The organism is Paraburkholderia sp. Cpub6 (assembly GCF_014201065.1).
In the GTDB taxonomy this organism is placed as follows: domain Bacteria; phylum Pseudomonadota; class Gammaproteobacteria; order Burkholderiales; family Burkholderiaceae; genus Paraburkholderia; species Paraburkholderia tuberum.
Genome location: NZ_JACHDM010000008.1, coordinates 171,872 through 227,551 on the forward strand (window position 1 = coordinate 171,872; position 55,680 = coordinate 227,551).

Here is a 55,680-nt window from a genome sequence, read left to right on the forward strand (position 1 = left end):
CGGCTACCTGCTCGCGATGGCGTTGATGTTGCCGCTCAACGGCTGGCTGGTCGACCGCATCGGCGCGAAGCGGCTGTACCTGTTCTGCTTTTCGACGTTCACGATAGCGTCGATGCTGTGCGGCGCGGCGCAGACGATCGGCGAGCTGATCGGCGCGCGCATCTTCCAGGGCCTCGTTGCCGGTGTGCTCGCGCCGATGGCACAAATGATGATCGGACGCGTGGCCGGTAAGAACCTCGAGCGGGTGATGGGCTACACCGCGCTACCCATTCTGCTCGGTCCGATTCTCGGCCCGGTGCTGGCCGGCCTCGTGCTCGCGCACGCGAGCTGGCCCTGGCTGTTCTTCATCAATGTTCCGGTGGGCGCTTTCGGCGTCGCGACGGCGGTGTTGCTGCTGCCGCGCGATGCCGCCGAGTCGCAGAAGCGACCGTTCGATTTCACCGGCTTTGCGTTGATCTCCCCCGGGCTCGTCGCGCTTGTCTATGGACTTCAGGACGCGTCGCGAGCGGTGGGCTTGGCGTGTCTGCTCGCGGGCGTCGCGATTCTCGCCGGCTTCGTGCTGTACGCGGCGCGCAAAGGCCATACCGCGCTGATCGACGTGCGCATGTTTGCGACACGTACGTTCTCGGTCGCCGCACTCGCCCAGTTCTTCGCGAACGGGATCATGTATGGACGGCAGCTCGCCGTGCCGCTTTTTCTGATCGCGGGCTGCGGTTTGTCGACCGCGCACGCGGGCGGCCTGCTCGCGGCAACCGGCGTCGGCATGATGTGCTCGTTTCCGCTGCTCGGATGGTTGACCGAGCGGCTCGGCTGCCGCGCGCTCGCGGCGGGCGGCGCATTGCTGGCGTTTCTGAGCACGCTCGTGTTTCTGTGGCTGAGCGTTGATTCGTTCTCCGCCGGATGGGCCGCGGTCGGTCTGTTCTTTGCGGGCGTCGGTCAGGGGACGATCAGCGTGCCGTCGATCTCGGCCGCGTATTCGTCGATCGGGAGAGAAAGGCTCGCGGTTGCGAATACTGCGTTGAACATCGCGCAGAGAGTGGGCGGTCCGTTCGCGACGACGCTGCTTTCGATGGTGATGGCGTCGACGTTGCACGGTGTTTCGGGTGCACAGCCCGGCCGCTTTCTGCCGACGTTCGTGCTGCTGGCCGGGCTGCATTTGTTGTGCTTCGCGGCGGCGATGTTTCTGCCGGTTCGCGTTCAGCGGGCGAAGAACGCCTGACCACGCATTCCCGCGCCCATGCTTCACAGTAGCCGCAAGCCGCCATCACACTCGATCACCGCCCCCGTCATAAACGTGTTCTCCAGCAGAAACTGCAGCGCGTGCGCGACATCGTCGGCCTGCCCGACGCGCCGCACCGGTAACGTTTCGCTCTGCTGCCGAAACAGCTCACTCTTCACGCTCGCGGGAAATCTGTCCCACCAGGGCGTATCGATCACACCCGGCGACACCGCGTTCACGCGCAGCGGCGCAAGCTCGCGCGCCAGCGTGCCGATCATGCTTTCGAGCGCGCCGTTGATCGCACCCAGACCCGCCGTGCCCGGATTCGCGATGCGCGCCGAAATCGCGGTCAGAAACGTCAGGCTGCCGTCGCGACGCAGGGTGGGTAGCGCGGTCTGCGCGGCTTCGAGCTGCGGCCAGAACTTGGCCTCGAAGCCACGCCGCAGCGCGGCCAGATCCAGTTCGGCAAACGGCCCCGCGCCTTCGCCGCCCGACAGCGTCATCACCAGATGATCGATCCGGCCGAGGCCGCCGAAGAAGTGTCCGAGCGCCGCGCGATCGGCGCAATCGAGCGCCTCGCTCGTCACCTGTCCACCGATGCCAATCAGCGCATCGTCCAGTTTGGCGCGGTCGCGCCCCACCGCGACGACGCTCGCGCCAGCCGTCACGAGCCGCTTCACCAGCGCGAGCCCAATGCCCGACGAGCCACCTAGCACCACGACCTTCTGATTTTGCCAGTCCATGTCATTGCTCCTGAGTGTGAACGGAAGACCCCGTGGCAGTAGAATGCGCGGTGCGAGCCCATCACTCAAATCGTTTAATGTCATGGCCAACATCATTGAAAATGATTTTCGGCGCTTCGACCTGAACCTGCTGCTGACCTTCCGCGCGCTGCTGGAAGAGCGCAGCGTCACGCGGGCCGCGCAGCGGCTGTTTCTTGGGCAACCGGCCGTCAGCGGCGCGCTCAAGCGCTTGCGCGAGACGTTCGGCGACGAGTTGTTCGTGCGCACGCCGCAAGGCATGACGCCGACGCCGCGCGCGCTCGAACTCGCGCGGCAGATCGAGCCGTTCCTGCAATCGCTGCATCAGGCGCTCACGCAGCCGTCCGTCTTCGATCCGGCCCGCGCGCAGCGGGTGTTCCGCATCGGCCTCAGCGATTCGCTCGAACTGCTGCTGATGCCCGAGATCATTGCGCGCCTCGCCGACACCGCACCCGGCGTGAAGCTGATCGCGCGCTCCACCGATTCGACGCGCGCCGCCGCGATGCTCGACGATGGCGCGATCGAACTCGCGGTCGGCGTATTCCGCGAATGCGTGCCGTGGCAGCGACTCACGCCGCTGTTTTCATGGCGCTTCGTGAGCGTCTACAACCCCCGGCTCGTCAGGACGCGCCGCAAGCATTTGTCGATGGACGAGTTTCTGCGCCACCGCCATGTGCTGACTTCGTTCAACGCCGAGCTGCGCGGCTTCATCGATGAACGACTCGAGATGCAGGGACTGAAGCGCGACGTCGTGTTTTCGAGCTCGAACTTCGCGACCAGTCCGTTCATCGTGCAACGCACGGCGGCGATCGCGACGGTGCCGGAGTTCATCGGCCGCGTCTGGCGCGATACGCTCGGTCTCGCGCTGAGTCCGCTGCCATTCGAGGTGCCGGGCTACGAGGTTTCGCTGATGTGGGCCGCGGCGCACGACCAGGACCCGGCGCTCGCGTGGTTGAAGCGCGAGTTCGCGGATGCGTTCGGCACGAGCGACGGCACTGCGCGTGCAGCGCCCTGACAGCGACGTGTGCTACGGTTCGGAAGCGTCACGTTTCGTTTCGCCGCTTCGCCGTCGCCCGTTCAAGCCCGGAGGAAATCCCGATGACTCACCACGTCGCAAAAGGCACCTTCATCGTCTCCCTTCAACCGATGCCGTTCGAAAACGCGGAGGCCGAATCGAAGCTCGGCCGCATGTCGATCGACAAGCAGATCTCCGGCGATCTCGCCGCGACCACCCAAGGGCAAATGCTGAGCGCGATGACGAACGTCAAAGGCTCGGCCGGCTATGTCGCGCTCGAACAGGTCACTGGCACGCTGGCGGGCAAGCAGGGCACGTTCGTGCTGCAGCATATCGGCGTGATGAATCGCGGCGCAGCGGCGCTTGCGGTGACGGTCGTGCCGGATTCAGGCACGGGCGAGCTGAGCGGCATTGAAGGCGAGTTCAGGATCGACATCGTCGACGGCGCGCATTCGTACGAGTTCGCTTATCGTCTGCCCGGCCACTGACATGCCGAACGCGTGCCGGCGGGATACGGCGCTCGACCCCGTACCCCGCTACCAGGCTTTCCAGTTCAAAACCTCAGGGCTCAATGCCCCGCGATCGTCACCGACGCCGTCAACGCATTCGGATCGCGCGAAGAAGCCCCCGCGATCATCTGATAGACGCCGCCGTTGAGCTTCCACACGTGGTTGGTCGCGTCCCACGTCGACAGCAGCTTCGGCGCAATCGATACGCTGACCTGCTGCGACTGCCCCGCCTGCAGCGCGACCTTTTGCCAGCCGACCAGACGCTTCGGCGGCTCGCCCAGACCGCTCGGCAACGCGGCATAAACTTCGGCGATTTCCGCGCCCGCGCGCGATCCCGTATTCTGGACGGTAAAGGTCACCTTCACGTTGCCGCTCGCATCCACTTGCGCGTTGAGGCCCGAGTAGCTGTAGCTCGTGTAGGACAGCCCATAACCGAACGGGAACAGCGGCGCGATCTGCTTGCCGTCGTACCAGCGATAACCCATGAAGAGTCCTTCGCTGTAGGTAACGGTGGTATCGGTGGCCGGGATCGTCGGTCGCGGAAGATCCGCGTCCTGCATCGGGAACGTGATCGGCAATTTGCCGGACGGGTTCACGGCGCCGAACAGCAGATCGGCAATCGCCTGGCCGCCCTGCACGCCCGGATACCACGCTTCGAGTACGCCGTGCACGTTGGATAGCCACGGCATCAGGACCGGGCTGCCGTTCTCGAGCACGACGATCACGCGCTTCGCTTGCGCCGCGACCGCGCTGATCAGCGCGTTCTGATCGTAGCTCTGGTTATAGGTGTCGGTCGTATTGCTCGGCAGGCTCAGGCTCGGCAGATCCGCGCCCTCGCTTTCCCATTGCGTCGCGAACACGATCGCCACATCCGCCTTCGCGGCGGCGGTCGCCGCTGCCGCCGCGTTCGTGCCGTCGACGAAGGTCACGCTCGCGTTCGGCGCCTTCGCCTGGATCGCGGCCAGCGGTGCCGACTTGTACCACGTCGCGCAGGTGCTCAACAGCGGCGACGGCGACACGCAACCGGACACCGCGTTGCCCGCGGCCGCCGGCACCGCGCCCGAGCCGCCGCCCGACAGCACGCCCGCATCCGCGTGAGCGCCGATCACCACGATCGACGACAGCCCCGCCGCGTTCAGCGGCAGCACCGGTTGCGAATCGCCGCTCGCCACCGCGTTCTTCAGCAAGACCGACGATTGCTGCGCCACCTGCAACGCGAGCGCATTGCCCGCGGTTTGATCGACGCTTCCTCCGGTGGTTGGCGGTGAATCGAAGACACCATAGCGAATCATCGTGCGAAGCTTGCGCTGAACCATGTCGTTGAGTCGCGACATCGGCACGCTGCCGGCGTTGACCGCGCTCGTCAGCGCGGTGTTGAAATACGACGTCAGCGTAAAGCCCGGAATCGACGCTCCGCCGCCGAGATCGCCAGGCTCTTCTTCATCGAGGCCAGCCAATGCCGAGGCGACCGTACTGTGCGTGGCTGTCCAGTCCGACTGCACCACGCCCTTGAAGCCCCACTCGTTCTTCAGCACGGTGGTCAGCAGATACGGGTTTTCGCACGCATACACGCCGTTCACCAGGTTGTACGAACACATCACGTTGCCGGGCGTTCCCTGCGTGACGCCAAGTTCGAACGCCAGCAGTTCGGTTTCGCGCATCGTGCGTTCGTCGACGACCGAGTTGCTGGTCATGCGGTTCGTTTCCTGATCGTTCATCGCGTAGTGCTTGATCGTCGCGATGACGTTCTGCGCCTGCGTGCCGATCGTGCGCGCGGCGCTCAGCGTGCCGGTCAGTACCGGATCTTCGCCCATGTACTCGAAGGTGCGGCCATTGCGTGGTTCGCGCGCGAGATTGACGCCGCCGCCGAGACCTTCGCCATAACCGAGCACGCGCAGCTCGGTCGCGATACGCGCGCCGTATTGATTCGCCAGCGTGGGGTCCCAGCTTGCCGCGAGCGCCACCGGCGCGGGCAGCGCCGTCGCGTTCGAGTTGACGACATTGACGCCGCCGGCCGAATCGGCCATTGCAAGGCCCGGAATGCCGAGCCGCGCGATGCCGGGAATGTAGCCGGCTCCGTTGACGCCGGCCGGATACGGACCGCCGAGTCCCGCGTTGGGGATGCCCACGCCGTGCACGAGCTGAATCTTTTCGGCGGTCGTCATCTTCTGGACGAGCGCGGCGGCACGCGCATCGGCGCGCGCATCGGGATCGGACGGCAACGGCGGGTCACTGATGTTGCTGCCATTGCCGCAGGCGGCGAGGACCAGCGCGACACCGCAGGCGATGGCGCTTGCGGCAAAGGGTATCGTCAGCTTCCTTCTCATCATCTCGCTCCGTGTTGTCGTTGTCGGTCCTGTGATTTGCATTGCGTAACGCTGTATCGACGCGCTACCGGCACGTGACGTGTCCTGTTACGCTAAGCGCTCGTGGTAATGCGCCGAAAGAAATTCTAGGGATGCGCCCGAAACGCGCTTGACCGATAGGTGCAGCACTTGACCGATGAAGAGTCAGGAAAACCCGCAGACAGGTTTCGACCGGAGGAGGCAACGTGGATTTGCGTCAGAAGTCCGTTTCAGCGCGCATCTATCGGGGATTGCTCGACGCGGCAGAGCGTGAGGGCCTCGATCGCACCAAAGTGGCCCACGATATCGGCATCGACGAGGCCGACATCGCCGCGGCCGATGCGCGAGTGCCGGGCGACAGGCACGTCGCCATGCTCCAGCTTGCGGAAAGCTGCCTGATGCGCGGCGCGCCCGAGGGCGACGTGCTCGATGGTCTGCTGTATTTCCCCGAGCTTGCGGGCGTGCTCTGCAATAGACCGACGCTGCGCGATGCATTGCGCAATTACGTCACGTATCGTGACCTGATCGGTAATGTCGACTGGCTCGTCATGCAGGAGCACGGCGACGAAGTCGCATTCGAATACGTGACGGAAGGCGAAGGGCGCAACGCATCGAGCGCGCTCGGCAACTTCGCGCTGATAGCGGGTGTGGCAAAGCTCTACGACGTGCGACTGCGCGTGCGCGACGCGGGTATCACCGATGCGCGGCTCGGGGCGATCGCGGCGCTGAGCGGGACGTTGGGCGGGCGCATTCAACTCGATCAGGCTCGCAATCGGATGGTGTTGCAGTCTTCCGCGCTGGATCGCGCGTTCGAGGTCTACAACGCGCCGCTCGCGAAAATTCACATGCATGCCGCGCATGGAATCTTGCAGCGGATTCGCGAGCAGGGCCGCTTTTCTCCAACGGTCGAGCGATGTCTGCGTGACGTGCTGCGCGAGCACGCGGATGCGATCGAGCCGAAGAGCCTGCAGACGATCGTCTGCGAGCGGCTGTCGCTGACGCGCTGGACCTTGCAACGCAAGCTCGCGGCGGAGTGCAAAACCTTCAGCGAGGTGCTGATGCAAATGCGTATCGACGAAGCACGCATGCTGCTCGCGCATACACCGATGTCGATCAGCGAGATTAGCGAACGGGTCGGCTTTGCCTCGACGACGGCGTTTACGCGGTTTTTTACGCGTGCATGTGGGGCGCCGCCGGCGCGGTATCGGGGGCGATGCCGGGTGTGATCGTCCTATGATGAGCATCGATCAGAACATGACTCGACTGTTCGGTGTCATGGGATCGATCGTATCCTTGGTCGCGTTTCTGCCTTATGGACTTGCGATCTGGCGCGGCACCGTACGCCCTCATCTTTTTACCTGGTTGATCTGGTCGCTCGTCACGGCGATTGCGGCTGTGGGACAGTTCGTCGCCGGTGCGGGTCCTTCGGCGTGGTGTACGGCGGCGATCGCGGCCACCTGCTTCTTTGTTCTCGTATCGAGCGTCTTTCGGGGTGAACGGCAGCGGACCGCTTTTGATTGGCTTTGCCTTGCCGCTGCCTTGTCGGCTATTCCGCTCTGGATACTCACCAACGATCCGACGTTGTCCATCTGTCTTGTGACGCTGATCGAACTCGTCGGCCTCGCGCCGACGGTTCGCAAGACTATTCGTGATCCGTGGAGTGAGAGTCTTTTGTACTTTGCGCTCTGTGTTTTTAAATACGCGCTCGCGATTCTTGCGCTGCCGAAATGGAGTGTGGCCGTGGCGTTTTATCCGGCGGTGAATATCGTGGCGGCAAGTGGGGTTTGTTTGTTAATGGTGGTGCGGCGTCGACGGGTGCGAGCGTATTCCGAGGACAAGGTTCGGTGAGAGGCTCCCGAAAGACAGCGCGACGACTCGCAGCGCGCGATCTGAATGTGCCTTCCTTTTGTCCGATATTCATCAGGTCGCCGCAAGTAGCATCGATTACACTGGTTTTCGCTATGCGACTTTCAGGCATGGCTGACCCACGAAGTCACCATTGCGCGGACTTTCGTGCATCCCTTCCGCACGTATCCGCCGACACCGGGCGAAATACGACTGCTTGGTGAAAGCGTTTCGCCATTCACCACTTTGGCCCGCCCCTGGTCCCTCACACGACGGCGACCAGGTATCGCTGCGGCCATTTCACATCGACTATTTTCGCTTGATTGAATCAGGCGCCTGATCCGGCAGCCGATAGGCCCCTTGCACGCCGCGATTTCACGCGCCTGATTCGCTGACAAGGAGACGAAGATGAAGACCCGGCAATTAAGCATTTGGTCGGCTGTAGCCGTTGCACTTCTGTCGCTGAGTGGCACCGCGCAGGCCGGTGGTGATGACGGCGACCGTGGCCGTGGCGGCGGTCTTTGCTCGAACGCAACGCTAAAGGGACCCTATGGGTTCATCGGTCACGGCGTGATCCTTGGGTTGCTGGATTCGAGCCACGTGCTGCATCCGTTCGCCACCCAGTCGATCCTCGATGACGTCGCCCTCGTGACATTCGACGGCAACGGCAAATTTACCCGCACCGATTTCGGGAGCATCAACGGCGTGCCGAAAGGTGGACAGATAACCTTCAATCCGGCGCAGAAAGGCACTTATTCGGTGAACTCCGATTGCACCGGCACCATGTCGGTTGTCTATACCGCCGGAGGACCCACGCCAGCCGGCGTCGTGACCGACCTGAACATCGTGGTCACTTCGGACGGCACGCAGGTTGAATCCGTCGTCTATCGGGCGAGCATCCCGTCGGCCGCGTCGGCCCCCGACGGCTACAGCTGCCCGATGGATTGCGTGCAAGGTGTGCAGGAGGCGTTCGAAGGGAAGAAGGTTCTGGTCTACGGCTTCCGGTAGTGGGGTACTGCGGGATCGGATGAATTCGCGGTTGCCGCCGGCTTTTCAACCGGCGGCGCGCTCGCTTCATCGGTGCTTCGCTCAATGCCCCGGCCGTTCGCCCACTGCGACCGGCGCATGCTTCGTCTGCCGGCTCAACATCAGCGTCACGACCGCCGACACCGCCAACGTCGCCCCGACCACATAAAGCCCTGCCGTATAGCCGCCCGTCACGTGCTTGAGCCAGCCGATCGCAAACGGCCCGACGAAGCCGCCGAGATTGCCGATCGAGTTGATCATGGCAATGCCCGCCGCCGCCCCGGCGCCCGACAGGAACATGCTCGGCATCGCCCACAGCGGCGCCTTCGCGGCGCTGATTCCGACGTTCACGACGACGAGCGCAAGCACGATCATCAACGCGGTGGTCGCATTACCGGCGAACACGAAGCCGAAGCACGCAAGCGCGCACGGAATCACGACGTGCCACGTACGTTCGTCGGTGCGATCCGAGTGCTTCGCCCATAGCACCATCGCGATCACCGCGAGCACGCTCGGCACGCCGGCGAGCAGCCCGGTTTCGAACGTGCCGAAACCGTATTGGCGGATGATCAGCGGCGCCCACAAGCCGAGCGTATAAAGTCCCGCCGAGGTGCCGAAGTAGATCAGCGCGAGCGCGAGCACGCGCGGATCGCGCAACGCGCTGAGCGCGCCGGCCGTGTGGCCCGCATGCGCGTGCCGCGCGTCGGCTTCGAGCTTCAGCCTCGCGATCAGCCAGTCGCGCTCTTCGGGCTGCAGCCACTCGGCTTGCGCGGGCTTGTCGGTCAGATACCTGAGCACGCAGAAGCCGAGGATGATCGCGGGCAATGCTTCGAGTATGTAGAGCATTTGCCAGTCGACGAGTCCGGCAATCGGCGGCAGTTTCATGATCGCGCCGGAAATCGGCGAGCCGATCGCAGTCGAGATCGGCGCGGCGGCCATGAACCATGCCGCCGCGACCGCACGCTGCCGCGCCGGAAACCACAGGCTCAGATACAGGATGATGCCGGGAAAGAAGCCCGCTTCCGCGACGCCGAGAATGAAGCGCAGCGCGTAGAAACTGTTCGGCCCGACGACGAAAGCCGACGCGAGCGACACGAGCCCCCACGACACCATCACGCGAGCAATCCAGCGCCGCGCGCCGACCTTGTGCAGGATCAGGTTCGACGGCACTTCGAACAGAAAATAGCCGATAAAGAAGAGCCCGCCGCCGAGGCCGAACGCGGTCGGCGAAAGACCGATCGCCTTGTTCATCGACAACGCGGCGAAGCCCACATTCACGCGATCGAGAAAGCTCACGAAGTACAACAGCATGACGAACGGGATGATCCGCAGCATCAGCTTGCGGGACACCCGGCTTTCGAGTTCCGAAGTCATTGTCTCCTCCTGCGGCGCGCGGCTATTGACCGCGCGCGAGCCTCGCGCCGGCCGACGTTGGGCCGAGCTAATCGAGTCAAGGTTGGGTGCCGGCCACGTCGTGGCCGGGGCGTAGACCGCGCGCCTGATTTGCGCGCGGTTCCGCTCAGTCCGGTTCAGTTCGCGCGAAGCCGGCGCTCAAGCCGCGTTCGCCGCGGGCGTCGCCGCCTGCTCGATGAACGTGCACGCGACCGCCGTCACCTGCGCGGTCGTGGCCGTGCCGCCGAGGTCGCGCGTGTGCAGCGTTTTGTTCGCGGTCACCGCTTCGACGGCCTGCATCACGCGCCTGGCCGCGTCGAATTCGCCGAGGTGTTCGAGCAGCATCACGACCGACCAGAACGTGCCGACCGGATTCGCGAGCCCCTTGCCCATGATGTCGAACGCGGAGCCGTGGATCGGCTCGAACATCGACGGATAGCGGCGCTCCGGATCGATGTTGCCGGTCGGCGCGATGCCGAGGCTGCCGGCGAGCGCGGCCGCGAGGTCGCTGAGAATGTCGGCGTGCAGATTGGTGGCGACGATCGTGTCGAGCGTCGCGGGACGATCGACCATGCGCGCGGTCGCCGCGTCGACGAGTTCCTTGTCCCACGTGACGTCCGGAAACTCCTTCGAGATTTCGAGCGCGATCTCGTCCCACATCACCATCGCATGACGCTGCGCGTTGCTCTTCGTGATGACGGTCAACAGCTTGCGCGGGCGCGACTGCGCGAGGCAGAACGCGAAGCGCATGATGCGCTCGACGCCGGCGCGCGTCATGATCGACACGTCGGTCGCGGCTTCGATCGGATGGCCCTGATGCACGCGGCCGCCGACGCCCGAATATTCCCCCTCCGAATTTTCGCGGACGATCACCCAGTTCAGATCCTCGGGCTTGCAGTACTTCAGCGGTGCGTCGATACCGGGCAGGATGCGCGTCGGGCGCACGTTCGCGTATTGGTCGAAGCCCTGGCAGATTTTCAGTCGCAGACCCCACAGCGTGATGTGATCGGGAATGTCCTTGTCGCCCGCCGAGCCGAACAGGATCGCATCTTTGTTGCGGATCGCGTCGAGCCCGTTGGCCGGCATCATCACGCCGTGCTGGCGGTAGTAGTCGCCGCCCCAGTCGAAGTTCTCGAACTCGAACGTGAAGGCGCGCGTGGTCTTCGCAAGCGCCTCGAGCACCTGCGCGCCGGCCGGCACGACCTCCTTGCCGATGCCGTCGCCGGGGATGGTTGCGATGCGATAGGTTTTCATGTCTCCGTCCTGTACTTGGGGAATGGCGTGAGTGGACTCTAGCTCGATCCCACGGGTAAAAACCGGTGCTAAACTCAAAGCATCTTTAACTTGCATTCACAAATGCGAAGGCGCGGAAAAGACGATGCGCGACACCGTCCAGCCAGCCGATCTGGGCTTTTTCTCGACGCTCGCCGCGAGCGGCAGCCTCAGCGCGGCCGCGCGCGAACTGGGGCTGACCGCGGCGGCCGTCAGCAAGCGCCTCACGCAGATGGAGCAGCGCGCGGGCGTCGCTCTCGTGAACCGCACGACGCGCCGCATGATGCTGACGCCCGAAGGCGAGCTATACCTCGACCGCGCGCGACGGATTCTCGACGAGATCGACGAACTGGCCGAACTGCTCGGCTCGGCGAAGAAGACACCGAAGGGCTTGCTGCGCGTAAACGCGACGCTCGGCTTCGGGCGCAGCCATGTCGGGCCGGCGATCTCGCGCTTCGTCGCGCGGTATCCGCAGGTGTCGGTTCAACTGCAGTTGTCGGTCACGCCGCCGCCGCTTACCGACGACAGCTTCGACGTCTGCATCCGCTTCGGCGAGCCGCCCGATACGCGCGTGGTCGCGCGCCGGCTTGCGCCGAACCGGCGTCTGCTGTGCGCGGCGCCGTCGTATCTCGCGGCGCACGGCATGCCGCTCACGGCGCACGATCTGACGCGCCACAACTGCATCGGCATTCGTCAGGGCGACGAAGCGTACGGCGTGTGGCGGCTGACCTCGGGACGCGGCGCCGCGCGCAAGACCGAGGCGGTGCGGATCAAGGGCACGCTGACCACCAACGACGGCGAGATCGCCGTCAAATGGGCGCTCGAAGGACACGGCATCCTGATGCGCGCGGAATGGGACATCCGGCAGTATCTGACGGAAGGATCGCTCGTCCAGTTGCTGCCCGATCACGACACACCGAACGCGGATATCTTCGCGGTGTATTCGCCGCGGCATCAGATGTCGAATCGTATTCGCGCGTTCGTGGAGTTTATTGCGCGGGAGTTGGGGGGGTGAGGTGGGGGCGGGGGCGTAGTGCAGCACAGCGATCGTGCGCACTCGTGATGTCATCAAAAGAGCGAGCAGCACATCGGCGCAATTTTGCCTCGCTTTCCGAGTCGTCTGATTGAGCATGGTTCCGTCTTCGCCGAAGCTGACGGTGTCACGAACGTTACCTCGAGTCACCCGTCTTCTCGCTTCCGTCGCCACCACGGAGTGAACGCCTTTTCGATGTGTAAACCATGCCCGCCGAGTGCTATTTCACGCTTAACCGTCGACTCATCTCTGTATTGACCTGCAAAGGCTTTGGCAACGTGTCTGCTTTTTCGGGCAAACCAGCCCATGTCAACAACCCCGCAGATACAGCGGTCGCCGAAAACGGTCCGCTTCCGCAAGGCCTGTACTACATCGTAGACCGACAGAGTGGCGGTCATCTGGGATGGCTGTATGACCTTGTCAAGGACGCATGGTCCGATGTCGATCATTCGACCTGGTTCGCGCTTTATCGAAACGACGGCGTGATTGACGATTGGACATTTATCAATGGCGTGAAGCGAGGCAACTTCCGCCTGCATCCGACTGGTCGCTGGGGAGAAAGTGAGGGATGCATCACGGTCACGGACCAGTCCCAGTTCGATCGCTTACGCTCGTTCTTGCTGTCGCACCCAACCCGGAAGATACCCGGCACAACACTGCAGTACTACGGTACGGTACTTGTGCAATGAAAACTGCCCTGCGGATTTTTACGGCCTTCGTGCTGACTGTCCCAGTCTGCCTTGCGTTGTCGACGATCGACCCGCTTGCGCGCTGGGTTGGCAGCGAATCCACGTTAGAAATCCTTCGCCCCCTCTTCAAGCTCGTTGGCGCCGTCGGTGTGGAGGGCGAAGAGGACGTGGTGGTTACGCTGCTGCTCGCAGTCAGTTTCCTACTATGCTGGGGGCTCTCGTGGGGCGGGTCCGTGCTTTTTGTTAGAAAGAGGTGTCGCCTTGATGTCAAATGACGTTTTCATAAAAATCGACGGGATTACGGGCGAGTCGCAGGACGCGGCACACCCGGACGAAATCGAGGTGATCAACTGGACATGGAAGATGGCACAGCGGCTCACCATGATGTCCGGACCAGGAAGCGGCGTCAGCAAAGCCTCGGTCGACGACCTCGCGTTCTTCCACAACGTGGACCGGGCGAGTCCGAGCCTGATGTCCTATTGCCTGACCGGCACGCACGTTTCGAAAGCGGTTCTTACCATGCGCAGGGCGGGTGGCAGTCCCCTCGATTTCCTCAGGCTCACCATGAACGATGTATTCATCACGGGCGTAGAGATGACCGCACAACACGAACAGGTTCGCCTCTCTTTTGCCAGGGTCAAGCAGGAATACATCGTTCAAAATGCCCAAGGCGGCAGCAACGGCGTAGTTACCGGAATCTTCGACATCAGGGCCAACCGACCCGTGCCCCGATGACAGTGTCAGCCAGACCTTTTCAATGCACATCACTGACTATCCAATAAATCTCCCTGATATCGTAAAGTTGAGGAAATAGAGGCCGCCTCCATCCCATTAGTCACCAAGGCCGGACCTGACCAAACCGGGTAATGATGCCGAGACCAGACCCCGCGCTGTCCCGCAGCCCGACAACCCCGATGACGCGGCGGCGGCGGCGTCTTCTGATCGTCGGCGCGATCGTGCTCATCGCCGCATTCGGCTGGATGCTCGCGCTCGTGCTCGAGCCCGCGTTCCAGCGCACGATCGTCATCACCACCGGTGCGGACGGCGGCATCTATCGCGGCTTCGCCGATCGCTACGCGCCGCTGCTCAAGCGCGAAGGCATCAAGCTCGACATCCGTAGCTCGTCGGGCTCGGTCGAAAACTACCAGCGGCTCGCGGACCCGGACAGCGTGTATCAGGTCGGCTTCATCCAGTCGGGCACGACCAGTCCGAATGACACCGACAATCTGCAAACCATCGCCGCCGTGTCGTACGAGCCGATCTGGGTGTTCTATCGCGGCGATGCGACGATCGACCGGCTGTCGCAACTGCGAGGCAAGCGCATTTCGATGGGCGTGCCAGGCAGCGGGTTGCTCAACGTCTCGCAGGTGCTGCTCGGCTATAGCGGCGTCACGAGTCAGAACTCGACGCTGCTGCAGATGGACGCGAACGCCGCATACCAGGGGCTCGAAAGCGGTCAGGTCGACGCGGCGTTCTTCATTGGCCGGCCCGACGCCGACATGCAGCACACGCTGCTCACCAGCAACCTGAAGCTGATGAGCTTCGCGCAGGCCGACGCACTGGTGCAAAAATTCCCATCGCTGTCGAAGATCATCTTGCCGCGTGCCTCGACGAGCGTCGCCGACGATCTGCCGCGCAGCGACGTCACGCTGCTCGCGGCGACGGCGCTGCTCGTGTCGAAGGACACGCTGCATCCGGCGCTCGTCTATCTGCTGCTCGACGCGGCGCGCACGGTGCACGGCGGCGAGGACTACTTCACGCCGCTCGGCACGTTCCCCAACCTGAACACCGAAGAATTCCCGATCTCCGACGAAAGCGTGCGGTACTTCAAATCGGGCCGGCCGTTTCTGTATCGCTACCTGCCGTTCTGGCTCGCGAGTCTGATCGAACGGCGGCTGCTGATTCTGGTGCCGTTCCTCGCGCTGCTGATCGGCCTCGCGCAGGCGCTGCCGCGCATGCTCGAAGCGCGGATGAAGAAACGCCTGTTCGTGTGGTACCGCGCGATCAAGGCGCTCGAGGACGAAGTGTGGAGGAACGCCGAGCCGTCTCGCGCGCAGATCGCGCAATGGAGTGAGGAGATTGAAAACATCGACGCGAACGCTAGTCAGATCCGAATTCCGTACCGCTACTTTCAGGATGTTTACGCGCTGAAGCAGGCGATCGGCGTCGTGCGCGACCGGATCGCGCATGTAGCGCAGAAAGTGCAGAGGTAGAGACGGCGGTCGCTTAGCCCTGTGCGTTTCCCGGGTATTCACCACCGCGCAGCCAGTTGATTTTCCGCACGGCCTCACCGCATGGGCGCTTGCCGCAGCGCAAGAAAATAATCTCTGTGGAATCAGTCGAACGATAGGTCGATTCAATTGGCGCGCTCGCGATTCGCATCCTGTAATGGACTCCTACCGTCCGCGTACCGTCCATCCAGCCTGCCGTCCTACCCGGAGAGAGACCATGTCCCAGCCTGAGCCGAATGTAGACGAAGTGGTCCGAAGCATCGCCGAGGAAACCGACACGCCGGCAGAAACGGTGTCGCGCATGTATGCCGATACGCTCGCCGAATTCCGGAACGAGGCGCGCGTGTTCGACTACGTGCCGCTGTTCGCCGCGAAGAAGGTCCGCAACGAGTTGCGTCACAAGCAACATCGCGAGCACTGACTCGCGGCATGCGGTGATGCATCGGCTCACCGCGCTGTCGCACGCGTCGTGGCTCCAGATTTTGCGAGCATGGTGGAGCTAACAATCGCGTCGCAAATTTTTTATGCTGGCGGTTCCACAGCTTTTCAAAGGAGCCGTCCACATGTCCGCCCCGCTGCAGATTCGCGCCGTCACCCGTGACGATTTCGATGCATGGCTCCCGCTATGGGACGCCTACAACGCGTTTTATGGCCGCTCGGGCGAGACCGCGTTGCCGCGCGAGATCACGCAAATCACGTGGAATCGCTTTTTCGATGGCTACGAGCCGATGCATGCATTCGTCGCGGAACGCGCCGGCCAATTGCAGGGCATCGTGCATTTTCTCTATCACCGTCATACGACGATGGCGGGGCCGATCTGCTATCTGCAGGACCTGTACACGCTCGATAGCGAGCGCGGCAAGGGTGTCGGCCGTGCGCTGATCGAGGGCGTCTATGCGCGGGCAAAAGCCGACGGTGCGCAACGCGTCTACTGGCAGACGCACGAGACGAATCACACCGCGATGCAGCTCTATGACAAGGTCGCGGATAAGTCCGGCTTCGTGGTTTATCGCAAAGCGCTTTAGCGCTCGGCGCTTCATCAAGGCTCATCAAAGACGAAAGGCGCACCACCCGGTGCGCCTTTCGTTTTACTGCTCAAGCGGTCATTACGCAGTCCCGGTCAGGCATCGAGCTGCTCCAGCACCTTGCCCTTGGTTTCGATACCGAGGAAGTGCACCGCGACCGCCGCCAGGAACGGCACGGCGGCGAGGATATAGAACGCCACTTCCAGCTTGCCGCCGATCATCGTCTTCGACACTATCGCCGGCGCGAAGATCGCCGTTCTGATGATTTTGACGACGTGACACGGCGAGTCCGGCTGTGCAATGCAGCAGGACTCGCCGACAGATATGAAATAAGTATTTGAAGTAGTTGCGCCGTGAAGTCAGCGCGCACTCAATGCGCGGCAACCGATCTGCGGCGCGCCTGCATCGCGGTCGGATCGTCCTGCCTCGGGCGATAGCCCAGGCGCTCGGACAGCTCCAGCGCCGCCTGGCATACGGCGATGATCAACGGCTCGCGCTCGGCGGTCTCGCCGATATCCGAACGCGGGATTGTCACCGTCAACACGGCGGCGATCTTACCGCTCTGGTCACGCACCGGCGCGCTCAGCACCGCAATCCCCCGCTCGAACGACACCTCGCTGACCGCATAGCCAAGCGCCGCGCTCTCGCGCGCACCGTTCATACACTGCCGCACGCGGTTTGGCCTGCCTGCGTCCCACTCCTGTCTGCTCTTCTTTTGCCATCGTGGCTGCCGTCTCTATGCGGTTCATCGGGTTCAATTCAGGTTGATAGCGCGAAGCATGCGGCGAATCGGCCATGCGCGGTGCTATGCTTTGATCCGGTCCGGCGGCGCGGTGTATTCCAGCCGCTCGCTCGCGCCGCCCAAGCGTAGGAGGCCACGTCATGTCCAACGCGGTCCAGATTCAGGTTGCCGACTCGCATCTTTATCCGGGCTGCGCGGTGCGCATCGCGAATCTTCCCGAGCCGGCCTGCGCGTCAAACGTCGCCGAGGCGCGCGTCGAATTCGCGGACGGTTCCGGTGCGCACGCCACCTGCCATCGGCGCGCACATGACGAACTCGAATTGACCGTCGACCGTTATGCGACGCAAAAACGTCATCCGATCGACGCACGGCACTGGCTACTATTGGCCGTCGATGCCACGCATCACAGTTGGCGCGTCAAGCGTCGGCTGCCGTAAAGCTGCGAGGCCTGCCGCCCTCGGCGGACCCGTAACCGGTGTCGCGCGCGCCGCTTCGAGCGGCGCCGATGCGACCGTCACGTCTCCTTCGGAACTCACCGATGACCGACCACGATCCTCACCTGCCGCCGAAACTGGACAACCCCGATTCAATCGATAACACCAACGACGCCCCCGACGATCCCGAACGCCGGCGCGTACTGACCGGTCTCGCGGCGGTCGGCCTCGGCCTTGCGCTGACCGGCTGCAAAACAGGCGAGGGACTCGCAGGCAACGGGCCGCCGCGCAGCGCCGCCGACTTGCGGCTCGACGCCGCGCTGCACGATCAGGTGAAGAACATCGTGGTGATCTACGCGGAGAATCGCAGCTTCGCGAACCTGTACAGCAACTACCCGGGCGTCCAGCATCCGCTCGACGCGGTCACCGCCGAGCAATACGTCCAGCTCGACCGCGATGGCAAGACGCCGCTGCCGCGGCTGCCGGCCATCTGGGGCGGGCTCGTGCCGCAGGCGCAGGAAGTGGACGGCAAGCGCTACATGATCGGCGAAAAGGATCTCGATCATCTGCCCAACCGGCCGTTCCGCATCGTCGATGCGCACGGCGCGCCGCTGCCGACCGGCGTGATCACGCGCGACCTCATCCATCGCTTCTATCAGAACCAGATGCAGATCAACGCGGGGCGCAACAACCAGTTCGCCGCGTGGGGCGATTCCGGCGGCCTTGTGATGGGGCACTACCGCAATTCCGCCGACACGCTGCGTCTGTGGAATCTCGCGCAGCAGTACACGCTGTGCGACAACTTCTTCATGGCCGCCTTCGGCGGCTCGTGGCTGAACCATATCTTCCTGATCTCGGCGCAGGCGCCCTACTATCCGGACATCCACAACAGTCCGGCGAAGAAGATGGTGTCGGTCGTGGAAGGCGACGATCCGACCGGCACCCGTTTGAAGCTCGCGCCCAATTCGCCCGCGTCGGCGCTCGACGGTCCGCCGAAGTTCGTCAATGACGGCGCTTTCACCGCCGACGGCTACGCAGTCAACACGATGGCGCCGCCGTATCAGCCGAGCAGCGTGCGTCCGGCCGAAGGCGGCGACCCGGCTTTCGCGGATCCGTCGAACCCGCGGGTGATGCCGCCGCAGAATTACGCGACGATCGGCGACCGGCTGACCGGCAGGGGCATCGACTGGGCGTGGTACAGCGGCGCGTGGCAATTCGCGCTCGATCATCGCGATACGGGGTCGATGCCCGACTTCCAGTACCACCATCAGCCGTTTAACTACTTCGCCAATTACGCGCCGGGCACCGCCGCGCGCCGCCGCTATCTGCGCGACGGCGGCATGGGTAACGACGCGTCGACCAATCGCCTGATTGCCGACATCGACGCGGGACGTTTGCCGACCGTGACGTTCTATAAACCGCAGGGCGACCTGAACATGCACGCGGGCTATGCGGACGTCGCCTCGGGCGACCGTCACATCGCGACGCTGATCGAGCACATCCAGCGCGGCCCGCAATGGCAGAACACGGTCGTGATCGTCACCGTCGACGAGAACGGCGGTTGGTGGGACCACGTCGCGCCGCCGATCGGCGATCGCTGGGGTCCGGGTTCGCGCGTTCCCGCGCTCGTGATCTCGCCGCTGGCGAAGAAGGCTTATGTCGATCACACGGTGTACGACACGAACTCGATTCTGCGTTTCATTAACCGTGTGCATGGACTCGCGCCACTCGATGGCGTGGTCGCGCGCGACAAGGCATTCGCAAGCAACGGACTCGCGCCGCTCGGCGATCTGACCGCTTCGCTCGATCTCGCTTGAGCGCCTCTCGGCTGCGTTGATTTGTCGCGGCTCGCGGTCTGCATGTGGCCGTTACTGCATGCATATCGCGTACGCCGCGGCGCAGTAAGGATTCACCGTACCTCGCCACACCTTTTGGCGACTTGATTTTCCATTCGCACGTCATGCCTTTGTCTTGCATAAAGCGCCGCGCCGCCTAGACTGATAAAGCGCTTCGCAATTTATGAACGGAACTGATATGCGACTGACCATCCTGATTAACGGTTCCGATCCCACCGTAAGCCATGATTACGCTGTGCTCTGGCTCGATACCGATGAACATCGGTGGTCGAGAGAAGCGCATCAAGGGATCGACCTGCCCCCATGGGGCGAACTGCGCGACGAAAACGGCGTGACCACGCTGTGCGCACCGAGCGCCGACGCGCCGCTTTGTACGTTGCGCGGTCTGCACGTCGATCGCAAGGAGCGAGTGAGCGCCGCGCAAGGCGCCGCTGCATGGACCGCGCTGCAAACACGCAAGGCGACTAGCGGCTACTGGCGTTTGCAGGCGGTGGATCGTCAAAAAGTGCACGCTGAAAACAGCGTGTTCGGTAATTAAGTTCTGGCGCGATTCGTCGCGCTTCTCTTTTCCGGTCGAAACTTCCGGCTCATTGCACGAGCACTGTTCGTACGCGTAAATCTGTTCGTGCGCAATCGAACATAACGTGCCGCGATCTCGCAAGCCTTAAGACCTTCTTAAGATTGCGTGCGTAGATTCGGAACTCCACGCATTCGGGTCGCTGCAAAGCGGCCCACTTTTTTGTCCGGCGCACGCCGCCTCTGCCGTTTCCAATTCCCTTCCTTCGATTCGCATTGTGCAGTCGCTCGATGCGGGCCACGACGCTATACTTGCGTCCCCGTTCATCGAACCACCGACCCATGAAGAAGTGGCTTGCCTGTCTGTTACTCGCCGTCGCCGCTCATGCGAGCGCGGCGCCTTCCTGCACCGGATTCACGCCGAATGCGCAATGGCCCGTCCTCACCAATCAGAAGATGGCGCCGAAAACGCGCCTGCTTTGTTATAGCGATTTCGCGGTGCTGCATTCGGGTATCACGCACGGTCCGCTGTGGTCTGCCGAGCATCTGACGCGTGAGCACATCGAAGAAGCGAAGGACATGGTGCGCACCAACAAGTTCTTCGAAGACGCGCGTCTGCCCGAAGGCGAAGGCGCGACACTCGCCGACTACAAACGCAGCGGCTTCGATCGCGGTCATATGAGTCCGGCGGGTAATAGGTGGAACGACGAGGCGATGGCGCAATCGTTCTCGCTCGCGAACATCGTGCCGCAAAATCGTCAGAATAACCAACGATTGTGGGCACGCATCGAAACCGCCGTGCGCAAGATCGCACTCGCCTACGACGACACGTACGTCGTCACCGGACCGCTGTTCACCGGCCAGCAATTGCAGACGATCGGACCGACGCGCGTGTTCGTGCCCACCCAGTTGTACAAGGTCGTCTACGTGCCGTCGCGTCAACTGGCCTTCGCAGTCGTGGTTGATAATGTAGCGACCAACCGCTACGACATCCGCACGATTCACGAACTCGAAGCGATGTCGGGCATCCGCTTTCCGGGCATTCCGGACAACCTCAAGGACCAGCGGCCAGGAGGACTGAAAGGTGTTTAAGCCCTATTCGAACGATGACGACGTGCTCAACATTCAAGGCGATGCGCTCACGCTCAGCAATGGCACGACGCGTGTCGTGCTGAACGGCACGCTCGAATTGACGCGCGATCAACGCGGACTGAAGGCGGCGCTCGCGTTGAAGGAAGCGCTCGATGCGATCGTCGCGAGCCTGCAGGCGCAGAAGGATTTACCGGCAAAGGTGCAGGACGAGCCGGATGCTAAACCGGGTATCGCGCAGAACCCGTTTCAATGACGGATTCGGCGGCGTTGCATTTGCGCAACCTCGCAGATCGAAATTTTTACTGATGTCGGTCACGCAAACCTTTGCGTGACCGCTAGTTTTCTAATCTCGCGCCAATAGAGCGGATCGCCTCCCCTCTGTCACATAATGTACATAGAGAAACCTTAGCGTGCGAGGTTTCTTCACACATCGACTGGCGTCGCCATGCATGCTGCGTTCTCGAGATTTCGCCGTTCTTCCGCACAGGGTAATCCGCGCACTGCCGGAGACTTGTGCCAGGAAGTTCCATCCGTAGACGTTGAAGATCCCAACTCCGTGGTCATGGAGATCTTCTCGGCGCGGCGCGACATGCAGAGTCTCGCTGTCATCGACGACCACCGTCCCATCGGCCTGATCAACCGCGATATCTTCATGTCGCAAATGAGCAAGCCGTTCCATCGAGAGCTTTACGACAAGAAGAGTTGCATCGCGTTCATGGACAAGGAACCGCTCATCGTCGACGCCGACGTGAGCATCGAAGCGCTGACGTTCAGGACCGTCGAGGCGGGAGAAAAAGCGCTGGTCGATGGTTTCATCGTGACACGTGACGGACTCTTCTCGGGTCTCGGCAGTGGTCTGCAGCTTATCAGTGCGGTCGCGGAAATGCAGGCGGAGAAGAACCGCCAGATCATGCAGAGTATCGAGTACGCCAGCGTGATACAGCGCGCCATGTTGCGTGCTTCCAGCGAGACCCTGTCGATGAAGCTGCGCGACGCGGCGATGGTCTGGGAACCTCGCGACGTCGTCGGCGGCGACTTCTATCATTTCGCGGCCTTTCCGAACGGCTGGTTTGGCGCTGTTGCCGATTGCACCGGACATGGCGTACCGGGCGCCTTCATGACCTTGCTTGCTTCGGCGTCACTGTCGAAGGCGCTCGAACAGATCGGTCCGCGCGATCCCGCCGCGCTACTGGCGGCCGTCAATCAAAACGTCAAGGGCTTGCTTGGGCAAGTGAACAGTGCCGACGAAGGAACCCAATCCAACGACGGTCTGGATACCGCACTCTTCTGGTTCGACGCCACGGAGAGCGTGCTGCATTTTGCCGGCGCGAGGATCGCTCTGCACATCCTGTCACCCGATGCCGCGGAGTTCGAAACGATTGGCGCCGACCGCATGGGTGTCGGTTATGTGGACAGTCGCGCCGACTATGCGTGGAGCTTGCGCTCGATTCCGATCACGGCGGGCAGCCTGCTGTTCATCTATACCGACGGCCTCGCCGATCAGATCGGCGGCCCGCGCAACATTTCTTTCGGCCGGCGCCGTGCGCTCGACCTGATACTCGAAAACCGCGCCGAAACTCCGGCGACGATTTGCGAGCGCGTCCGGCTCGCGCTCGCGGAGTGGCAAGGCAAGCAACCGCGCCGTGACGACGTCACGCTTTTCTGTGCCCGCATTTAGCGAACTCCCAGAATGTCCCAACTACTAGAACAAGACAGCGCCTTTTTCGAACTCGCGCAGCGGCGCAACGTGCTCTTCTATCACAAGGGCTACTTCTCCCATAACATCGTCGCGTCGATGGGCGAAGTCGTGAAACTGCAGCTCGAAGTCGCCGGCGTCAGCGGTCCTACTCGCCGCAAACTCTTCTCGTCCTTTATCGAGCTGGCACAGAACATCGTTCATTACTCGTCGAACGCGCTGGAGCCCGGTGGCGAACGGGCAGGCGAGATACGCGAGGGCGCGGTGTGCATCTCCAGGCACGGCGAACATCACGTAATGTTGTGCGTCAATCCCATCGCGACCGCCGAAGTCGAGGACCTGCGAAGCAGGTTGGAGCCTCTGCGCAACATGTCACTCGAAGAAATCAAGCAAGCGTACAAGGTTTCATTGCGCACCGATGCGCCGAAAGACAGCAAGGGCGCCGGGCTCGGCTTCCTGACGATGGCGCGCGATGCGAGCGCGCCGCTTGAATTCGCTTTTCATCCGCGTGCCGACGAACCGGGCACCACGCTGTTTTGCCTCATGGCCATCATCTGAGCAGGAAGGCACACGAACAATGGAAAACCTACACATCCCCGCGACGACGACGTCGCCCGAAGTCGATTTTCGCTTCGACCAGCACGCGTTGTCGATCAGGGGAGAGTCTTACCCCGAAAACGCAGCCGCCTTTTACGCGCCGATCATCGAGCAGATGCGCAAATACCTCGCCGCGAACGCCGGGGCCGAGATCACCATCGACGTCGCGCTGACGTACTTCAATAGCTCGAGTACCAAAATGCTGTTCAGCATCTTCGACGCGCTCGATCAGGCGGCAGAATCGGGAAGCCGCGTGTCGATGAACTGGTATCGCGACGAGGAAGACGAGACCATTGCCGAATTCGGCGAAGAACTGAAAGCCGATTTCCGCGCGATCGAGTTCACCGATCGTCCCATTGCGCAGCAGGGAAAGTAAAGTGCGTTCGACCTCTTCCCTTGACGTGTCCTCGGGCGGCGCACCCGATCTGTTCCAGAACGAGAGCACCGCGCTGGCAAAGGCTCGGGCCATGCATTCGATCATCGATGCGGACCCCGCGGAGTATCGCCAGTCGTTGGGCGAACTGATCGAGCACTTCCAGCGCCTGATGCGCGAGACACGGCGCCTGATCGGCCGCAGCGACCGGGCCGAACGCGAGATGCAGGCGCTGGCCCAGCAGTTGGCGTATCGCGCATCGCACGACGCGTTGACGGGCGTACTGAACCGCAGCGCCGTGATCGAACGGACCACCAAGGTCTTGCGCATCAGCAGCGCGGTGATGATCATCCTCGACATCGACGAATTCAAGCGGATCAACGACGACTACGGCCACCCCACCGGAGACGCGGTCATTTCGGGGGTCGTCGATTGTCTGCGCAGAATCGTCGGGGAACAAGGCTTCATCGGGCGAGTGGGCGGTGAGGAGTTCACCGTCCTGCTGCCCGGTCATGAACCGGCCAGCGCTGCCATTCTTGCCGAGCGCATGCGAGAAGCCATCGGTGACTCGCTGGTCGTTCCACCCGTCGAGCGCCGCATCACGGCCAGCTTTGGCGTCAGCATCAACGAGGTCGGAACCTGTTTCGACACCGCATATGGCCTCGCCGATGCGGCTCTGTACCGCGCCAAGCGAAGCGGGCGCAACCGCGTGGAATTTGCCGATCGATAGGCTGATAAGCAGACCCATCGCGCGCCGTTACAGGCAGATCCGGAGCGCCCAAAGGCAAGTCATGCAGCCACCTAAACATTCACTATCCAGGCGGGTCGGTGTTCGCCCGCGCCGGGTTGACGGAAAGGGAAGGGCCTTGGGACAGGAAGCAACGCGCAAAGCCGGTACTGTCATAGCCGTACTTGCCATTCTCGCTGTCATTGCGACGAGCACCTTCCTCGCAATCCGCCAGAGCAGCGAGCAGGACAGTTCGCTTCGGACGATCCAGGCTTCCGGGCGGCTGCGCCATGACCTCGACCGGGTTCAGCAAGTCATGCTCGATGAGCATGCGACGCTCTACACCTCGATCGCAACGGTGCCGCTTTACAAGCGCGCCGCTTATAGCTTTCCGATGCTGGAACTGCTCGCGTTGACGCGCGACGCGCGCGAGAGCTGCAGCGAGAATCAGGAATGCATATCGAGGCTGTCGGATCTGGACGACATGATCGGCAGACTTAGCGAGCTGAGCTTTGGTCTTGCGCGCAAGATCGCGGAACATCCCGGCAGTGTGGCAGTGGGCGACCCCAGACTCGAAGAAATCGACGCCTATTTCTATAGCGTTCTCGAGCGGGTCGTCGACGTACGACTCGCGGCCGACGCCAAGGTCGCTTTAGTCGTCAGCAAATCCTCGTTGGATGGGAAGTGGTTTACGCGCATGCTGTTGAGCTGCGGCGTCGCTTCGGCCTTGTTGCTGCTTTCGCTGATTCACTGGAACGGGCGCATCGGAGCGCATCTTCGTCGTTCGCTCACAAGACTCGAGCATCAAGCCAGGTATGACGCACTGACCGATCTGCCGAACCGGGTGCTGCTCGGGGAACATCTTTCAGAGTCGCTCGTCCGCGCGGCAGCGACAGATCAGAACGTTTCCGTCCTGTTCCTCGATCTCGATCGTTTCAAGGACGTCAACGATTCGCTCGGACACCGCATTGGCGATTTGCTGCTACAGGCCGTGGCGCGAAGGCTTCAGCGTCTGCTGCGCGCGACGGATTTCGTCGCGCGTTACGGGGGCGATGAATTCGTCATCGTCGCGGAACGGGCCGACGCGAAGGAACTCACCGAAATGCTGGACACGCTGATTCACGAGATGAGCGAGCCGTATCGCATCGGCGAGCACGAGCTTTATCTCGAAGCAAGCATCGGCGTCAGTACTTTTCCACAAGACGGCGCCCAGCCGGAACTGCTCACGCGAAATGCCGATGCCGCGTTGTACGTGGCGAAATCGCGCGGGAGAAACGGCTATCAATTCTACGAACCGGAGCTGAGCCGGGCGGCCGCCGAGAAGTTGCGGCTCACGACGCGACTGCGGCGCGCGGCGAAAGCCAATGAATTGTATCTGGCGTATCAGCCGCAAATCGACATGAAAACCGGATGCATCGTCGGTGCCGAGGCACTTTTGCGGTGGCATGACGACGAACTCGGTGAAGTCTCGCCGGCCGTCTTCATCCCGCTTGCCGAAGAAACCGGTCTGATCCAGAGCATCGGCACGTGGGTATTGCGGCAGGCGTGTCTGCAGGCGAGCGCATGGGTACGCTCGGGGCTTCCGCCCGTGCGCATATCGGTCAATGTTTCGCCACTTCAACTCGAACGGGCGGACCTTCCAGGCGTAGTGCGCTCGGCACTCGACGATGCCCATTGGCCCGCCGAACTGCTGGAGCTCGAAGTCACCGAGGGCACGTTGATGCGCAACGCTGAAGAAGCGCAACGGGCTTTTCGCGAACTGCGCGAACTCGGTGTGTCCATCGCTATCGACGACTTCGGCACGGGTTATTCGAGCCTCAGCTATCTGAAACGCTTTAGCGTCGACCGCATCAAGATCGATCGCGCCTTCGTTTGCGAAATCGGCAGAGACAAGGAACTCGAAGCTCTGTCGCTTGCCATCATCGCGATTGCTGAAACGCTGAGCTTCGATGTCGTCGCTGAAGGGGTCGAGCTCGATGTCCAGCGCGAGTTTCTGGTCCGTCACGGATGCACGGTGGCCCAGGGTTTCCTGTTTAGCCCAGCGGTCTCGCCGGAGGCTTTAGCGCAATTGCTCGGCAAGACCGCGGTCGCGTCTTCATTGAGCGTGGCGTCTTTCCGGGGATTCGCTTTGTGAGTCGCAACATGTATCCGCGCTGACGCACTACTTACGTTTTGTCACCAGCGCGGCGTCAACTCCTGTATTCCGCCCTACGTTAAACCGGCAGCGCTGAAATGATTCAGCCGCGACAAACGAATCCACCGATTCAACCTGGAGTCACATCATGAAGACGCTTTTCGCCGCTGTTGCTTCCGCACTGCTCGTGTCGACCGCCTTTGCTCAAACGGCCGCACCGTCTGCCGCACAACCCGCGCAAACCACGCAGTTGCCAGCCACCGGCCAGGCGAATCTGAAGGCAAGCACCGCGGTACAAGCCGGCGCAACCGCAACGAAGGCGCCTGCCGAAGCCGCTACGCAAAAGCACGTGAAAAAGACTTCCACCCATATGAAGAAGGCCCACAAGTCCACGGCCAAAAATGCCGTCGAAACGAGCGCAGCGAAGACTAAAACGGAGAGTGCGAAAGAGGCCAGCACTGCCCCGGCGAAAGCCGACGGCGCACAAGCCGACACGACCAAAACGCAATAACACGTGATCGGTTTCGGCGCTGACCGGCCATGCAGGTGCTGTTCAAATAGAAGTTGATCGAAGCCGGACTGTGCCGTTCAGGGAGGGCGAGTCTTATGACTCGCCTTTTTTTATGCCGCGTGTCATTCCCCGTCGTATCTTTTTGCTGACAAACGCGCGAATTTTTGCACCGTCTTTACTCGCGGACGACTACTCTCGAATTGTTCCAATTCACCATCGCGTCGCACGAACGCCGCATCACATGGCTCTTACCCAATCGCTCGACAAGCTCTCGCCGCAACCTGCCAGCAAGCAGGTTCAACACAGCAACGTCATTCCGTTTCCGTCGGCGCGCGCGGCTCTACTCGTGACGCTGCCGCACCCTCACTTGCGAGCACTGCTTCATTCGCCGCTCGGCGTCTATGTAATCAACACGGAAACCGTGCGCGAAGAAGACCGCGTGCTACTCGACATCGCGTGCGAAGATCTCCACTTCACGTTGCACATGCTGCTCACCACGTTGCCCGCCGCGACGATCGGTCCATTGAAACGTCGCGTCAGCCACCCGAGCGCGCGTTAAATGCGCTCGACGAAAGCCTGTTTACGCAGCTTGTCGGCATCGACGATTTCGATCTCCGCATAGCGCAGCTTCAACGCGCCCTGCGTCTCGAAGTGCTTGAGCACCTGATTGATCGTCTGCCGCGACAACGCGAGCATCATCGCCAGGTCTTCCTGCGGGACCTTCAGCACGTTGCGCAATGCGCCGGGTTCGCCATAGCCGCCCGCCATCAGCAACAGGCGCCGCGCGACACGCGGTGCGGCCGGCAATAGCGCGGCTTCCTCGATCGCCTCGAACGCCAGACGCAGCTTGTGCGCGAGCAGCAGACCGAACGCATGCCAGTAAGCCGGCGTGCGCTCGAGCAACGCGGCGAGCGCCGCGCGCGGCACATGAAACAGCGCGGTATCGCGTTCGGCATAGGCGTCGTGGGTGCGCGATCGATCGTCGAACAGCGTGATCTCGCCAAACCAGTTCACCGGCTCGATCACCGCGAGCAACGCTTCCTTGCCGGTCGAACTCGCCGCGCCGATTCTGACGAGGCCGTCGAGCACGCAGTACAGGCCGTCGTCGGCAGCGCCGCGCGTGAAAAGCCGCTGACCTGCCGCGAGAGATTCGACGCGCCCCGCGTCGAGCAATTGCACCCGCAGCCCGGCTGGCGCGGCGCGAAACCACGCGCTGCGTTCGAGCAGCCCGGCAAGCTCCTTCGATGAATGACGCTCTGTCATGGACGGTATCCGTGGACGGTCGTTGCTGATTGTCGGCTACCCGATGGTTTGAAAATCCGCTGCCCGCGATTATGCTGACTTTGACACAGGAGCAGCCCTGATGAGAACGCTGACGCAGCAACTGACGCAATACGCGGCCTACCATCGCGACCGGCGCAATATCGCCACGCACTTCGTCGGCATTCCGATGATCGTGCTCGCGCTCGCGGTGTTGCTGAGCCGCCCGTCGTTTGGCGCCGGGATATTCCCGGTCACGTTGTCGCCGGCGTGGCTGCTGTTCGTGGCGGCGACCGTCTACTACCTCGCGCTCGACGTGCCGCTCGGCGTGCTGATGGCCTGCGTCTCGGCGCTCTGCGTCGCGTTCGGCGAGTGGATCGCCGCGCAAACGACGCTCGTGTGGCTCGCGACCGGCATTGGGCTGTTCGTGGTCGGCTGGGTGTTCCAGTTCGTCGGCCACGTGGCCTACGAGCATCGCAAGCCGGCATTCGTCGACGACGTGATCGGCCTGTTGATCGGCCCGCTATTCGTGCTCGCCGAAGCGCTGTTCGGTGTCGGCTGGCGCCCCGAACTGCGCGATGCGATCGAGGCTGAGGTAGGCCCGACGCGCATCGATCCGCAGCGGCCCGACGCGCATCGCTGAGCGAGCGCCGTAGTTCAGTTCGACGCGAACCGAACGAAGCGCACGCTGTGCAGCGCGGTTAGCGCGACGGCGATCCAGATCGGCACATAGGTCGCGAGTTGCGCGACGCTCAGCGTTTCGCGCAGCAGCGTGATCGATACGAACACGAGCAGCACCGGCTCGACGTAGCCGAGAATGCCGAACAACGCGACCGGCAGCAGTCGGCTCGCCTTCAGATACGAAGCGAGCGCGAGCGTGCTCAACGCACCGAGTCCCGGCAATAGCAGACACCACATTTCGGCGCGGCCGGCGATCGCTTGCAGCGAGCCGCCGCTGAGAATGCACACGGCGGCCACCGGCAGCAGCAACGCCATTTCGACGGTGAACATCGCGAGCGAATCCTGATTGATCTGACGACGCACCACGAAATAAGGCGGATAACCGAGCGCGACGACGAGCGTCGGCCACGAGAACGCGCCCGTCACCCACAGTTCGTGAGCGACGCCAACCGCCGCGCACGCGACCGCGAGCCACTGCAACGCGTCGAGCCGCTCGCGATAGTGGAAGCGCCCGACCAGCACCATCACGAGCGGCAGCAGGAAATAGCCGAGCGACACTTCGAGCATGCGCCCATGCAGCGGCGCCCACAGAAACAGCCACAGCTGTACGCCGAGCAGGCCCGCAGCCACGGCCATCGCGGCACCGAGCTTCGGCTGCGTCATCATTTGGACAACGAGCGCGCGCAGAATCGGCAGGCGCTTGCGCACCGCGACGAGCAGCAGCGCGCCAGGCACGGTCCACACGATGCGCCACGCGAAGATGTCGAGGCCCGACAGCGGTTTGAGCAGCGTCGCGTAAGCGGACAATAATGCGAACATCGCCGACGCGCCGACCGACAATGCGATCCCGCGCCTGAAGTCGTTGTGATTCATTGCGCGGTCGGGGATCGGTGTGACGCGTGGGCTTGCGGCGCGCGACGCAGGCTCGCGGCGTTCGTTGTCGTCATGAATATGATGTCTCGTGAGCAGGCGGCCACGCGGGCAAAGCGGCAGACGCTGCGTTGTTGTTCTGAAGCGGCGGTGCAAAACCGTAGGAAAACGGGCATTCTAGACGGGTTATTCGCCAACGGGCTTGCGCTTTTTCGTCAGTCGGCTGCAATTAGTCGTGCGCGTCGCGTGTCGATGCACTAGAACATAACTCTGTGCGCCGCGGCCGGCGAAGCCATTTCCGGTTCGTCCCCGCCTCGCGCGAATCTTGCTACCCAAGTTTTGCACGCTGTGGCCGCACCACTCGCGACAACGACGTCCACAGCGGCACGCAACCAGCAGCACCCACGAGCCGGGTCGGCGAATGCAGCCTCGAGCGCAGTCTGTCAGGCCGCCACGAATCACCGCCCGCGCATCCCGCCCACGGCATGCCTCAACTGCGTTTCATCGCGCATGCCACCGCCCGGCAGCAATCCCGCTCATCGAATGTGACTACTGGAGCCAGCATGACCCAGCCAGCCCTATCGCTTAGCAACTCGCCTTCCGAACTGCGTCGCGCCTTCGCCGCCGACGTGTACGCCGGCCTCACCCATACGCCGCAAAAAGAGCTGCCGTCGAAGTATCTGTACGACGAGGTCGGTTCCGCACTTTTTGAAGTGATTACGGTATTACCGGAATATGGCGTCACGCGCGCCGAAGAACGTCTGCTCGCGAAGCACGCGGCCGACATCGTCGAGCATTTGCCGCATGACGTCACGGTCGCCGAACTCGGCAGCGGCAGCGGCCGTAAAACGCGGCGCATTCTCGAGGCGCTGTGTAAAAAACGCCCTACTTCCTACTGCCCGATTGAAATTTCGCGCAGTGCTTTGCAGTTGTGCCGGCGCGAACTCGGTGACATCGAGCGGATTTCGATCGTCGGTTATGAGCGCGACTATCTGGCCGGTCTCGCCGAAGTGAGCCGGCAGCGCGCGCCCGGCGACCGCTTGCTCGTGCTGTTTCTCGGCAGCACGATCGGCAACTTCGGCAGGCTCGCGGCGACGCGTTTTCTGCGCGAGATCCGCAACATGCTCGCGCCCGGCGACGCGCTGCTGCTCGGCACCGATCTGATCAAACCGACGCCGGTGCTGGTTGCAGCCTACGACGACGCGATCGGCGTGACCGCGTCGTTCAATCTGAACCTGCTCGCGCGCATCAACCGCGAACTCGACGGCGACTTTCCGCTCGATGAGTTCGAGCACGTCGCGCGCTTCAATCCGGACGCGCGCAGCATCGAGATGCATCTGCGCGCGAAGCGCGATATCACCGCTCACGTGCACGCCGCAAAGCTGACGGTGTCGCTGACGGAAGGCGAGACGATCTGGACCGAAAGCAGCCACAAGTATCGCGCGGAAGAATTGCCCGCGATCGTCGATGGCGCCGGCTTCGTGTGCAGCCATCAATGGATCGAGGATGAGTGGGGATTCGCGGAGAGTTTGCTGGTGGCCCGGTAAGCGCTGACCACGCGGCAAATAACGGCCGATAAAGGCATCAACGAAAAAGCGGCGCGCCCTCCTCTGGACGGCGCGCCGCTTTTTTAACTCGCGCAGCTCGAGCTCAATGCTGCTCGAAGCGCTCGTAACGCCTGTCCGTCACGCGCTCCTCGCCTCTCACTTCGGTCACGCGCGCCGCCGGCGGCCCGTGACGCAGCCACGACAACATCCGGTCGATCTGATTGGCCGATCCCTGCAACATCGCCTCGACCGAACCGTCGTCGAGATTCGCGACCCATCCCTTGATGCCGAGCGCGTGCGCCTGGCGCACCGTCGCAAGCCGAAAGCCAACGCCCTGCACGGTGCCGCGCACCCGCGCGTAATACGTTTCGATCCGCTCATCCAGATCCGGGGCCATGCCGCTACCTCCTTTTAATGCCTGACAGTCTTTCAAGCCGGCATTCTAGTCGCGTCGCGGCGAGCGCGCTCGGCAACGCCCATCCTTTGCGCGCGCCACGTACAATCCGTCGACCGTCACGCAGGAAATGGAAACAGAATGACCGAACAGAATCGCGATCTCGTGCTCGTGACCGGCGCGTCCGGCTTCGTCGGCTCGTCGGTGGCGCGCATCGCGCAGAGCAAGGGCTTTCGCGTACGCGTGCTGGTGCGCGCAACGAGTCCGCGCAAGAACGTCGAATCGCTCGACGCGGAAATCGTCGTCGGCGACATGCGCGACGAAGCATCCATGCGCAACGCGCTGCGCGGCGCGCGCTATCTGCTGCACGTGGCCGCCGATTATCGGCTGTGGGCGCCGGACCCCGGCGAGATCGAGCGCGCGAATCTCGAAGGCACCGAGGCGACGATGCGCGCGGCGTTGAAGGAAGGCGTGGAACGCATCGTGTACACGAGCAGCGTCGCCACGCTGAAGGTGACGAGCTCCGGCCAGTCCGCCGACGAAACCTCGCCGCTTCGCGCCGACCAGGCGATCGGCGTCTACAAGCGCAGCAAGGTGCTCGCCGAGCGCGCGGTCGAGCGCATGATCGCCGAGGACGGTCTGCCCGCGGTGATCGTCAATCCATCGACGCCGATCGGCCCGCGCGACGTGAAACCGACGCCCACCGGGCGCATCATTCTGGAGGCGGCGCTCGGCAAGATTCCCGCATTCGTCGATACGGGGCTGAACCTCGTGCACGTCGACGACGTCGCCGCCGGTCATTTCCTTGCGCTCGAACGCGGCAAGATCGGCGAGCGCTATATTCTGGGCGGCGAAAATCTGCCGTTGCAGCAGATGCTCGCCGATATCGCGGCGTTGACCGACCGCAAGGCACCGACACTGAGCCTGCCGCGCTGGCCGTTGTATCCGCTCGCGATGGGCGCGGAAGCGGTCGCCAAATTCACGAAGCGCGAACCTTTCGTCACCGTCGACGGACTGAAGATGTCGAAGAACAAGATGTATTTCACGTCGGCGAAGGCGGAACGCGAGCTGGGGTATCGGGCGCGGCCTTATCGCGAGGGGCTCGCCGATGCGCTCGAATGGTTCCGGCAGGCGGGGTATCTGAAGCGGTGATCAAGGGATAAGTGAAGGGCTGAACAGCGGCCGTAAGCATTTTGTTACAAGTCCCGCGTCGGCGACGGGTCCAAGCCTGCGCGCAGCAGGTAAAATCGCGGGTCCTACCTGAGAAACCTCGCATGAATCTTCACGAACAGCTCGGCGCGCTGGAAATGGGCGTCGATCAGCTCATTCAGGCTGTCGTGGCCACGCAGGCCGAGAACACTCCCGAGACAAGCGCTGACGCTGCGGCATCGCCCGCGGCGGTGGAGCATGCCGCGCACGAAGCAGCGGCGCAAGCGGCAGCGGAACAGCCCGCGAGCACCGAAGCAAACGCCGAAACGCACGCCGAAGCGATCGATACGCCGGCCGCCCCGCAGTTCCAGCCGACGCTCGAAATCAACCGCCCCGCGCGCGACGAAATCACGATGACGATCGGCGACCAGACCGTCGCGCTACGCCCGGACCAGATCAGCCGGCTGATCGAGGAACTGTCGAACGCACGGGCGTCGATGACGCCGGAGCAGCCGCAAGGCATCCCGCCGGGCTGGCAATTCGTCTCGACGAAGAATCCGATGATGGCCGTGCAGAAGCAGTCGAACGGCGACCGCTTGCTGGTGATGCGCCACACCGGCCACGGCTGGGTGCCGTTCACGTTCTCGCCGGACATCGTGATCCAGATGTACATGATGCTGACGAACGCGTGATGAAACGCGCTACGTAGAAAAAGCGGCCTGGAGCCGCTTTTTTTACGTCTGCCTTCTGCATCCGACGAGCGCATCGGCCATCGCCAGACTTCAGCGCTCCTGCACCGGCGCCTGCACGCGCGCCTTCCACTGCCCACCCTTGCCACGCCAGTAGCGCACCGCCGATGCGAACGTTGCGCCGACATAGAACAGCGCCACGAGCGGCAGAAACGGCGCCCACAGCGGCGAGCGCCGGTAGTAGACGAGCATCGGCGCATAGGCGCAGCACATTGCCGCCCACGCGATCCAGGCCGGCCAGCCGAGCGGCCCGAGGATCAACGCCGCGACCGGCGGCAACAGATAGATGATCGCCATGCCGACGAGCGTGCCCGCGAGCAGCAGCGGCGAGTAGCGCAGCTGCGTGAACGCGGTGCGCGCGATCATGTTCCAGATGTCGCGCCAGCTATCGTAGGGACGCAGCGACACGCTCTTCGCCGCCACATCGAGCCGGATCGGATGACGGCCGGTGCCACGATGCTTGATGCGCGCGGCAAGACTGCAATCGTCGATCAGCTCGGCGCGAATCGACTCGATGCCGCCCGCTTCCTCGAGCGCCGCGCGGCGCACCAGCATGCAGCCGCCCGCCGCGGCCGCGGTGCGGTTGCGTGGATCGTTGACCCACGCGAACGGATACAGCTTCGCGAAGAAGAACACGAAGGCCGGAATCAGCGCCTTTTCCCAGAACGAATCGCAGCGCAGCCGGACCATCAGCGAGACGAGGTCGCGCTTTTCGGCATCCGCGCGCGCGACGAGCTGCGTCAACGCCTCGGCGGGGTGGCCGATGTCGGCATCGGTCAGCAACAGGAATTCGGCCGGCAGATCGAGCGTGCGCACCGCCTCGATGCCCTGCGACTGCGCCCACACCTTGCCGGACCAGCCGGGGGGCAACGGCTTCGCGCTCAGCACGGTGAGGCGCTCCGGACATTGCAGCCGCAGCGCTGCGGCACGCGCGGCGTCGGCGGTGCCGTCGGTGCTGTGATCGTCGACGACGATCACGTGGAACGCGCCTGCGTAGTCCTGCTCGAGCAGCGACGTGACCGCCTCGGCGATCACGTCGACTTCATTGCGCGCCGGTACGACGGCCGCGACGGCCGGCCATGCGTCGCGCGCCGCGATGGCCAGCGGCGCGGCGGGGCGCGCGCGCCAGAAGCCGCCACGCGCGAACAGCAGCACGCACCAGATCAGCAGGGAAACACACGAAAGAACGAACAGGACCGCCGCCATTAAGCATTACCCTCGATTGAGCGCGCCGCCATGCCGACGCGTCTGGATAGTCGCATTTTCAGGGTGCGCGCCGCCACCACGCACCAGTCGAACAGATTGAGGACCGGGCGCGCGCGGAACACATCGTAATCCGCGCGCTCGATGCGCTCGAGAAACCGAAAGCCTGCATGCACCGCGCCGCACAGCTCGATGCCGAGCCGCCCCGGCATGCGCAGCGCGAGCGGTGCGCCGCGGACCAGGGTGGCGCGCACGAACGCGATTTCATACGCCATCAGCGCGCGCCACGCATCGTCGACGACACCATCGGCAATCTGCGCCTCGGTCACGCCGAAGCGGCGCAAATCGGCTTGCGGCAGGTACACGTGCTGTCGTTGCCAGTCGGCGGCGACGTCGAGCCAGAAGCTGATCAGCTGCGACGCCGTGCAGATCGCGTCGGCGTCGGCAAGATTGTGCGGCGTCGCCGCGCCCACCAGATGCAGCAGCAGATGCCCGACCGGATGCGCCGAGCGGCGGCAATAGTCGACGAGCGCGGCGCGATCCGCATAGCGATTCGTATCGATGTCCTGCGCGCAGCCGTCGAGCAGATCGTAGAACGGTTCGAGCGGCAGCTCGTATTGCGCGATCACGCCAGCGAGCTTGCCGAACAACAGCGCATGCACGGGCGCGGCGCGCCGTTGCGCGATCGCGTCGAGCCCGGCGCGGAAATCGGCCAGCCGGGCATGCCGCTCGGCGGCGCTCCACTGGCCTTCGGCGGAGATATCGGCCGCAGTGCGCACGACCTGATAGATAATACCGACAGGCGCGCGTAGGGCCTTCGGCAGCAACACGCTCGCGATCGGAAAGTTTTCGTGCTGATCGACGTCCATCCAGCGAGCCTCGAAACCATTCTGTAATACAGCGCGATGTCCGCGCGGCAAGGATCGGTAGTTTAAGGGTTCCGCCGTGACGGTGCAGTGTGCGGTCATGGTCGGGCGCGTTACGAGGCAATCCCGCGCTGACTCCTTACATCTTTGTAACGCTCGCCGCCCCGGTCCTCCGCACGGCCCAGCGGGTGCGGCAAGCGGCCAACACACGGGCCGCAGCAAAAAGCAAAGTGGCCCCGATAGCGTTAGAATGCGCGTTTGGTTTTGCTGTACCGGCCGGTCGCCGGGGCTCAAGACGTCAACTAATCAAGATGAGCGCGGCGATAAAGTCAGTTTCACGACTTCTTCGAAACCCGCGTTAGTCGGAGTTCGCCAACTTATGCGAGTCATCCTTGCTCAGCCGCGCGGCTTTTGTGCGGGCGTTGTCCGCGCAATCGAAATCGTCGATCGTGCGTTACAGCAACACGGCGCGCCCGTGTATGTCCGCCACGAGATTGTCCATAACCGTCACGTGGTCGACAATCTGCGCCAGAAGGGCGCGCGTTTCGTCGAGGAACTCGATGAAGTGCCGCAAGGTGCCGTCGCGATATTCAGCGCGCATGGTGTTGCGCAAACCGTCGAACGTGATGCCGAAGCGCGCGGCCTCGACGTGCTCGACGCAACCTGCCCGCTCGTGACCAAGGTGCACGTACAGGGTCGTCAGTACGTGGCCGCCGGCCGCACGCTGATCCTGATCGGCCACGCCGGCCATCCCGAAGTGGAAGGCACGATCGGCCAGATCCCCGGCACGGTGCTGCTCGTGCAGAGCGAGGCAGAAGTCGCGAAACTCGAGTTGCCGGTCGATGCGCCGCTCGCCTACGTGACGCAAACCACGTTGTCGGTCGACGACACGCGCGGCATCATCGACGCGCTGCTGCGCCGCTTTACCGACATGGTCGGTCCCGACACGCGTGACATCTGCTATGCAACGCAGAACCGCCAGGCGGCGGTGCGCGAATTGAGCAAAGAGGTCGATGTACTGCTGGTGGTCGGCGCGACCAACAGCTCGAACTCGAACCGGCTGCGCGAAATCGGCAGCGAGAGCGGCGTGGCGAGCTACCTCGTCGCCGACGGCTCCGAAGTGAAGCCGGAATGGTTCGCCAACGTGCACACGGTCGGCATCACGGCCGGCGCGTCGGCGCCCGAAGAAATGGTCGAAAACGTAATCGATGCGCTACGCGCATTGGGGCCCGTCGATGTCACGACGATGGCGGGCCGTGAAGAAAAAGTCGAATTCAAGTTGCCATCGAAACTGATGCAACCACTCGCTGCACGCGAAGTTTAAGGAGGACGCCTTGTCTATTCCGCTGCTACAGAAAGTCCGCGTCGGCGCATACATCATGCGCCAGCATCTCTCCGGCAACAAACGCTATCCGCTCGCCCTGATGCTGGAGCCGCTGTTTCGCTGCAATCTCGCCTGCAATGGCTGCGGCAAGATCGACTATCCGGATCCGATTCTGAACCAGCGTCTGTCGCTGGAAGAATGCCTGCAGGCCGTCGACGAATGCGGTGCGCCGGTCGTATCGATCGCGGGTGGCGAGCCGCTGCTGCACAAGGAAATGCCGCAGATCGTCAAGGGCATCATGGCGCGCAAGAAGTTCGTGTACCTGTGCACGAACGCGCTGCTGATGGAAAAGAAGATGGACGACTACGAGCCGAATCCGTACTTCGTATGGTCGGTTCACCTTGACGGCGACAAGGAAGCGCACGATCACTCGGTGTCGCAGGAAGGCGTGTACGAGAAGGCCGTGGCCGCGATCCGCGAAGCGAAGCGCCGCGGCTTCCGCGTCAACATCAACTGCACGCTGTTCAACGACGCGCAGCCGGAACGCGTGGCGAAGTTCTTCGACACGTTGGGCCCGATGGGCGTCGACGGCATCACGGTATCGCCGGGTTATGCGTATGAACGCGCGCCGGATCAGCAGCACTTCCTGAACCGCGACAAGACCAAGCAGCTGTTCCGCGAAATCTTCAAGCGCGGCAACAACGGCAAGAACTGGTCGTTCAGCCAGTCGGCGATGTTCCTCGACTTCCTCGCGGGCAACCGGACCTACGAATGCACGCCGTGGGGCAACCCGGCGCGTACCGTGTTCGGCTGGCAAAAACCGTGCTATCTGGTCGGCGAAGGCTACGTGAAGACCTTCAAGGAACTGATGGAAACCACGGACTGGGACAAGTACGGCACCGGCAACTACGAGAAGTGCGCGGACTGCATGGTCCACTGCGGTTTCGAAGCGACGGCCGTGATGGACACGGTTGCGCATCCGCTGAAGGCGCTGAAGGTCAGCATGCGCGGCCCGAAAACCACGGGCGCGTTCGCGCAGGACATTCCGCTCGACAAGCAGCGTCCCGCCGAGTACGTGTTCTCGCGTCACGTCGAGATCAAGCTCGAAGAAATCACGCGCGCCGGCAAGGGCAAGAAGGTCGAGACCGCGACGGCCGCGCACTGAGGCGTTCGACAGGAGAGCGGCCGCGCGCCGTCCCTCTATTGCGCCTGATCGTTAGCGCAAGCAACTCGAAAAAAAGCGCGGTGGCCAATCAAGGCCACCGCGCTTTTCTTTTACCGATTGAAACTTCTGTCGACCGACCCACTTACGCGCCGCGCGCATTATGCGCGGTCAGGAATTTGATCAGCCCGTCGATGCCGCCTTTGGCGATCTGGTCGGCGAACTGCGTCTGATACACCTGGATCAGCCACGCGCCCATCATGTTGATGTCGTAGATCTTCCAGCCCGACGGCCCCTTGGTGAGCCGGTAGTCGATCGAGTCATCGCCGCCGTTGCTGATCACGTGCGATTGCACGACGATGTCGGTCGCGCCGCCTTGCACGCTGACCGGCGCAAACTGGAACTTCACGTCCTGGTCGCGCAGTTGCGACAGCGATGCGGCATAGGTACGCGTGAGCAGCAGCGTAAACTGCTCGTACAGTTGCTTCTGCTGCTCCGGCGTCGCGGTCGCCCACGGCTTGCCTACCGCGATACGTGTGGTGCGCTGAAAGTCGGTGGCGGGCAGGAAGTGCGTCTGGACGACCTGGGTGATCTTCGCCATGTCGCCGCCGCGCGCCTGCGGGTCAGCCTTCATTGCAGTCACCGTGCCCTGGACTGCACTTTTTACCACCGCGTCGGGTGCGCTCTGCGCAAACGCCGCCGTGGATACCACGGCAGCAGCCACAAAAGCAGTCAGATATCGTTTCATACGCTTGTCATGACTCGAAAGAAGTAGCGCCGACGGGCCGCAGCCCCGCGGCTAAAGAGAGGTACACCAGTATAGCGGGGATTACGTTCCCATCCGGACGAAGCCGTCAGGAGCCGTACTTGCTACCGAAGTCGGGCTTGCTTGCCCGGGCTCTGTATACTTATGCACCTTCGTCAAAAACAACACCCGTGATAAGGCCACGTCCGCCTACATGCTGAAGTCATCTATCGTCCGTCTCGTCGCGTATTCGGTGCGTCATCCGCTGAGGATCATCGCGCTGTCGATCGTGCTCGCTGTCCTGAGCGGCATATACGTCGCGCATAACTTCAAGATCAACACGGACATCAGCCGTCTCATCGAGACCGACAAGCGATGGGCGGCAGTCCAGAACGCGCTCGACGCCGCCTTCCCCGACCGTGGCGACACCGTGCTGGTGGTGGTCGAGGCGCGCGCGCCCGAATTCGCCGACGCCGCCGCCAATGCGCTGACCGCCGCGCTCAGAGCCGATCCGAAGGAGTTCACGTCGGTCTCGCAGCCCGCCGGCGGCCCCTTCTTCGAACACAACGGCCTGCTGTTTCCGTCCACCGACGAGGTGATGTCCACCACCTCGCAACTCGTGCAGTCGCGCCCGCTCGTCAATCAACTTGCGCATGATCCGAGCCTGACCGGTCTCGCCAGCACGCTGACTACGACCCTGCTGCTGCCGCTGCAACTCGGCCAGGTCAAACTCCCTGACATGAGCCGGCTGCTTGCGCAAAGCGCGAACACGCTCGATCGCGTGCTGGCCGGCCAGCCCGCGGCGTTCTCGTGGCGCGCTCTCGTCGATAAAAGCGCCGCCACCGATCCGGCGCGTTCGTTTGTCGTCGTGCATCCGGTCGTCAACTACGACGCGCTGGAGCCGGGCGCGAGCGCGTCGAGGGCGATTCGCGCAACCGCGGTCTCGCTGCATCTCCAGGAGCGCTACGGTGCGACGATCCGCCTGACCGGCGAGCAGCCACTCGCCGACGAGGAGTTCGCGTCAGTGCAGGACGGTGCGGTGCTGAACGGCATCGGCACTTTCATCGTCGTCCTGATCATTCTGTGGCTCGCGCTGCGCTCGGGCCGCATGATCGCGGCCGTGTTCATCACGCTGTTCGTCGGCCTCGCGATCACGGCCGCGCTCGGCCTGTTGATGGTCGGCGCGCTCAACATGATTTCGGTCGCGTTCATGGTGCTGTTCGTCGGGCTCGGCGTCGATTTCGGCGTGCAGTTCGGCGTCAAGTATCGCGAGGAGCGCAACCGCGACGACCGGCTGTCGGCCGCGCTGATGCACACTGCGCACAGCATCGGCGTGCCGCTCACGCTCGCGGCCGTGGCAGTCGCGCTGAGCTTCTTCTCGTTCCTGCCGACCGCTTATCGCGGCGTGTCGGAGCTTGGCCAGATCGCGGGCGTAGGCATGTTCGTCGCGTACTTCACCAACATGACCTTGCTGCCAGCGCTGCTGAAACTCTTCAATCCGCCCGGCGAAGTCGCCTCGCCCGGTTTCAGGCAGCTCGAGCCCGTCGACGACTTCCTCGACCGCCATCGCAAGCCGGTGTTGATCGGCACGCTGCTCGTCGTGATCGGCGCGACACCGCTGCTCACGCACCTGCGTTTCGACTTCAATCCGCTGCATCTGAAGGACCCGCACACCGAGTCGATGGCAACGTTGCTGTCGCTGAAGGATTCGCCCGAAGCCGCGGTGAACAACGTGCAGGCGCTGGCGCCGTCGCTTGCCGACGCCGACGCGATGGCCGAGCGACTGCGCAAGCTGCCGGAAGTGGGCCGCGTCAACACGCTGAGCACCTTCGTGCCGGCCGACCAGCAGCAGAAGATGATGCTGATCGCGAGCGCCGCGCAACAGCTGCTGCCGGCGCTGCAACAGCAGCCCGCGCCGCAAGCCACCGACGAGTTGCGCGTCGCCGCATTGAAGCGCGCGGCGAATCAGTTGTCGCTCGCGGCCGAGGACCATCCGGGCCCGGGCGCGGCGGATGCGCAGCACCTGTCCGCGACCTTGCAAAAGCTCGCCGCCGCCGACGCCGCCACGCGCGACCGCGCCGAAGTCGCGATGTCCGACACGCTGCGCATCGCCTTGAAGCAGCTTGAGAACCTTCTGCAGCCGACCGAAATAACCCAGCAGACCCTGCCGCCAGGCATCACCGCGATGTGGATCGGCAAGGGCGGTCATGCGCTCGTCGATATCGCGCCGAAGGTGCCGCCCGGCGTCGATCCGAACGACGACCAGATGCTCGCGCGCTTCGCGCACGCGGTGAAGAGGGCGGAGCCGGGCGCGATCGGCGGACCGATCTCGATCCTGCATTCGGCCAACACGATCATCAAGGCGTTCCTGCAGGCGGCCGTCTATGCGCTGCTGTCGATCGCCGTGCTGCTGTGGATCGCGCTGCGCCGCGTCGGCGACGTGCTGCGCACGCTGGTGCCGCTGCTGGTGTCCGCGATCGTCACGCTCGAACTGTGCGTGGTATTCGGCATGCCGCTGAACTTCGCGAACATCATCGCGCTGCCGCTGATGCTCGGCGTCGGCGTCGCGTTCAAGATCTACTTCGTGATGGCGTGGCGCCACGGCCAGACCGGCCTGTTGCAGTCGAGCCTCACGCATGCGGTGCTGTTCAGCGCCGCCACAACGGCCACCGCGTTTGGTAGCCTGTGGCTGTCGCACCATCCGGGCACGTCCAGCATGGGGAGGCTGCTCGTGCTTTCGCTGTTCTGCACGCTGATCGGAGCGGTGGTTTTCCAGCCGGTGCTGATGGGCAAGCCGCGTCAACGTCGCGGGAAGCAAAAAGGAATATAAGCATGAAGCTGCGTAACACCGCGCTGGCGCTCACCGCCGCGGGTCTCATATCCGGCTGCGCGACCGCTCCGGATCGCAAGCCGGGCGATCCGTTCGAGCCGGTGAACCGGGTGATCTTCAATTTCAATGACGGAGTCGATCGCTATATCGCGGTGCCGGTCGCGAAGGGCTACCAGAAAGTGACGCCGCAGCCGCTGCGCACCGCCGTCAGCAATTTCTTCTCGAACCTCGGCGACCTCACCAACGCCGCAAACGCGCTGCTGCAACTGAAGATCACCGATGCGACCGAAGACATCATGCGCTTCGCGTTCAACTCGGTGTTTGGTATTGGCGGCCTGCTCGACTGGGCGACGCCGGCCGGTCTGCCCAAGCATCATCAGGACTTCGGTCTGACGCTCGGGCATTGGGGCATTCCGTCGGGTCCGTATCTGGTGCTGCCGCTGTTCGGGCCGAGCACGGTGCGCGACAGCATGGGGCTCGTCGTCGATGTGAAGTTCAATCCGCTGAACTATATCGAACCCGCGACCCGCAATCCGCTGTACGTGCTGCAGTTCGTTAGCACACGTTCGGATCTGCTCGGCGCGACCAGCCTTCTGGAGCAGGCTGCGCTCGACAAGTACTCGTTCGTGCGTGATGCCTTTTTGCAGCAGCGCCTCGCGCGGCTGCGCGGCACGAGCAATAACCCTCCGCCGCTGCCGAACTACGACGATCACGGCGATACGGGCCCGGCTGCTGCCCCAGCGGCAGGCGCGCCGGCGGGCGGCCTGCCGAATTACTCCGATCCGGGCGATGTGGGCGAGACGCCCAATGGCGCTTCGGGAGCGGGCGGCGCGGCCAAGGGCGCGCCCGGTGCGCTGCCGAATTACAACGATCCTGGTGAGTCCTCGCCGGCGCCCAATGGGGCTTCCGGTGGAGCGACCAACGCGCCCAGCGGGGATCTGCCGAACTACACCGATCCGGGTGACAGTGGCGCGGGCGCTACGCCAGCCGTGCCTGCTGAGCCGGCGTCGGCCCCGCAATAGCGCTCCAGGGGATCTGGGAACCGGCCGCCGTGCCCTGGCGCTTCATTCCAGCGCTACAAGGCACAGCGGGGCGCCCTGGATGGGCGCCCCACGCTGAAGTACAGCCAAACGTCACCCTTCCTCGACGGCCCTGACGGGTGCCGTTTGCGGTACCGGCTTGGAGTTCGCGCGATAGTGAGCGAACTGCTCGTCCGCGGAACGGATACTCGTGCGGCCATGCAGCGCCGACGGAAAAAAGCCCGCTCGACAGCGGGCGGGCAGGTTAGGAACGTATTCCCTAATCCATCGGGTCATACTGGTGGAATCCCTGATAGCCGGTTGTGTCCTCTACCTTGGTTATCCGCCAATGCCCGTTTTCCTTTGCGACGAACACGACGAGATTCTGTTTTTCCGTTAACCCGAACGTCACTGGAATTACCGCCGTCCCGCCGAGCGCGATTGCCGGATGCAAAGTCATCGTTGTGAGCCATATTTGCGGATCGAGGTCTTGCACCCGCGTGAAGTAGTCCGCACCGCCCGGCAAGCGTTTGTGGCGATAGTCGTCCCGCAGATTATCGACCGTCGGTTTTGCCACATAGTTGTAAATGTGGCTATCCGTCAGTTGATAAACGCTGCCCTCCCGCTGCAAATACCAAATGTAAAACGCCTTCACTGCGGCTTCTGGTGTATCCGGAGTCGCTGCGATGGTTACACCCGGCTCGAGTACCAACGCAAGAGCCAGTGAGGCAAAAACGCGCAAAAGAAATTTACTCATGGTCAGTCGTGCCGGAATATTTTGTATGCAGGTTTCATGGTTCGATAGGCCTGACCCGGATAAAACCCATGCAATTGTCGAAAATCCGATATCCATATCTGGCCGTCAAACATCGCCATGTGGCCGTATGGATGACCCGTAATGGCCTGAATAACTACCACGTCGCCGCGCTGCGGAGTGCCAGCCACCTCGTGAAACCCCGCTCCCACGAGCGACGAGCCGTAATCTTTCGCGTACGCCGTATGCGTAATCCGCAGTCCTCCCGCTTCAATCGCACGCCTAGTGTACTCCGCGCATCGGCTCTGGCTCGATAGCCTAGCGTTAGCTTGCAGGTATCGTACTGCGCCGGTTTTGTCCCATGCCATTTTTATCAGGCTCCTTAAGAAGAGGAGCCTGATAATTACCGCCACTCGATGGGAAAGTCGATTATTAATACGGAATTTGACCAGAATTTACAATTATATTCACCATTTCTATTACGGAGGATGTTATCCCAAAATAAAAACGGGCATTCATCGGCTAGAATTTTCTCTTTTTAACGGGAGAGCATTGTGAGCAATAACCGGTATTCACTCGGCCGCCTGGTGCTACCCGAGGACAGGCTGCCGTGATTGACACCAATATCTGGGAACGCCGTGCAGGCGGACCCGTTGCCGCTGACCCTACGCATGCGGGCAGAAGACGTGCGACTCGGAACATGGGACACCAAAGCCATTGAATCAGCGAACGCGCCGCCTCACTGCAATTGATCGCCTCGGATTGGTCGTTCCACAGACCATGCTGGCATTCATCCATCGTCATCCGGAAGTGCAAGCAAACAACAGGCCAGCGCGCCGGTACTACGCCTGTCTGGCGCTCCATCGCGCTGAGCTGCTATGAATTGGATCGTCGATAAAGTGGCGCTTCTGCTCGCCGCTATCGGCTGTGCGGCGATCGCATGGGGGCTGATTCGCTACAGCGGCCAGTGGTTTCCGCTGCTACTGTTCATACTGGCATTTGCGGGGCTTTACGCAGATAACCAGCGGCTGCGCAACCGCCTAAGGGACCTGGGCGAAGACTCGAGTCGCCGCTCCAGGGGTAGGTCACGCCCGCGCTAGCGACTTGCTGCCGGCCCCAGACGCAGTCGGGATGGCTAACCGCCATCCCCGTCGCTCAACTGCTGACGCCCGCGATCCGCAGCGCGCCGCCCTTCCCCAGGGCCTCCCGCGCCTCGACCAGCGTAGTCCGCGCGGCGCGCGCATCGCCGGCGAGTCGCAGCAGCGCGCCGAGTTGCGACGGCTGCCTCAGCAATTCGCGCAGAATCGGCCCGAGGGCGGTGCTGCCGTCGTCGCGCAAACCAGCGGTCGCGGCCGGCGGCAGCGTGCGCCAGGCCGGATCGACGATCGCGCGACACACGGCGAACGGCAGACCGTGCGCGGCAGCGGTCGCGCCAGCGATGTGCGATTCCATATCCACCGCGAGCGCGCCGGTCGATTCGTGCAGCGCGCGTTTGTCTTCGGCGGTGATCAGCGGCGCGGCGACTGCCGCCATCGCGCCACGGCGCAGACGTCCCGCGAGCCCTTCGGCCGTCCTGACGTTGGTCACGGCGGCGGCAATCCGCTCCGCCCATTGCCGATCCGTGTCGATACGCCCGAACGGCCCATGCACGGCATCCGCGACGATCAGCGCCCCCGGCTGCAGATCCGGCGCGAGCCCACCCGCCGTGCCGAAACTGACGATCCCCGCCGCGCCGCGAGCGACCGCCGCGTTCAGCGCGCGCTCGAGCAGATCGGCGCGCGCCGCGTACACGACTTCGACGCGCACGCTGCCGTCGCCGCGTGCGATGCGCGCCTCGAACGCCATGCCCGTCACGACGATCACCGGCAAGCTGCTATCGCCCGTCCCCACGGACGGCGTCATCGACACGGACATCCGTCACATCCCGACCGTGACGCGCGTGAGCCCATTGCGCTTCAGATGACGGAAGCGCGCGAGCGCCCACAGCGGGAAGAACTTGCGATAGCCGTGGTAGCGCAGATAAAACACGCGCGGAAAGCCGGTCGCGGTAAACCGGGTTTCGTCCCACAGCCCATGCTCGCGCTGCTCACGCTGCAGATAGTCGATACCGCGCGCCACCGCCTCGTGATCGACCTCCCCCGCCGCCATCAGCCCGAGCAGCGCCCACGCTGTCTGCGACGCGGTGCTCGGCGCACGCTCGTAGCCGCGATAGTCGAGCTTGTAGCTCTCGCCGCCCTCGCCCCAACCGCCGTCGTCGTTCTGGATCGACACGAGCCATTGCACCGCGCGCCGCATGCGCGGGTCGTCGTGTGGCATGCCGGCCGCGTTCAGCGAGCACAGCGCGGTCCATGTGCCGTAGATGTAGTTCAGGCCCCAGCGGCCGTACCAGCTGCCGTCCGACTCCTGCTCCTGCAGCATGTAGGCGAACGCGCGCCGCGCCGGCTCGCTGCTTTGCGGCAGCTCGCCGATCTGCGCGAACATCGACAGACAGCGGCCCGATACGTCCGCGGTCGGCGGATCGAGCAGCGCGCCGTGGTCCGAGAACGGAATGTTGTTCAGGTAGTACTGCGTGTTTTCCGGTTCGAACGCGCCCCAGCCGCCGTCGCTGCTTTGCATGCCGACCACCCATTCGCGCGCGCGGGCAATTGCTTCGCGATCGACATCGGATTGCGTGAGCGCCGCCGAGCGGTGCATCGCCATCGCGACCACCGCGGTATCGTCGACATCCGGGAAATGTGCGTTGTTGTACTGGAACGCCCAGCCGCCCGGCCGCACGTTGGGGCGGCGCGAAATCCAGTCGCCGCGCACGTCGAGAATCTGCAGCGGACGCAGCCACGCGAGCCCGCGTTCGGCCGCCTGTTCGGCGCGCGCTTCGCCGGTTTCGAGCAAAGCGTGCGCGGCGAGCGACGTATCCCACACCGGCGACAGACACGGCTGGCAATAGGCTTCGTCGTCCTTGATGACGAGCAGCTTGTCGAGAGATTTGCGAGCGATCGCGCGATGCGGATGATCGGCCGGATAGCCTAGCACGTCGTACATCATCACCAAGTTGGCCATCGCCGGGAAAATCGCGCCGAGGCCGTCCTCGCCGTTCAGCCGTTCGTCCACGAACGCGAGCGCCGCGCGGATCGCGCGCTCGCGGGTCGCCTTCGGCAACAGGCCATCGACCGCGCGCAGCACCGAATCGACACAACGGAACAGGCCGAACCAGCCCGCGTGCTGATGCGGTGCGCGCTGGTTCATGCCGGTGTTCACCGGCGCGCCGCGGAACAGCTCGTCGATGCGCACCTTGCGCGGATTACGCGCGAGCGGCCGCTTCGCGTTGAGCACCAGCAGCGGCACGATCACCGTGCGCGCCCAGTACGACACCTTCGACAGATGGAACGGGAACCACACCGGCAGCAGCATGATCTCGACCGGCATCATCGGCACCGCGCGCCACGACACCACGCCAAAGAGGGCGAGCAGGATTCGCGTGAACACGTTCACGTGTTCCGCGCCGCCGTGCGCGAGGATCGCGTCGCGCGCGCGCACCATGTGCTCGGCATCGACCGGGTCGCCGATCATTTTCAGCGCGAAGTACGCCTTCACGCTCGCGCTGATGTCGAGCGCGCCGTCGGTGAAGAGCGGCCAGCCGCCGTTCGGCAACTGGATGCGGCGCAGATAACGGGCGATCTTCTGTTCGAGTTCGAGGTTCGGCGTTTCGCCGAGATAGTGGACCAGCAACACGTATTCGGCCGGAATCGTCGCGTCGGCTTCGAGTTCGTAGACCCAATGGCCGTCCGGCTGCTGCGCGGCCAGGATAGCATCGGTCGCGCGCGTGATCGATGCGTCGAGCGGGCTCGCGCCCTGCACGGGCGCCGGCGTTGCGGTTGCCAATGCGTCCGCCACGGCGGGCGCGTTGGCAACCACGGCAGCTTCGGCCAGGTCCGGCGCCGCATCGGCGGCTTCGGGCAGCGCCGCGTCGAGCGGCTGGGTGTGAGATAAGTCGTTCATCTGCGTTCCATCGGTTGATTCAGCAGCGTATCCGCGGCCTTCTGGCCGGAGCGGATCGCGCCTTCGAGCATCGCGGGCAGGCCGGTGGCCGTCCAGTCGCCCGCGAGCAGCAAATTGTTCCAGCGAGTGCGCGTGCCCGCCCGCAATGTCTCCTGCGCGGGCAGCGCGGCAAACGTCGCGCGCGATTCCATCACCACCTGCCAGCGCGGCAGCGGCGCGACCGGCAGATTGACCGCCTGCGCGACCTCGGCCCAGACGGTCGCTGCCAGCACGTCATGCGGCGTGTCGACGAGCCGCTCGGCGCCGTTGAGCGTCACCGACAGGCGGTCGTCGAACGCAAACAACCATTCGGCCGTTCCGTTCAGCAGCGCGGTGATCTGCGGCAGGCCGAACGGCGGCTCGACCGCGAAATGCACGTTAAGCGCGGCCGCGAAACGCGTCGGCGCGCGCAGGCCCGGCACGAGAGCCACCGCGGCTTCGGGCGGCAGCGCGAGAATCACTGCCTCGTTCGCGCCGAGCGCGATGCTCTCATCGTCGAAATGCAGCGCCTGCACACGGGCCGGGTCGGCCGCGAACGTGATGTCGCACAGACGCGAACCGAGCCGGATCGTCGCGCCGCCATGTTGCAGCAGACGCAGCGCCGGATCGACGAACGCGCTGCCAAGACCATTACGCGCGACCAGCGGCCGGCACGCGAGCCCGCCCGCGAGCAGCGTTTCGCGCACGAGCGCGCCGGTCAGTTCGGCCGACGCGTCGCGCGGCTCCAGATTCAGCAGCACATGCAGCAGCGGCCGCAGCAACCGTTCCCACAGCGGACCGTGACAGCGCATCGTCTGCGCGACGCTGCGGCCCGGTTTCGCAAACAGCAGCGGCACGAGCGACAGGTAATCGGTCGGGCCCGTGTTCGGCACGCGCGCGTGCGCATCGAAAATCCACCACGGCAAACTCCCCGGCGACAGACGCACGCTCCAGCGCGAACGCGTGGCCAGATCGACGAACGGATACTCGGGCTGCGCGGGGCCGACCAGTTCGTCGGCGGCGCCGATCGCGCGCACGTAGTTGAGCGTCGCGGCATTGGCCGACAACACGATGTGATTGCCGCTGTCGAGCGTCGCACCAAGCTTCGCGTCGTAGTACGAACGGCAGCGGCCGCCCGCGTGATCCTGCGCTTCGTGCAGCACGACCCGCGCGCCGCGCCGCTGCAGTTGCACGGCGGCGGCGAGCCCGGCCACGCCTGCGCCGACCACGTGGACGAGCTTCGGCATCAGCTCAGAAAAGCGCGTAACGCGCGACGATCCACAGCAGGCGCAGCTTCGGCTTGCGGACCTTCGTGCGCGGAACGTCGAAGCCGCGCTCCAGCGCGCGCTCGAGCAGCACGCGATAGACGCCCGACATGATGCGCGGCGCGCGCACCTGAGCGCGCGGCTCGCGATCCATGATCGCGTCGGACTCGGCGAAGTGCTCCTTCGCGCGCTCGGCGAGCGTCGCGCAGACGCGCGGCAGCGTCGGATCGTCAGCGATCTGCCGCGGGTCCGTGGCCGCGATGCCTTCGCGCGCGAGCAGCTCGCGCGGTAGATAGCAGCGGTTGATGACGGCGTCTTCGTCGATATCGCGCAGGATGTTGGTGAGCTGCAGCGCGCGGCCGAGATGGTGCGCGAGCAGCCGGCCCGGCTCGTCACGCATCCCGAATATCCTCACCGACAGACGGCCGGCCGCGCTTGCGACGCGGTCGCAATAGAGGTCGAGCGTGGCGTCGTCGGGCGCGCAGATGTCGGCGGCGGCATCCATCGCCATGCCGTCGATCATTGCGTGAAAATCCTCGCGTTGCAGATGAAACGTGTGAATGTGCCGCGTCAGCGCGCGCAGCGACGCGCGCGGCTGGCCGGCGTAGCAAGCGTCGATCTCGGCGCGCCATTGCTCGAGCCCGGCCGCGCGCTCGGCGCGCGGCAGGTCGCTGTCGGCGATGTCGTCGACGGCGCGGCAGAAGGCGTAGACCTGGTACATCGCATCGCGCTGCGCCGCCGGCAAGATGCGCATCGCAAGATAAAACGAGCTGCCGGACGTGGCAGCAGCGGCGTCGATTTCAGTATCGTCCACGACAAGATTGGAAACAGCCAAGACGATCTCCGCTGGAGGCGCCCGCTGAAAGGCGTTCAAAGAGGTTTTTATGCCGACCCGCAGGGCAGTGGGCCCGCGCGCGCGGACACGCGCGAAACATCCGGCTGGGCGGCCGGAAACGGCGAAAAGTATAGCAATCTTTGCCGGTGACCGCAGTTTCGCCGGTCAATAGGGGGACGGGAAGGAAGGCCGCCGGGCGCGGCGGCCTCGACCGCGCCGCCCCCGCTAGCGAATCAGGCTCCCGCGAGCCGGAACGCGACCGCGCAGTTGCGGCCCTGACGCTTTGCGCTATAGAGCGCCGCGTCGGCCTCGTTGATCAGCACGTCGTAGGCGGGCACGCCGGCGCGCGCCGTCGCGCCGCCGAGGCTCGCCGTGACCGGCACGCTGGTGCCGATCAGCTCCACCGGCGTTTCCTCGATCACGCGACGGATCTTCTCCGCCACCAGCATCGCGTCGTCGAGCGGCGTGCACGGCAGCAGCAGCGCGAACTCTTCGCCGCCGAAGCGCCCGAACGTGTCCTGTGCGCGCACCACGCCGGCGACGCGCTGCGCCATCACACGCAGCACCGTATCGCCGACGCCATGACCGAACTGGTCGTTGATCTTCTTGAAGTGATCGAGGTCGAACAGCAACATCGACATCTCGCCGCCGTAGCGCTGCCAGCGCGTGAACTCGTCGCGCAGCCGCGTTTCGAAAAAGCGCCGGTTCGCGATGCCGGTCAGTCCGTCGCGATTCGCGTACTCCTGCAGCTTCGCAACTGCCTCCTCGCGTTCGCGCTGCACGATGCTCACATGCGTCACGTCGGAGATCGTCACACACACGGCCACCACTTCACGACCGCGCATCAGCGGCATGAACGTGCAGTCCTGCTGCATGAAGTCGACCCCACCGGTGATCGGCCGGTCGTGATCGAACTTGAACAGATACGGGCGCTGCTCCCACGAGCTGAACGCAAAGCTGCCGAGCTGAAACACGCTCTCGATCTTGCGCGACAGCCACACGCGCGGCAGCTCCGGAAAGTTCTGGTAGATCGATTGGCCGACCACCTGCTCCGCCGACAGGCCGCTATGGTCCTGCATGAAGCGATTCCACATCAGCACGTTCAGTTCACGGTCGAGCACGAAGATGCCAAAACCGACCCGCTCGACCACGAGGTCGCTCAACGATTCCACGGAGACGTTCATATACTGGACAGCAGCGCATCGAGCGCTTCGTTCATGTGACGGATTGATTCTTCGGCCATCAGCATCACCAGATGCGCGCGAAAACTCTGATGTTCGAGCGCGAAATTCACTTCGACGAGCAGCGCCACCTGCCATTGCAGCACGCCGGGCTGGAACACTTCGTCGAGCGTCAGCGTGTCGCCGAGCATGCCCGGCGCGGAAAACACCGGCGTGCGGCCGAGCTGGTCGAGTATCGACGACACGCACGCGCCGGACAGCAGATTCGCGACGTCGAGCATCAGTTCGCGCTCGCCGACCTCCTCGTAGCTCGAACGCGCGTACGGGTCGCGGACGAGCGAACACAGCTGCGCGATGCTGTCGCTGCGACAGATCACCAGCACCTCGCCCTTGATGTCCGAGCGAAAGCCCTGGCGCACCGCGCTGACCGTGTCGTCGATATGGGTCATCTCGCGCAGCGTGCGCGCCGCGTCGCTCACCGCGACCATCCGCACGCGCGGCACCGACAGCTCGATGAACGAATCGAGCAGGCCCGCGAGCCGCGTCGCGGCCCGGCCCATCGCGAGATTGGCGATTTCCTGTAGCGCGTCGCGCTGGTCTTCGGTGAAGGCGGGCTCAGACATACAAGCCGTACTCCTTGAGGATGGGCAGGACCGCCTCCGGCGTCACCGGCTTGGCGATGAACGCGATCGCGCCGAGCTCGCGCACGCGCTGCTGGGCGAGCGGCTGCACGTCGGCGGAAACGACGATCACGAAGGTGTTGAGGTCCTCGTGCTGCAACGCTTCGAGGACCTGGTAGCCGGTCATGTCCGGCATCGTCAGGTCGAGGAACATCACCGATGCCTTGCCCTCGCGATATAGCGTGAGCGCCTCGTGCCCGTTCGTCGCGTAGGACACGTCGACTGCCCAGTCGGGCGGCAGTGCCTTCGTGAGCAACTTGCGGGCGAGCAGCGAATCGTCGGCGATCACAATGGGGAGCATGGCAACGGCGGGTCGGGCGGTTTGGGCGGGTCGGATAAAGGAATCGGCTGGTTCATCTGCGCGCTTTGCGCGCCTGGTTGTGTGCGTATTTCGTTCGTCACGACAGCGGAGGGTGGCACACCTTCGCGTGATGCCGACCGATGCACGACCAGGTACAGTGGCGCCTGTCGAATTGCAATTGCCTTTGGCGAGAGGGGGTGCGAATGCAGCAGGACGCGTTTGGCGAACCTTGACGATCCGGCGCACAGAGGTGGCAACGGCCCTTTTATCGTGACGAGGATTGTCGAAGTAAAATCGCGCAAAAGCAACTCGCCAGAATCGCTGACGGTAACGATCTGTTTCTCTGCTAGGCGAATTTCAGAAATAGATCTATCGTCGAGGCGGACATTTTTTTATCTTTATCCTTTTGTGTACGTTTGCGCTTCCCGATTCGTCGCTGTTTTAAAGCCGCTCTTAAAGAACGGCCGGCACGGCGGACGCCCATCCCCCACGCTTTGCGGCAAAGTTTTCCGTGCTGCGTCTATGCTTGTTCTGAAGGCGGCATGGTGCCGGCAACGGCCCGATACGGGGCTGCCACATCCGAACGACTTTTCGCGTCAACGACAATGACATCAGACCGGGTCGACTCCGCGCGCGCGGGCCGTCTTTCGCGTCGTCCTGCCCGCGAGCAGGACGACGCGTCGTTTCCGGCCGTGCCGGAACAGAATTTCCAGGTGCGTCGCATCACGCTGATCGCGCTGCTGGTCGCGGCGATCGTGCTGCCGTTCGTCTACGTCGCGGCGATGGCATTCGCCGATCTGCGCTCGCGCGAGGCCGACGCCACCGATCTGGCGCTGCGCACGGTGCGGGTCGCCGAAGAACACGCGTTGAAGGTGTTCGACATGAACGAGACGCTGAACTCGCGCATCGTCGATCTGACCGACGGCCTCGACGACGACGGCATTCGCGCGCGCGAACACACGATTCACGACAAGTTGCGCACGATGGGCGGCGGCTATCCGCAGGTAGCCTCGGTGTCGATCTTCGGCCAGCAGGGCGCGCTGCTCGTGAGCAGCCGCCTGTATCCGTCGCCGGAAAATTCGATCGGCCAGCGCGACGATTTCGTCGGCATCCGCGACGGCAACGTGCTCGAACGCGTGTCGAAAGTGATGACGGGACATGTGAGCGGCGAGCAGGTGTTCAACATGGGCGTCGAGCGCCAGGCGCCCAATGGCTCGTTCGCGGGCGTCGTGTCGATCGCGCTGCGGCCCAGCTATTTCGACGCGTTCTATCGCGAGTTGCTCGGCAGCAGCGACGCTACGCCGATCATCATGAGCCTCGTGCGCACCGACGGCGCGGTGCTCGCGCATTACCCGCGCGGCCCACGCGAGCCGACCGCGCTCGCGTCCGATTCGCCGTTCGCCGAAGCGGTCAGGCAGGGGCAGCGCTCCGGCGTCGTGCGGATGCGCTCGAGCTTCGCCGGCGGCAACCTGATCGTCGCCTTCCGGCACGTCGGCTCGTATCCGGTCTACGTGCTGTGCGGCTATCGCACGTCGGCGATCTGGGCCGCCTGGTACAAGCACCTGAGCGTGCTGGTCCTGTCGATGTTCACGCCGTCGATCGCGCTGTGGTGCGTGATCTGGCTGTCGCTGCGCCGCCTCGGCGCCGAAGAGGAAGCGTGGCAGCGTTGGCAGGCCGAGGCATCGATGCGCCGCTCGATCGAATCTGCGTACCGCCAGTCGCGCAAGATGGAAGCGCTCGGCACGCTGGTCGGCAGCGTCGCGCACGACTTCAACAACCTGCTGATGATCCTGTCGGCCAACGTGCAGATCGTGCGACGGCGCGGCGTCGGCGGACTGGAGCGCGAACTGTCGGCGATGGAGCGCGCGCTGAAGAGCGGTCAGTCGCTGACGCGGCAGCTGCTCGGCGTCGCGCGCAAGCAGCCGCTGCGCACCGAGACGCTGTCGCTCGAACGCTGGCTGCCGTCGTGCCGCGAACTGCTGCGCGCGTCGCTCGGCGCGAAGGTGTCGCTCGTGATCGATAGCGGCGTCGATACCTGGCCGGTGCGCGTCGACGTCGCCGAGCTCGAGCTCGCGCTGATCAACGTCGCCGTCAATGCGCGCGATGCGATGGCCAACGGCGGGCGCTTGACGGTGCGCGCGAGCAATGTCGTGTTCCGTCACGAGGACGGCTTTCCGCTGACCGGCGAGTTCGTGCAACTGTCGCTCGAGGACACCGGCGCCGGTATGGCGCCCGACGTGCTCGCGCGCGCGTTCGAGCCGCTTTTCACGACCAAGCCCAAAGGCATGGGCACGGGACTCGGGTTGCCGCAGGTCTTCGCGTTCTGCGAGGGCTCGGGCGGGCTCGCGGCAATCGACAGCGCGATCGGCGCGGGCACCTCGGTGCGGCTCTATCTGCCGCGCGCGTCGACCGAGCCGCACACGACCGGGCCTGCAGAAGCGCTAGCGACCGAAAGCGGCGTGCCACAGGGTCTGCGCGTGCTGCTCGTCGAGGACGACGAAGAAGTCGCCGCCGGCACCGAGGCGCTGCTGCAGATGATGGGTCATCAGGTCACCTGCGTGTTCAACGCCGACACGGCGCTGCGTGTACTCGACGACGCCCGCGCGCAGCGCGCGAGCACCGGCGAGCCGCTGCCGTTCGATCTGGTGCTGTCGGACATCCACATGCCCGGCAAGATGAACGGCATCGATCTGGCCGAAGCGGTGCTCAGGTTCGACCCACAGCTGCCTGTCATCCTCGTCACCGGCTACGCGGAAGAGCTCGATCGCGCGCGGCACGCGAACGTGCGCGTGCTGTCCAAGCCGTTCGATATCGGACTGCTGGAGCAACTGCTCGAAACGATCCAGCACGACGCCGTGCAAACGAGCAACGATGCCGCCACGCATCCGGCCGATACCTGATGTCCACGTCATGCCGGCGTCATTTACCGGGCCTTGTAAAAAGCGCGGCGCTTACACGCCGCGCTTTTTTCATCGTGAGCCCGCGTCATGCGTAGCACGCCGGGCAGCGCGGCTGGGCATGGGACGCGGCGGCGCCGCGCGGCGGTGCGGGGCATGAAGGTTGCTTGCCTTCAGACGGCAAGGGGACGACGCCGCGAGCGTCGCCCGTTCCAGCAGAGCATGTTGGGAGACAACCATGCAACATACCGTGATTGGTTTATTCGACACTTACATGCAGGCCGAAACCGCCCGCGACACGCTCGTGCAAACCGGCTTTGCGCGCGAGAAGATCGAGTTGCAGGCGAACGCCGAACCTTCGGTTGGCTCGGCCACCAGCGAAGTCGCCAACGCGGGCGTGCTCGCGAATATCGAGCGCTTTCTCGCCAGCCTGTTCTCGACCGGGCCGCGCTCATCGGACACTGCGCGATATGCCGAGGCGATGCGGCGCGGCGCGGTGCTCGTGTGCGTCCACGCGGCAAGCGAGTCGCATGCGGAGCTGGCGCGCAATACGCTCGTGCGGCTCGGCGCCACGGATATCGGCGACCGCCCGCCCGAGGCGGACACGCCGGCCGCCACCGACCGCGACCACTCGATACTCGATGAGCTGGGCATCGGCGCGGTGATGCCGGGAACGCCGCGCACGTCGAGCGTAACGACCGAGGCGGTTGCGACGCCCGGGATGCGCGACACCACTGCGACACCGGGGGCGGCGGGCGTGAGTTCGAGCAGCGGCGCAGCGGGTGCGGCGGCCATGACCGAATCGACCGGAATCGCCGGCGCGACGGGCGCCACTTCGGCGACCGGTACGACCGCACCCGACACCATGCCCCCTCCCGCCACTCCGCGCCCTGATCCGCTGACCGCCATGCCGC

At 63.8% G+C, this 55,680-nt stretch carries 53 protein-coding genes and 2 pseudogenes (2 of these 55 only partly in view); 35 read left to right on the forward strand and 20 right to left on the reverse strand.

Going from position 1 to position 55,680, the window contains the following annotated elements:
* Positions 1-1,219: the 3' portion of a DHA2 family efflux MFS transporter permease subunit gene (locus tag HDG33_RS16760; protein WP_184030684.1), read on the forward strand. 191 nt of this gene lie to the left of the window's left edge; the window shows 1,219 of its 1,410 coding nt (coding positions 192-1,410); its start codon lies beyond the left edge, outside the window; the stop codon is at positions 1,217-1,219.
* Positions 1,220-1,242: 23 nt separating this feature from the next.
* On the opposite strand, the gene HDG33_RS16765 is transcribed toward HDG33_RS16760, so the two are convergent.
* On the reverse strand, positions 1,243-1,962 hold the full coding sequence (locus tag HDG33_RS16765) for an SDR family oxidoreductase (protein ID WP_184030686.1): 720 nt from the start codon (positions 1,960-1,962) through the stop codon (positions 1,243-1,245).
* Positions 1,963-2,044: 82 nt separating this feature from the next.
* Between HDG33_RS16765 and HDG33_RS16770 the strand changes: the two genes are divergently transcribed.
* Positions 2,045-2,995 (forward strand): LysR family transcriptional regulator, encoded by a 951-nt coding sequence (locus tag HDG33_RS16770; protein ID WP_184030688.1) that lies wholly within the window; start codon positions 2,045-2,047, stop codon positions 2,993-2,995.
* Positions 2,996-3,078: 83 nt separating this feature from the next.
* Positions 3,079-3,483, forward strand: coding sequence for a DUF3224 domain-containing protein (locus HDG33_RS16775; RefSeq protein ID WP_184030690.1), 405 nt, complete (start codon positions 3,079-3,081; stop codon positions 3,481-3,483).
* Positions 3,484-3,563: 80 nt separating this feature from the next.
* Here the strand turns inward: HDG33_RS16775 and HDG33_RS16780 are convergent, their stop codons facing one another.
* The gene (locus HDG33_RS16780) at positions 3,564-5,831 is read right to left on the reverse strand and encodes a glycoside hydrolase family 3 C-terminal domain-containing protein (RefSeq protein ID WP_184030692.1); all 2,268 of its coding nucleotides are present in this window, start codon (positions 5,829-5,831) and stop codon (positions 3,564-3,566) included.
* 224 nt (positions 5,832-6,055) lie between these two features.
* Between HDG33_RS16780 and HDG33_RS16785 the strand changes: the two genes are divergently transcribed.
* From HDG33_RS16785 to HDG33_RS16795, 3 genes are all read left to right on the forward strand, one after another.
* Positions 6,056-7,075, forward strand: coding sequence for an AraC family transcriptional regulator (locus HDG33_RS16785; protein ID WP_184030694.1), 1,020 nt, complete (start codon positions 6,056-6,058; stop codon positions 7,073-7,075).
* A 7-nt stretch (positions 7,076-7,082) separates the two neighbouring features.
* The gene (locus HDG33_RS16790) at positions 7,083-7,697 is read left to right on the forward strand and encodes a hypothetical protein (protein WP_184030696.1); all 615 of its coding nucleotides are present in this window, start codon (positions 7,083-7,085) and stop codon (positions 7,695-7,697) included.
* Between the two features lie 405 nt (positions 7,698-8,102).
* Complete coding sequence (locus tag HDG33_RS16795) at positions 8,103-8,702, forward strand: hypothetical protein (protein WP_184030698.1); 600 nt, start codon at positions 8,103-8,105, stop codon at positions 8,700-8,702.
* Positions 8,703-8,783: 81 nt separating this feature from the next.
* Here HDG33_RS16795 and HDG33_RS16800 read toward each other — a convergent pair whose 3' ends face one another.
* Both HDG33_RS16800 and HDG33_RS16805 read right to left on the reverse strand, forming a co-directional pair.
* Complete coding sequence (locus tag HDG33_RS16800) at positions 8,784-10,094, reverse strand: MFS transporter (RefSeq protein WP_184030700.1); 1,311 nt, start codon at positions 10,092-10,094, stop codon at positions 8,784-8,786.
* Between the two features lie 177 nt (positions 10,095-10,271).
* The gene (locus HDG33_RS16805; RefSeq protein WP_184030702.1) at positions 10,272-11,366 is read right to left on the reverse strand and encodes a tartrate dehydrogenase; all 1,095 of its coding nucleotides are present in this window, start codon (positions 11,364-11,366) and stop codon (positions 10,272-10,274) included.
* A gap of 124 nt (positions 11,367-11,490) precedes the next feature.
* On the opposite strand from HDG33_RS16805, the gene HDG33_RS16810 reads away from it, so the two are divergent.
* The 7 genes from HDG33_RS16810 (at position 11,491) to HDG33_RS16840 (ending at position 16,362) form a co-directional block, all read left to right on the forward strand.
* Positions 11,491-12,399, forward strand: coding sequence for a LysR substrate-binding domain-containing protein (locus HDG33_RS16810; RefSeq protein ID WP_184030704.1), 909 nt, complete (start codon positions 11,491-11,493; stop codon positions 12,397-12,399).
* 224 nt (positions 12,400-12,623) lie between these two features.
* Positions 12,624-13,106 carry a DUF2778 domain-containing protein gene (locus HDG33_RS16815; RefSeq protein WP_184030716.1) on the forward strand — a complete coding sequence of 161 codons (483 nt, stop codon included), beginning with the start codon at positions 12,624-12,626 and terminating at the stop codon, positions 13,104-13,106.
* The gene (locus HDG33_RS16820; protein ID WP_184030723.1) at positions 13,103-13,381 is read left to right on the forward strand and encodes a hypothetical protein; all 279 of its coding nucleotides are present in this window, start codon (positions 13,103-13,105) and stop codon (positions 13,379-13,381) included. Before HDG33_RS16815 ends, HDG33_RS16820 begins: the two co-directional genes overlap by 4 nt.
* Positions 13,371-13,841: a type VI secretion system tube protein Hcp gene (locus tag HDG33_RS16825; RefSeq protein ID WP_184030725.1), complete on the forward strand. Its 471-nt coding sequence runs from the start codon at positions 13,371-13,373 to the stop codon at positions 13,839-13,841. The genes HDG33_RS16820 and HDG33_RS16825 overlap by 11 nt, the downstream gene beginning before the upstream one ends.
* 179 nt (positions 13,842-14,020) lie before the next feature.
* Positions 14,021-15,319, forward strand: coding sequence for a TAXI family TRAP transporter solute-binding subunit (locus HDG33_RS16830; protein ID WP_184031231.1), 1,299 nt, complete (start codon positions 14,021-14,023; stop codon positions 15,317-15,319).
* 235 nt (positions 15,320-15,554) lie between these two features.
* A complete protein-coding gene (locus HDG33_RS16835; RefSeq protein WP_184030727.1) occupies positions 15,555-15,758 on the forward strand; it encodes a DUF3562 domain-containing protein in 204 nt (67 codons plus the stop codon).
* 142 nt (positions 15,759-15,900) lie between these two features.
* Entirely contained in the window at positions 15,901-16,362 is a 462-nt protein-coding gene (locus HDG33_RS16840; RefSeq protein ID WP_184030729.1) for a GNAT family N-acetyltransferase, read from the forward strand.
* A 95-nt stretch (positions 16,363-16,457) separates the two neighbouring features.
* On the opposite strand, the pseudogene HDG33_RS16845 reads toward HDG33_RS16840, so the two are convergent.
* Together HDG33_RS16845 and HDG33_RS16850 are read right to left on the reverse strand one after the other, a co-directional pair.
* Positions 16,458-16,616: pseudogene (locus tag HDG33_RS16845) on the reverse strand (MFS transporter); the annotation flags it as partial.
* Positions 16,617-16,732: 116 nt separating this feature from the next.
* Positions 16,733-17,014 (reverse strand): annotated as a pseudogene (locus HDG33_RS16850) (IclR family transcriptional regulator C-terminal domain-containing protein); the annotation flags it as partial.
* A 230-nt stretch (positions 17,015-17,244) separates the two neighbouring features.
* Here HDG33_RS16850 and HDG33_RS16855 point away from each other — a divergent pair.
* From HDG33_RS16855 to HDG33_RS16910, 12 genes are all read left to right on the forward strand, one after another.
* Entirely contained in the window at positions 17,245-17,541 is a 297-nt protein-coding gene (locus HDG33_RS16855) for a hypothetical protein (protein WP_184030734.1), read from the forward strand.
* Positions 17,542-17,642: 101 nt separating this feature from the next.
* The gene (locus HDG33_RS16860) at positions 17,643-19,355 is read left to right on the forward strand and encodes an acid phosphatase (RefSeq protein ID WP_184030744.1); all 1,713 of its coding nucleotides are present in this window, start codon (positions 17,643-17,645) and stop codon (positions 19,353-19,355) included.
* A 217-nt stretch (positions 19,356-19,572) separates the two neighbouring features.
* Positions 19,573-19,932, forward strand: coding sequence for a DUF3564 domain-containing protein (locus HDG33_RS16865; protein ID WP_184030754.1), 360 nt, complete (start codon positions 19,573-19,575; stop codon positions 19,930-19,932).
* Between the two features lie 320 nt (positions 19,933-20,252).
* Entirely contained in the window at positions 20,253-21,002 is a 750-nt protein-coding gene (locus HDG33_RS16870; RefSeq protein ID WP_090808067.1) for a DNA/RNA non-specific endonuclease, read from the forward strand.
* On the forward strand, positions 20,995-21,255 hold the full coding sequence (locus HDG33_RS16875; RefSeq protein ID WP_184030758.1) for a hypothetical protein: 261 nt from the start codon (positions 20,995-20,997) through the stop codon (positions 21,253-21,255). The genes HDG33_RS16870 and HDG33_RS16875 overlap by 8 nt, the downstream gene beginning before the upstream one ends.
* 309 nt (positions 21,256-21,564) lie before the next feature.
* Positions 21,565-22,680 (forward strand): SpoIIE family protein phosphatase, encoded by a 1,116-nt coding sequence (locus HDG33_RS16880; protein WP_184030781.1) that lies wholly within the window; start codon positions 21,565-21,567, stop codon positions 22,678-22,680.
* 12 nt (positions 22,681-22,692) lie between these two features.
* Entirely contained in the window at positions 22,693-23,256 is a 564-nt protein-coding gene (locus HDG33_RS16885) for a SiaB family protein kinase (protein ID WP_090808073.1), read from the forward strand.
* A gap of 19 nt (positions 23,257-23,275) precedes the next feature.
* On the forward strand, positions 23,276-23,671 hold the full coding sequence (locus HDG33_RS16890) for a DUF1987 domain-containing protein (protein ID WP_090808074.1): 396 nt from the start codon (positions 23,276-23,278) through the stop codon (positions 23,669-23,671).
* Position 23,672: 1 nt separating this feature from the next.
* Positions 23,673-24,398, forward strand: coding sequence for a GGDEF domain-containing protein (locus tag HDG33_RS16895; protein ID WP_184030784.1), 726 nt, complete (start codon positions 23,673-23,675; stop codon positions 24,396-24,398).
* Complete coding sequence (locus HDG33_RS16900) at positions 24,325-26,529, forward strand: bifunctional diguanylate cyclase/phosphodiesterase (protein ID WP_260330444.1); 2,205 nt, start codon at positions 24,325-24,327, stop codon at positions 26,527-26,529. Before HDG33_RS16895 ends, HDG33_RS16900 begins: the two co-directional genes overlap by 74 nt.
* Positions 26,530-26,677: 148 nt before the next feature.
* Positions 26,678-27,040 carry a hypothetical protein gene (locus HDG33_RS16905; protein ID WP_184030787.1) on the forward strand — a complete coding sequence of 121 codons (363 nt, stop codon included), beginning with the start codon at positions 26,678-26,680 and terminating at the stop codon, positions 27,038-27,040.
* Positions 27,041-27,281: 241 nt separating this feature from the next.
* Positions 27,282-27,599 (forward strand): hypothetical protein, encoded by a 318-nt coding sequence (locus HDG33_RS16910; protein WP_184030791.1) that lies wholly within the window; start codon positions 27,282-27,284, stop codon positions 27,597-27,599.
* Here HDG33_RS16910 and HDG33_RS16915 read toward each other — a convergent pair.
* Positions 27,596-28,303 (reverse strand): Crp/Fnr family transcriptional regulator, encoded by a 708-nt coding sequence (locus HDG33_RS16915; RefSeq protein ID WP_184030804.1) that lies wholly within the window; start codon positions 28,301-28,303, stop codon positions 27,596-27,598. The two genes, HDG33_RS16910 and HDG33_RS16915, sit on opposite strands and share 4 nt — an antisense overlap.
* A 100-nt stretch (positions 28,304-28,403) precedes the next feature.
* On the opposite strand from HDG33_RS16915, the gene HDG33_RS16920 reads away from it, so the two are divergent.
* Positions 28,404-28,943, forward strand: coding sequence for a DUF962 domain-containing protein (locus HDG33_RS16920; RefSeq protein ID WP_184030817.1), 540 nt, complete (start codon positions 28,404-28,406; stop codon positions 28,941-28,943).
* 14 nt (positions 28,944-28,957) lie between these two features.
* On the opposite strand, the gene rarD is transcribed toward HDG33_RS16920, so the two are convergent.
* Entirely contained in the window at positions 28,958-29,854 is an 897-nt protein-coding gene (gene rarD, locus HDG33_RS16925) for an EamA family transporter RarD (protein ID WP_184030829.1), read from the reverse strand.
* Positions 29,855-30,414: 560 nt separating this feature from the next.
* On the opposite strand from rarD, the gene egtD reads away from it, so the two are divergent.
* Complete coding sequence (gene egtD, locus HDG33_RS16930; protein WP_184030862.1) at positions 30,415-31,398, forward strand: L-histidine N(alpha)-methyltransferase; 984 nt, start codon at positions 30,415-30,417, stop codon at positions 31,396-31,398.
* A gap of 103 nt (positions 31,399-31,501) precedes the next feature.
* Here egtD and HDG33_RS16935 read toward each other — a convergent pair whose 3' ends face one another.
* On the reverse strand, positions 31,502-31,795 hold the full coding sequence (locus tag HDG33_RS16935) for an acylphosphatase (protein ID WP_184030865.1): 294 nt from the start codon (positions 31,793-31,795) through the stop codon (positions 31,502-31,504).
* Between the two features lie 138 nt (positions 31,796-31,933).
* On the opposite strand from HDG33_RS16935, the gene hpnA reads away from it, so the two are divergent.
* Entirely contained in the window at positions 31,934-32,944 is a 1,011-nt protein-coding gene (hpnA, locus tag HDG33_RS16940) for a hopanoid-associated sugar epimerase (RefSeq protein ID WP_184030875.1), read from the forward strand.
* A 122-nt stretch (positions 32,945-33,066) separates the two neighbouring features.
* A complete protein-coding gene (locus HDG33_RS16945) occupies positions 33,067-33,633 on the forward strand; it encodes a hypothetical protein (RefSeq protein ID WP_184030878.1) in 567 nt (188 codons plus the stop codon).
* Positions 33,634-33,723: 90 nt separating this feature from the next.
* On the opposite strand, the gene HDG33_RS16950 is transcribed toward HDG33_RS16945, so the two are convergent.
* Entirely contained in the window at positions 33,724-34,896 is a 1,173-nt protein-coding gene (locus tag HDG33_RS16950) for a glycosyltransferase (protein WP_184030881.1), read from the reverse strand.
* On the reverse strand, positions 34,896-35,762 hold the full coding sequence (gene hpnC, locus HDG33_RS16955) for a squalene synthase HpnC (RefSeq protein ID WP_184030884.1): 867 nt from the start codon (positions 35,760-35,762) through the stop codon (positions 34,896-34,898). Before hpnC ends, HDG33_RS16950 begins: the two co-directional genes overlap by 1 nt.
* A 376-nt stretch (positions 35,763-36,138) precedes the next feature.
* On the opposite strand from hpnC, the gene ispH reads away from it, so the two are divergent.
* Both ispH and hpnH read left to right on the forward strand, forming a co-directional pair.
* Entirely contained in the window at positions 36,139-37,083 is a 945-nt protein-coding gene (gene ispH / locus HDG33_RS16960; RefSeq protein WP_090808097.1) for a 4-hydroxy-3-methylbut-2-enyl diphosphate reductase, read from the forward strand.
* 10 nt (positions 37,084-37,093) lie between these two features.
* On the forward strand, positions 37,094-38,248 hold the full coding sequence (hpnH, locus tag HDG33_RS16965) for an adenosyl-hopene transferase HpnH (RefSeq protein ID WP_184030888.1): 1,155 nt from the start codon (positions 37,094-37,096) through the stop codon (positions 38,246-38,248).
* 142 nt (positions 38,249-38,390) lie between these two features.
* Here the strand turns inward: hpnH and HDG33_RS16970 are convergent, their stop codons facing one another.
* Positions 38,391-38,993, reverse strand: coding sequence for a phospholipid-binding protein MlaC (locus tag HDG33_RS16970; protein WP_184030891.1), 603 nt, complete (start codon positions 38,991-38,993; stop codon positions 38,391-38,393).
* A 211-nt stretch (positions 38,994-39,204) separates the two neighbouring features.
* Here HDG33_RS16970 and HDG33_RS16975 point away from each other — a divergent pair, with 211 nt between their 5' ends.
* Together HDG33_RS16975 and HDG33_RS16980 are read left to right on the forward strand one after the other, a co-directional pair.
* Complete coding sequence (locus tag HDG33_RS16975; protein WP_184030894.1) at positions 39,205-41,820, forward strand: MMPL family transporter; 2,616 nt, start codon at positions 39,205-39,207, stop codon at positions 41,818-41,820.
* Positions 41,821-41,822: 2 nt separating this feature from the next.
* Positions 41,823-42,842: a VacJ family lipoprotein gene (locus tag HDG33_RS16980; RefSeq protein ID WP_184030897.1), complete on the forward strand. Its 1,020-nt coding sequence runs from the start codon at positions 41,823-41,825 to the stop codon at positions 42,840-42,842.
* A gap of 277 nt (positions 42,843-43,119) precedes the next feature.
* Here HDG33_RS16980 and HDG33_RS16985 read toward each other — a convergent pair whose 3' ends face one another.
* The 8 genes from HDG33_RS16985 to HDG33_RS17020 all read right to left on the reverse strand — a co-directional run bounded on the left by HDG33_RS16985 (position 43,120) and on the right by HDG33_RS17020 (position 51,869).
* The gene (locus HDG33_RS16985; RefSeq protein WP_184030910.1) at positions 43,120-43,596 is read right to left on the reverse strand and encodes a DUF3828 domain-containing protein; all 477 of its coding nucleotides are present in this window, start codon (positions 43,594-43,596) and stop codon (positions 43,120-43,122) included.
* A gap of 1,152 nt (positions 43,597-44,748) precedes the next feature.
* A complete protein-coding gene (locus tag HDG33_RS16990; RefSeq protein WP_184030923.1) occupies positions 44,749-45,507 on the reverse strand; it encodes a phosphorylase in 759 nt (252 codons plus the stop codon).
* Positions 45,508-45,510: 3 nt separating this feature from the next.
* Positions 45,511-47,589, reverse strand: a complete 2,079-nt coding sequence (gene shc, locus HDG33_RS16995) for a squalene--hopene cyclase (RefSeq protein WP_184030954.1) — start codon at positions 47,587-47,589, stop codon at positions 45,511-45,513.
* The gene (gene hpnE / locus HDG33_RS17000) at positions 47,586-48,854 is read right to left on the reverse strand and encodes a hydroxysqualene dehydroxylase HpnE (protein WP_184030973.1); all 1,269 of its coding nucleotides are present in this window, start codon (positions 48,852-48,854) and stop codon (positions 47,586-47,588) included. Before hpnE ends, shc begins: the two co-directional genes overlap by 4 nt.
* Before the next feature lie 4 nt (positions 48,855-48,858).
* The gene (gene hpnD, locus HDG33_RS17005) at positions 48,859-49,707 is read right to left on the reverse strand and encodes a presqualene diphosphate synthase HpnD (RefSeq protein ID WP_184031000.1); all 849 of its coding nucleotides are present in this window, start codon (positions 49,705-49,707) and stop codon (positions 48,859-48,861) included.
* Between the two features lie 233 nt (positions 49,708-49,940).
* The gene (locus HDG33_RS17010; protein ID WP_184031016.1) at positions 49,941-50,891 is read right to left on the reverse strand and encodes a diguanylate cyclase; all 951 of its coding nucleotides are present in this window, start codon (positions 50,889-50,891) and stop codon (positions 49,941-49,943) included.
* Complete coding sequence (locus HDG33_RS17015) at positions 50,888-51,511, reverse strand: chemotaxis protein CheC (protein WP_184031036.1); 624 nt, start codon at positions 51,509-51,511, stop codon at positions 50,888-50,890. Before HDG33_RS17015 ends, HDG33_RS17010 begins: the two co-directional genes overlap by 4 nt.
* Positions 51,504-51,869 (reverse strand): response regulator, encoded by a 366-nt coding sequence (locus tag HDG33_RS17020; protein WP_090808122.1) that lies wholly within the window; start codon positions 51,867-51,869, stop codon positions 51,504-51,506. The genes HDG33_RS17015 and HDG33_RS17020 overlap by 8 nt, the downstream gene beginning before the upstream one ends.
* A 605-nt stretch (positions 51,870-52,474) precedes the next feature.
* On the opposite strand from HDG33_RS17020, the gene HDG33_RS17025 reads away from it, so the two are divergent.
* Together HDG33_RS17025 and HDG33_RS17030 are read left to right on the forward strand one after the other, a co-directional pair.
* The gene (locus HDG33_RS17025; RefSeq protein WP_184031039.1) at positions 52,475-54,769 is read left to right on the forward strand and encodes a hybrid sensor histidine kinase/response regulator; all 2,295 of its coding nucleotides are present in this window, start codon (positions 52,475-52,477) and stop codon (positions 54,767-54,769) included.
* A 235-nt stretch (positions 54,770-55,004) separates the two neighbouring features.
* A protein-coding gene (locus HDG33_RS17030) for a hypothetical protein (RefSeq protein ID WP_184031042.1) crosses the window boundary here: on the forward strand, positions 55,005-55,680 show its 5' portion. 494 nt of this gene lie beyond the right edge of the window; the window shows 676 of its 1,170 coding nt (coding positions 1-676); it begins with the start codon at positions 55,005-55,007; its stop codon lies beyond the right edge, outside the window.

What these genes read in the sequence shown, in the direction of transcription:
- HDG33_RS16800 (WP_184030700.1), bottom strand. Translation starts at nt 10,094, where the DNA reads ATGACTTCGGAACTCGAAAGCCGGGTGTCCCGCAAGCTGATGCTGCGG.
- HDG33_RS16920 (WP_184030817.1), top strand. Translation starts at nt 28,404, where the DNA reads ATGAGAACGCTGACGCAGCAACTGACGCAATACGCGGCCTACCATCGC.
- HDG33_RS16985 (WP_184030910.1), bottom strand. Translation starts at nt 43,596, where the DNA reads ATGAGTAAATTTCTTTTGCGCGTTTTTGCCTCACTGGCTCTTGCGTTG.
- hpnA (WP_184030875.1), top strand. Translation starts at nt 31,934, where the DNA reads ATGACCGAACAGAATCGCGATCTCGTGCTCGTGACCGGCGCGTCCGGC.
- HDG33_RS16855 (WP_184030734.1), top strand. Translation starts at nt 17,245, where the DNA reads ATGTCCAACGCGGTCCAGATTCAGGTTGCCGACTCGCATCTTTATCCG.
- HDG33_RS16990 (WP_184030923.1), bottom strand. Translation starts at nt 45,507, where the DNA reads ATGTCCGTGTCGATGACGCCGTCCGTGGGGACGGGCGATAGCAGCTTG.
- HDG33_RS16880 (WP_184030781.1), top strand. Translation starts at nt 21,565, where the DNA reads ATGGAGATCTTCTCGGCGCGGCGCGACATGCAGAGTCTCGCTGTCATC.
- HDG33_RS16815 (WP_184030716.1), top strand. Translation starts at nt 12,624, where the DNA reads ATGCCCGCCGAGTGCTATTTCACGCTTAACCGTCGACTCATCTCTGTA.
- HDG33_RS16975 (WP_184030894.1), top strand. Translation starts at nt 39,205, where the DNA reads ATGCTGAAGTCATCTATCGTCCGTCTCGTCGCGTATTCGGTGCGTCAT.
- shc (WP_184030954.1), bottom strand. Translation starts at nt 47,589, where the DNA reads ATGAACGACTTATCTCACACCCAGCCGCTCGACGCGGCGCTGCCCGAA.
- HDG33_RS16830 (WP_184031231.1), top strand. Translation starts at nt 14,021, where the DNA reads ATGACGCGGCGGCGGCGGCGTCTTCTGATCGTCGGCGCGATCGTGCTC.
- hpnE (WP_184030973.1), bottom strand. Translation starts at nt 48,854, where the DNA reads ATGCCGAAGCTCGTCCACGTGGTCGGCGCAGGCGTGGCCGGGCTCGCC.
- HDG33_RS16865 (WP_184030754.1), top strand. Translation starts at nt 19,573, where the DNA reads ATGCGACTGACCATCCTGATTAACGGTTCCGATCCCACCGTAAGCCAT.
- HDG33_RS16780 (WP_184030692.1), bottom strand. Translation starts at nt 5,831, where the DNA reads ATGAGAAGGAAGCTGACGATACCCTTTGCCGCAAGCGCCATCGCCTGC.
- HDG33_RS16820 (WP_184030723.1), top strand. Translation starts at nt 13,103, where the DNA reads ATGAAAACTGCCCTGCGGATTTTTACGGCCTTCGTGCTGACTGTCCCA.
- HDG33_RS16980 (WP_184030897.1), top strand. Translation starts at nt 41,823, where the DNA reads ATGAAGCTGCGTAACACCGCGCTGGCGCTCACCGCCGCGGGTCTCATA.
- HDG33_RS16825 (WP_184030725.1), top strand. Translation starts at nt 13,371, where the DNA reads ATGTCAAATGACGTTTTCATAAAAATCGACGGGATTACGGGCGAGTCG.
- HDG33_RS17020 (WP_090808122.1), bottom strand. Translation starts at nt 51,869, where the DNA reads ATGCTCCCCATTGTGATCGCCGACGATTCGCTGCTCGCCCGCAAGTTG.
- hpnC (WP_184030884.1), bottom strand. Translation starts at nt 35,762, where the DNA reads ATGGACGTCGATCAGCACGAAAACTTTCCGATCGCGAGCGTGTTGCTG.
- HDG33_RS16795 (WP_184030698.1), top strand. Translation starts at nt 8,103, where the DNA reads ATGAAGACCCGGCAATTAAGCATTTGGTCGGCTGTAGCCGTTGCACTT.
- HDG33_RS17025 (WP_184031039.1), top strand. Translation starts at nt 52,475, where the DNA reads ATGACATCAGACCGGGTCGACTCCGCGCGCGCGGGCCGTCTTTCGCGT.
- ispH (WP_090808097.1), top strand. Translation starts at nt 36,139, where the DNA reads ATGCGAGTCATCCTTGCTCAGCCGCGCGGCTTTTGTGCGGGCGTTGTC.
- HDG33_RS16905 (WP_184030787.1), top strand. Translation starts at nt 26,678, where the DNA reads ATGAAGACGCTTTTCGCCGCTGTTGCTTCCGCACTGCTCGTGTCGACC.
- HDG33_RS16770 (WP_184030688.1), top strand. Translation starts at nt 2,045, where the DNA reads ATGGCCAACATCATTGAAAATGATTTTCGGCGCTTCGACCTGAACCTG.
- egtD (WP_184030862.1), top strand. Translation starts at nt 30,415, where the DNA reads ATGACCCAGCCAGCCCTATCGCTTAGCAACTCGCCTTCCGAACTGCGT.
- HDG33_RS16890 (WP_090808074.1), top strand. Translation starts at nt 23,276, where the DNA reads ATGGAAAACCTACACATCCCCGCGACGACGACGTCGCCCGAAGTCGAT.
- HDG33_RS16790 (WP_184030696.1), top strand. Translation starts at nt 7,083, where the DNA reads ATGATGAGCATCGATCAGAACATGACTCGACTGTTCGGTGTCATGGGA.
- HDG33_RS16805 (WP_184030702.1), bottom strand. Translation starts at nt 11,366, where the DNA reads ATGAAAACCTATCGCATCGCAACCATCCCCGGCGACGGCATCGGCAAG.
- HDG33_RS16945 (WP_184030878.1), top strand. Translation starts at nt 33,067, where the DNA reads ATGAATCTTCACGAACAGCTCGGCGCGCTGGAAATGGGCGTCGATCAG.
- HDG33_RS16840 (WP_184030729.1), top strand. Translation starts at nt 15,901, where the DNA reads ATGTCCGCCCCGCTGCAGATTCGCGCCGTCACCCGTGACGATTTCGAT.
- HDG33_RS16900 (WP_260330444.1), top strand. Translation starts at nt 24,325, where the DNA reads ATGGCCTCGCCGATGCGGCTCTGTACCGCGCCAAGCGAAGCGGGCGCA.
- HDG33_RS16810 (WP_184030704.1), top strand. Translation starts at nt 11,491, where the DNA reads ATGCGCGACACCGTCCAGCCAGCCGATCTGGGCTTTTTCTCGACGCTC.
- rarD (WP_184030829.1), bottom strand. Translation starts at nt 29,854, where the DNA reads ATGAATCACAACGACTTCAGGCGCGGGATCGCATTGTCGGTCGGCGCG.
- HDG33_RS16860 (WP_184030744.1), top strand. Translation starts at nt 17,643, where the DNA reads ATGACCGACCACGATCCTCACCTGCCGCCGAAACTGGACAACCCCGAT.
- HDG33_RS16885 (WP_090808073.1), top strand. Translation starts at nt 22,693, where the DNA reads ATGTCCCAACTACTAGAACAAGACAGCGCCTTTTTCGAACTCGCGCAG.
- HDG33_RS16950 (WP_184030881.1), bottom strand. Translation starts at nt 34,896, where the DNA reads ATGGCGGCGGTCCTGTTCGTTCTTTCGTGTGTTTCCCTGCTGATCTGG.
- HDG33_RS16910 (WP_184030791.1), top strand. Translation starts at nt 27,282, where the DNA reads ATGGCTCTTACCCAATCGCTCGACAAGCTCTCGCCGCAACCTGCCAGC.
- HDG33_RS16935 (WP_184030865.1), bottom strand. Translation starts at nt 31,795, where the DNA reads ATGGCCCCGGATCTGGATGAGCGGATCGAAACGTATTACGCGCGGGTG.
- HDG33_RS16765 (WP_184030686.1), bottom strand. Translation starts at nt 1,962, where the DNA reads ATGGACTGGCAAAATCAGAAGGTCGTGGTGCTAGGTGGCTCGTCGGGC.
- HDG33_RS16870 (WP_090808067.1), top strand. Translation starts at nt 20,253, where the DNA reads ATGAAGAAGTGGCTTGCCTGTCTGTTACTCGCCGTCGCCGCTCATGCG.
- HDG33_RS16775 (WP_184030690.1), top strand. Translation starts at nt 3,079, where the DNA reads ATGACTCACCACGTCGCAAAAGGCACCTTCATCGTCTCCCTTCAACCG.
- HDG33_RS16835 (WP_184030727.1), top strand. Translation starts at nt 15,555, where the DNA reads ATGTCCCAGCCTGAGCCGAATGTAGACGAAGTGGTCCGAAGCATCGCC.
- HDG33_RS16915 (WP_184030804.1), bottom strand. Translation starts at nt 28,303, where the DNA reads ATGACAGAGCGTCATTCATCGAAGGAGCTTGCCGGGCTGCTCGAACGC.
- HDG33_RS16970 (WP_184030891.1), bottom strand. Translation starts at nt 38,993, where the DNA reads ATGAAACGATATCTGACTGCTTTTGTGGCTGCTGCCGTGGTATCCACG.
- HDG33_RS17015 (WP_184031036.1), bottom strand. Translation starts at nt 51,511, where the DNA reads ATGTCTGAGCCCGCCTTCACCGAAGACCAGCGCGACGCGCTACAGGAA.
- HDG33_RS17010 (WP_184031016.1), bottom strand. Translation starts at nt 50,891, where the DNA reads ATGAACGTCTCCGTGGAATCGTTGAGCGACCTCGTGGTCGAGCGGGTC.